This is a genomic window from Streptomyces sp. NPDC004732 (assembly GCF_040609235.1).
Classification (GTDB): domain Bacteria; phylum Actinomycetota; class Actinomycetes; order Streptomycetales; family Streptomycetaceae; genus Streptomyces.
Window position 1 is genome coordinate 479717 of sequence record NZ_JBEXJR010000005.1, and the last position, 56536, is coordinate 536252.

Below are 56536 nucleotides of genomic sequence, written 5' to 3' on the forward strand. Positions count from 1 at the left end.
CCAGCCGAGGCCGAACGAGACCGGCAGCCAGCCGAAGACGATCACCCCCAGGCAGAGGTTGGAGCCGATGAGGATCGATACGAGATCGCGGGGGCCGCTGGTGCGCTCCCCGTCCGGGATGGTGTCGACTCCGCGCTGTTCTATCGGCATGAGGGTGCCCCTGACGCTCGCTTGGTCCCAATGGTTGCCCCACGTTTGAGCAGCGCTCAATGTGACGCGTTCGACCCCTTGCCGTCAATGCTTCCAGCATGCGGATTTCGTAGTTAGAGTGTTGCTCTAAAGTCTTGTTCCCCCCTGGTGAAGGTGTACGCCATGACCGCTGCCGCCGACGGCTTCCGCATGCCCGCCGAGTGGGCCCCGCACGAGCGCACCTGGATGGCGTGGCCGTGCCCCAACCCGACCTTCGACGACCCCGAGGGCCTCGACGAGTCCCGTCTGGCCTGGGCCGGCGTCGCCCGTGCGGTACGCCGCTTCGAGCCGGTCACCGTGGTCTGCGGGCCCGCGCAGTCCGCGTACGCCAAGGAGCTGCTCGGTCCGGACATCGAGGTGGCCGAGCGGGAGCTCGACGACGCCTGGATGCGGGACATCGGGCCCACCTTCCTCACCGACGGGAAGGGTTCTCTCGCCGCCGTCGACTGGACGTTCAACGGCTGGGGCGCCCAGGAGTGGGCCCGCTGGGACCACGACTCCAAGGTCGGGGCGTACGTCGCCGACCTCGCCGGAGCGCGGACGTACGCGTCGAAGCTGGTCAACGAGGGCGGCGGCCTCCACGTCGACGGCGAGGGCACCGTCCTGCTCACCGAGACCGTGCAGCTCGGCCCCGAGCGCAACCCCGGCTGGACGAAGGAGCAGGTGGAGGCGGAGGTCCACGCCCACCTCGGCACCACCAAGGCGATCTGGCTGCCGCGCGGGCTCACCGCCGACTACCCGGGCCACGGCTTCGGCACCCTCGGCCACGTCGACATCGTCGCCGCCTTCGCCGCGCCCGGCGTCGTCCTCGTCCACACCCAGCGCAACCCCGCACACCCCGACTTCGAGGTCAGCAAGGAGATCGTCGCGGCCCTGAAGGGACAGACGGACGCGCGCGGCCGCACCCTGCGCATCGTCGAGGTGCCCGCCCCGACCGTCCTCAAGGACGACGAGGGCTGGGTCGACTACTCCTACATCAACCACTACCTCTGCAACGGCGGCGTCGTCCTGTGCGCCTTCGGCGACCCGAACGACGAGATCGCGGCGGGCATCTTCCGCGGCCTCTTCCCGGACCGGACCGTGACGCTCGTCGACGCCCGTACGATCTTTGCGGGGGGCGGTGGCATCCACTGCATCACCCAGCAGCAGCCGAAGGCGTGATCAAGGAGTACGGGATGGCCGGTCAGGCCCGCGCGCGGAAGAACGCCCCGCCGCGTGAGGACGTGTTGGCGGCCGCCATGAAGATGATCGCCGAGCGCGGCCTGGAGAAGCTGACCATGGCCGCGATCGGCCGCGAGGTCGGCATGAGTTCCGGCCATCTCCTCTACTACTTCCGCACCAAGGACGAGCTGCTCCTGCGCACCCTGGAGTGGAGCGAGGGCCGCCTCGGCGCCGAGCGCGGCCGTCTCCTGGCCCGGCAGGGCACGGCCCGCGAGCGCCTCGACGCGTACGTCGACCTGTACGTCCCCGACGCCGTCGGCGATCCCCACTGGACGCTCTGGCTGGAGGTCTGGAACCGGTCCCTCAACGCCGACGAGGAGGGCCGCGACCGGCAGGCCGCGATCGAGGGGGCCTGGCACCGCGACCTGGTGGCGCTGCTCGCCGAGGGCGTCTCGCGCGGCGAGTTCGGGGCGATCGACCCCGACCGCTTCGCGTCCCGGCTGCGGGCGCTGCTGGACGGGTTCTCCATCCATGTGGCGATCGGGCTGCGGGGGACCGGGCGGGACCAGGTCCTCACGCACGTAGGGGAGTTCCTGGACACCGCACTCGCCTCGGACTCCTAGTCCCCCGTCCGGGTTGTACGCAGTCCGACTGATTGCCCGTCCCCCTTCTGGTGCGCTTGTATCCCCGTGGGCCCTGGCGTCGGGCCGGGGGAGCGACAGGTCTTTGGGGGAAGCCATGTCCACTGCCAGACGTGTGTCCTTGAGCGCCGTGCTCGTCGCGGCGCTCGGCACCACCGCCTTACCGGCCGCCGCGGCGCAGGCCGCGCCACGCGTCGAGCGCGTGAGCGTCGCGGCCGACGGGACCGAGGCCGACGGCGCGTCGGGCGCCGCGTCCCTCTCCGGGAACGGCCGCTACGTCGCCTTCCGCAGCGACGCGGAGAACCTGACGGAGGGCCATCAGGGCCCCTACGACTACGGATTCGTGCGCGACCTGTGGACCGGCGAGGTCACGCGGCTCAAGAACTCCATGGGCGCCCCCGTCATCAGCGACGACGGGCGGTACGCCGCGCACACCGGCTGGGGCACGCACGGCATCAACGTCTTCCTCACCGACCTGAGCACGGGGGAGCGGAAGCAGATCGACGGCAAGGGCTTCAAGGACAGCTCTGCCCACCCGTCCATCAGCGCCGACGGCCGCCATATCGCCTACAAGCTGCAGCCGCGCCACCCCGGCGACCCCGCCCGCGTCGAGGTCTACGACCGGGAGACGGACACCAGGGAGGTCGTCAGCGAAGGGCCGCCGGACGCGGCCCGCGACATGGTGGACCCGTTCATCAGCGGCGACGGCCGGTACGTCGCCTACACGGACGCGGGCACCGACCAGGTCTGGCTCCGCGACCGCACCACGGGCAGCCTCACCCGCATCGACGACGGCAGCCCGTCCACCGTGGCGCAGGTCAACGGCCGCACGGTGGCGCTGAACTCCCCGTCGGGCGCGTACGTACGCGACCTGCGCACCGGAAAGACCCAGCGCTTCCCGACCGCGACCGCGCAGGCGGTCAGCCCGAACGGACACCAGCTCCTCTACGGAGACAGCCGGCTGAACATCGTTCTCCGCGACCTCCGCAGTGGCCACGAAGTGCGCGTCGGCCACGGCTCGGCAGGTGCGGGCGCGATCGCCCCCAAGGGGCGCGGCATCGTCTACAGCTCCGAGGACACGGACGTGGTGCCCGGCGACACGAACGGTTTCCGCGACGTCTTCGTGCGCCACCCACACTGAGTCAGCTGCCTGGGCCAGCCGCCCGAGCCATCCGCACAGCCGTCACCGACCAGCAGCAAAACGGGGGACTTGACCACCATGTACTGCACCCATCGCAAGCGCATCTCCCTGGCCGTCGCCGCAGGCATCGTCGCGGCCACCGTCACCGCCCTGCCCGCCGCCTTCGCCGCCGACGCGGCCGACGCGCCCCGCACCGAGGGCGTCAGCGTCACCGCCGGGGGCAAGGCCGCGAACGACCGGTCCGCGGGGGCCGTGATCAGCCGCGACGGCCGGTTCGCGGCCTTCGACTCCGAGGCGAGCGACCTCACCGCGGGCGACACGAACGGGGCGCGCGACATCTTCGTACGCAACCTGCGCACCGGAAAGACCGAGCGCATCGCCCTGGCGGGGCGCCAGGCCGGCGGCCCGTCCCTGAGCGCCGACGGCCGCTACGTCGCGTTCGTCTCCAGCCCCGCTGGCTCCTACGCCGACCGCGACGTGCGGCTCTACGACCGCAGGACCAAGAAGACCGAGCGCCTCGACGTCGAGCTGCCCGACGGCTACCCGGGCGACAGCGCGGGCAGCGTCTCCCTGAGCGCGAACGCGCGCTACGCCGTCTTCGACACCGACGGGCCGCGGTTCGACGGCACCGCGGTCTTCCTGCGCGACCGCAAGTCCGGCACCACGGAGAAGGTCAGCCACCCGTACACCGGCGGCGACGGCGAGCGGGACGCCCACTCGGCGACCGTCAGCGACAACGGCAGGTACGTCGTCTACGCCAACTCCTTCGTCAACGGCCCGCGCGGCGACGACTGGAGCGACCTGTGGCTGCGCGACCGCAGGACCGGCAAGCTGTCCCAGGTCGACCGCTCGTACGACGGCTCCAAGACCGAGAAGGAGTCCCTGGAAGCGTCCATCAGCGGCGACGGCGGCACCGTCGTCTTCGAATCCCGGGACACGCACCTCGTGCCCGACGACAACGACGCCGCCTGGAACGTGTTCGTGCACGACGTGGCCTCCGGCCGGAACCAGCGCATCCACGGCACCCAGGGCGGCCCCGGCGAGGCCTACACCCGCTCGCCCGCGATCAGCCGCGACGGCCGCCACCTCACCTACATGTCCGAGCTGACCGAGGCGGGCAGCCAGTACGGCAAGGAGTGGCCCGTCTACCTCCGGGACCTCAAGAACGGCACGACCGCGCTCGTCACCCCCGACACCTCGGGAGGCGCCGCCACGGCGACGGTCGTCCCCGGCGGCATCTCGGCGGACGCCCGCCGGATCGCGTTCTCGTCCAGTGACGCCGGACTGCTGCCCGGCGACACCAACGACGGCGACGACGTCTTCGTACGCCACCTGCGCTGACGCCCGCCACGATGCGGGCGGTGCGACCACGCGCCGCCCGCATCGTGAGACAACGGCCCCGTGCGCGGGCAAAGCGTGGCAAGCTGCCTCCGTGCTCTCGTTCGCCATGATTATTGGCAGCAGGCGCGCCGGTCCGCAGTGACCGCCTCGTATCCATCACGTACGGGCGGACACCGTCGCCTCGACCCGCGCGCAGACCTCTCGCACCCGCGAGGGGTTTTTTCGTTTCCCGGCCCAACTGCAGCCGGACACGGAGCGCGAGGGATCATTGGGGGTGGTGGAGCCGGTCATTCCGGTAGACCGAGATCCGACACAGGAGCCAGATCAGCATGACGGAAACCAGCACACCCGACGATTCCTTCCACGTCTTCGACACCACGCTGCGGGACGGCGCGCAGCGCGAAGGCATCAACCTCACCGTCGCGGACAAGCTGACCATCGCCCGGCACCTGGACGACTTCGGCGTGGGCTTCATCGAGGGCGGCTGGCCCGGCGCCAACCCGCGCGACACCGAGTTCTTCGCGCGGGCCCAGGAGGAGATCACCTTCCGGCACGCCCAGCTCGTCGCCTTCGGCGCCACCCGCCGCGCGGGCGCCAAGGCCGCCGACGACCCGCAGGTCAACGCCCTCCTGGCATCCGGGGCCCCCGTCATCACCCTCGTCGCCAAGGCCCACGACCGGCATGTCGAGCTCGCCCTGCGCACCACCCTCGACGAGAACGTGGAGATGGTCCGCGACACCGTCTCCTACCTCGTCTCGCAGGGCCGCAGGGTCTTCGTCGACTGCGAGCACTTCTTCGACGGCTACCGCGCCAACCCCGAGTACGCCAAGGCGGTCGTGCGGGCCGCCGCCGAGGCCGGTGCCGACGTCGTCATCCTGTGCGACACCAACGGCGGCATGCTGCCCGCCCAGGTCCAGGCCGTCGTCTCCACCGTCGTCGCGGACACCGGCGCCCGGCTCGGCATCCACGCCCAGGACGACACGGGCTGCGCCGTCGCCAACACCCTCGCCGCCGTCGACGCCGGCGCCACCCATGTGCAGTGCACCGCCAACGGCTACGGCGAGCGCGTCGGCAACGCCAACCTCTTCCCCGTCGTCGCCGCCCTGGAGCTCAAGTACGGCAAGCAGGTCCTCCCCGAGGGCTCGCTGCGCGAGATGACCCGCGTCTCGCACGCCATCGCCGAGGTGGTGAACCTGACGCCGTCCACGCACCAGCCGTACGTCGGCGTCTCCGCCTTCGCGCACAAGGCCGGGCTGCACGCCTCCGCGATCAAGGTCGACCCGGACCTCTACCAGCACATCGACCCGGACCTCGTCGGAAACCGCATCCGCATGCTCGTCTCCGACATGGCGGGCCGCGCCTCCATCGAGCTCAAGGGCAAGGAGCTCGGCGTCGACCTCGGCGACGACCGCGACCTGATCGGCCGGGTCGTGGACCGGGTCAAGGAGCGCGAGCTCCAGGGCTACACGTACGAGGCCGCCGACGCCTCCTTCGAGCTGCTGCTCCGCGAGGAGGCGGAGGGCCGGGCCCGCCGCTACTTCCGGGTCGAGTCCTGGCGGGCCATCGTGGAGGACCGCCCCGACGGCACGCACGCCAACGAAGCCACCGTGAAGCTGTGGGCCAAGGGCGAGCGCATCGTCGCCACCGCGGAGGGCAACGGTCCCGTCAACGCCCTCGACCGGGCGCTGCGGGTCGGCCTGGAGCGGATCTACCCGCAGCTCGCCAAGCTGGAGCTCGTGGACTACAAGGTCCGCATCCTGGAGGGCAAGCACGGCACGTCCTCCACCACGCGCGTCCTGATCTCCACGACCGACGGCGTCGGCGAGTGGTCGACGGTCGGCGTCGCGGAGAACGTCATCGCCGCGTCGTGGGACGCCCTGGAGGACGCCTACACCTACGGTCTGCTGCGGGCCGGGGTCGAACCGGTGGAGTAGACCCCCCGCGGGCACCCGCCGAGGGGCCGTCTGGGTTACGTTCGAAGTATGAGGAATCGGACGAAGCGGATCACCGTCGGAGTCTCCGGACTGCTGCTCGCCCTGGGTGCCGTGTCGTTCACGGCGGCGCCCGGGGTCGTCGCGGCATCCGGGACGCAGGACGCCTCCAGCGTGTCGGTGGTGGCCGACGCCTGGAAGAAGAGTCCGGTGTACGTCGATCCCGCGGCGTCGGACCAGCTGTCGGGAGAGCAGGCCGACGCCCTCGCCCAGAAGATCAAGAAGGCCGACAAGCCGGTCTTCGTGGCCGTGCTGCCGGACAACTTCCCGCAGCAGAAACTCTTCCGCCAGCTGCGCACCGAGACCGGCGTGACCGGCGCGTACGCGGTCCGGCTCGGCGAAGGGTTCGACGCGAAGGCCGACCGGTCGGTGCTTTCGCCCAACGCCGTCGACAACCTCGTCTCGCTGGTCCAGGGCGAGGACGCCCCCGCCCAGCTCGACCGCTTCGTCGGCCAGGCCCTCGTACAGGCGGGCGGCAAGGCCCCGAGCTCCTGGGGCGGCGGCGAGGACGACGGCGTCTCGGTGGGCGCCCTCGTCGGGGTCGGGGTGGTCGTCGTGGCGGGTGCCGGGGGCGCGTACGCGATCGTCCGGCGCAAGAAGCGGCGCCACGAGGAGATGCAGCGCGAGTCGCTGCGCAAGCTGTCCGTCGTCGTCGACGAGGACATCACCGCGTTCGGCGAGGAGCTGGACCGCCTCGACTTCCACCCCGCGGAGGCGGGCGCGGACGACGCGATGCGCGCGGACTACGAGCGGGCGCTGGACGCGTACGAGAAGGCGAAGGCGTACATGGCGGCCGCCGAGCGCCCCGAGGACGTGCGGGGCGTCACCCAGGCACTGGAGGACGGCCGCTTTTCGCTGGCCCTGCTCGCCGCGCGCCGGGAAGGCCGCGAGCTGCCGGAGCGGCGGGCCCCCTGCTTCTTCGACCCGCGGCACGGACCGTCGGTCGAGGACGCGACGTGGGCGCCCGCGAACGGCGCGGAACGCTCGGTCCCGGTGTGCGCGGCGGACGCGGCGCGGCTCGCGGACGGCGAGGACCCGATGGTGCGGACCGTGGCCACGGACTCCGGCGAGCGGCGGCCCTACTGGGAGGCAGGACCGGCGTACGGACCGTGGGCGGGCGGGTACTTCGGCGGCGGCATCCTGCCGGGACTCCTGGTCGGCACGATGCTCGGCGGAATGATGTCGAGCCCCGCGTACGCGGCGGACCACGGCTCCGGATACGGGGACTTCAGCGGCGACTACGAGGGCGGCGACTACTCGGGAGCGGACTTCGACTCCTCGGACTTCGGCGGCGGCGACTTCGGTGGCGGCGATTTCGGCGGGGGCGGGGACTTCGGTGGCGGCGGCGACTTCGGGGGCGGGGGCGGGTTCTGAGGAGCCAGGAGCCAGGAGCCAGGAGCCGGGAGCGTCCGACCGCGGACCCCTTGACCGCACTCAGGAGTTGCGAGACGATACGGTTCGTCTTGTTGTTTCGAGTGCGGGGAGTCAGCCATGCGACAGGTCCATGAGCAGTACGTCGATGTCGCGCCGGGGGTCCGGCTGTGGACGGAGCGGCGAGGTGCGCCCGACGCTCCCGCGCTGCTGCTCGTCATGGGAGCCCAGGCCTCCGCGCTCGGCTGGCCCGAGCCGCTGGTCGACGCGCTCGCGGCGCATCACCACGTCATCCGCTACGACCACCGCGACACGGGCCGCTCGGACCGCCCCTTCGACGAGGAGCCCTACGCCGTCACCGACTTGGCGCGGGACGCGGTCGCGGTCCTGGACGGTCTCGGGATCGAGCGGGCGCACGTCGTCGGCCTCTCGCTGGGCGGCATGCTCTCCCAGCTCGTGCTCGCCGACCATCCTGAGCGGGTGCTGAGCGCGACCCTGCTGGGGACGTGCGCGCTGAGTGAGACGCCGTACGTACGGCCGGACGGGGTGAGCGTCCCCGTCGCGGAGCTGCCCGGCATCGCGCCCGAGATCCTGGAGATGTGGGCACGGCCTGTCGAGGACCACGGCCGGGAGGCCGAGCTGGACCGGCGGGTGGAGCACTGGCGTCTGCTGGGCGGCGATCAACTGCCGTTCGACGCGGCGTACTTCAGGGAGCTGGAACGGCGCGTCATCGAGCATGCGGGCAGCTATGCGGAGTCGTCGGCCCATGGTCGCGCCGACAGTTCCGGCATGCTCCGCACGGCCGAACTGGCCGCGAACCGGGTGCCCGTGCTCGTCGTCTCCGCCACCGCGGAGCCCGTCTTCCCGCCTCCGCACCCCCAGCACCTCGCCCAGGTCGTCGCCGGTGCGCGTCTGGTGGAGATCCCGGGCATGGGCCATGCGCTGCCGCCCGCGGTGCACGGGCCTCTGGAGAAGGCGATCCTGGAGCACACGCTGGGGCGGGTGCCGGTCGGGGAGTGACCTACCGCGCCTGGGCGTCGGCCGGGGGAACCGTCACCGGCCACCGTCCCGGATGCCCCGGCGGCAGGGCCAAGTCCCGCCGCACGGCCGCGTAGTAGGCCTGGCGTGCGGCCCGCTGCCGTTCCAGGAGTGCGGCCCACGCCTCGGGGTCGTGGGTGTCCTCCCGCAGGAACCGCTCCATCCTGATCACCAGGAGCACCCACTCCCGCGCCTCGTCGACGACCTCCGGCGCGCCGAGCATGAGCAGCGCCTCCCCCGCGGGGTCCCGGGCGTCGGCGGCCTGAGTGAAGTGCGGGACGGCCTCTTCGGGGGAGAGGGGGTGCGGGTGCGGGTCGTTGCCGAGGTGGGCGGCGACCCGGTAGGTGAGGGTGACGGTCAGCTTCAGGACCCGGGCGTACTCGGTGTAGACGGCGAGCCGCCGCTCCTCCCAGCGGGCGGCCTGCTCCCGACGGAAGCGGATGCGGTCGCCTCGCATGATGGCCACATAGGACCCGAGCGCGCCGACGATCACGCCGATGAGTGCGGGCAGTTGCTGTATGAACTCGGGCACAGGCGGAACGGTAGCGCGCGCGGGTCCTGCGGTCGGGCGGGGTGGCCGTGCGGGGTGGGGTCGAGGTCCGTTCAGGAACCGGCCTTGATCGCGGAGATGTCGAAGTTCAGCTTGATCTTGTCGGAGACGAGCACGCCGCCGGTCTCCAGCGCGGCGTTCCAGGTGAGGCCCCACTCCGAGCGCAGGATCTCCGACTTGCCCTCGAAGCCGACGCGCTCGTTGCCGAACGGGTCCGTGGCCGCGCCGTTGAACTCCAGGTCGATCGTGAGCGGCTTCGTGGTGCCCAGGATCGTCAGGTCACCGGTGACGCGGTAGTCGTCGCCGCCCAGCGCCTCCGTCTTGGTGGAGCGGAAGGTCATCTCCGGGAACTCGTCGGTCTTGAAGAAGTCCGCGCTCTTCAGGTGGCCGTCACGGTCGGCGTTGCCCGTGTCGATGCTCTGCATCTTGACGTCGAGGGAGGCCGTCGAGCCGGACGGTTCGGAGCCGTCCAGGTGCAGCGTGCCCGAGAAGTCGAGGAAGGAGCCCTTGACGTTCGTGACCATGGCGTGGCGCGCGACGAAGCCGATCGTCGTGTGCGAGGGGTCGATCGTGTAGTCGCCGGTCAGCGCGGCGAGGTCCGGGTTGACCGCGGCGGGGGCGGCGGCAGCCGGGGTGGTGTCGGTGTCGTTCTTGCGGCCGAAGAGACCCATGACGTGCTCCTTGGGGGACGAGCTCCGGGGGTGGAGCTGCTGTTGAATGTTCAACGAGATCGAAGGTAACGCGATTCGGTTCAACATTCAACCTCTAGTGCGGCGTGTTGGCCGTGATTACGTGGATTGGCCGAATGTGGCGCCACTTGGCATCGCTTGGCGCCACTCGGTGCCGGGTGGCGTCTCGCGGGTGCCGTGTTGGCGTCATGGGGTGGTGCGCATGCTCTGGCCTGCGAATATGGGTGCGTGGCGCCATGTAGGTGCGGGGTTCTGCGCCACTGAGGCTTGCGATGGCGCCAATGTGGTGCCACTATGGCGTCATGAACCTCACGCAGTACGTCGATCAGCTTCGGCAGGAGCTCGCCGTGGCCGCCGAAGCGGGCGGGGACGAGGCGCGGGCCCTGGCCGAGCGCCTCACCGCCCCGCTGGAGTCGGCCGCCCGGCTCACTCTGCTGAACGCGCTCTCCGCCGCCGCGGACGAGATCACCGCCGACCTCGCACCTGGCTCGGTCGATGTACGACTGCGTGGTGTCGACCCGGAGTTCGTGGTGACACCGCCGCCCGCGGCCGAGCCGTTCGACGCGCAGGCCGAGTACGCGGCACTGATGGCGGCCCGGCCGACACCGCCCCCGCCGCCCGCCGCGCCCGACCTCGCGGACGACGGCGGCACCGCCCGGGTCAACCTCCGCCTTCCCGCCCACGTCAAGGCCCGCGTGGAGGAGGCGGCGAACCGGGACGGCCTCTCGGTCAACGCGTGGCTCGTCCGTGCGGTGTCCGGCGCCGTCGACCAGCCCGAAGGACGGGCGGGCCGGGCGGACACGGCGGGTGCGGCGGGCGGCCGCCGCGAGGCCTGGCACTCCGGGACGGGCTTCACCGGCTGGGTGCGGTAGCGCGCCGGGCTGCGGCCGGGCGGCGCTGACGCCGCCTGACCCGGCACGGGACGACACCTCACGGCCCAGCACCCACTCTTCAGCACCCACTGTCCAGCACTCACTGTTCAGTGCTCACGTTCAGCGCACACGTTCGTCACCTTCCATCAGCCTTCGCCGACCGAGCCCTTGAGGGCTCGGCGAGCCCCTAGGACGGGACAGCCATGCCTTCTTTCGACACCCCGAAGCCCATCAGCGCCACCGTCACCTTCCGGGTCGGCGCACTCCGGATCACGGCCGGGGAGCGTGCGGACACCGTCGTGGACGTACGGCCGAGCAGCGCGACCGTGGAAGCGGACATCAAGGCGGCCGAGCGCACCCGCGTCGAGTTCGCCAACGGCAAGCTGCTGGTCAAGGGGCCCAGGGAGCGCTCCATGTTCGGCAAGGCGCCGTCCATCGACGTGGACATCGCGCTGCCTGCCGGTTCCGAGCTGCACGCCACGACCGTCATGGCGCACATCACCTCCGAAGGAGGGCTCGGTGACTGCGAGTTCAAGACCTCCGCGGGTGACATCCAGATCGAGCGGGCCGCCGCGGCCAAGCTGGTCACGGGCTACGGCGACATCTCGCTGGGGCGTGCGAGCGGTTCGGTCGAGGTCCACACCTCCTCCGGGGAGGTCCGTCTCGGTGAGGTCGAGGGAACGGTCGAGATCAAGAACTCCAACGGCATCACCGCCCTCGGCGACATCCAGGGCGACATCCAGGTGAAGGCCTCCAACGGCTCCGTCACCATCGACCGCGCGGCCGCCGACGTCAGCGTCAAGACGGCCAACGGGGCCGTGCGGGTGGGCGAGGTGGCCCGCGGCGCGACCGTCGTGGAGTCGGCGGCGGGCAAGATCGAGATCGGCATCCGCGAGGGTACGGCCGCGTGGCTCGACGTGCGGACGAAGGCGGGGTCCGTGAGCCAGGCGCTGGAGGAATCGGGGTCCCCGGAGGCGTCGGGAGGTCCCGTCGACACGCTGAAGGTGCATGCGCGCACGGGCATCGGCGACATCAAGATCCACCGAGCCTGACCCTCGCGGGGCTCTGCCTCGCGGGTACCCCCGCCGGTACCCCCGCCGGTACCCCCGCCGGGCCCCCCGCCGGGCCCCCCGCCGGGACCCCCGCCCGGTGGCGCCGCCCCACCAGCCTTCCGCCCCCTCGGGCTCCGCCCACCCTGCAACCTCGCCCTACCGGCCCTACCGGCCCTACCGGCCCTACCGGCCCTACCGGCCCTACCGGCCCTACCGGCCCTACCGGCCCCGCCCGGCCCCGCGGTCCGGCTCGCGCCACGCCGATCCCGCCCTGCGGCCCCCGCCCGGCCCGCGCCTCACCGATCCCGCCCAACGGCTTTGCCTGGTGCCCGGCGGCCTCGGCCCAGCCTGCGCCCCGCTGGCGCCCCGACCGGCCCCCGCCGCCCCACGGCCTCGATCCGGCCCACGCCCCACCCGCCACCGGCAATCCACCCCCGGTCCGCACCTCACCACCGGCGCCCCGCCCCACCAGTGCCCCGCCCCAAGCCCTCGGACCACCCGAGCCGCCCCCGCCCGGCACCCGGCACGTCCCGCCCGGCGCCCAGGCCGCACCCCACCCCTCCGCGAGCCTCAGCAGCTCACGCTCCGCCTCTCCCGCCCGGGCCGCGCCATCCCGCCGCCCCCCGGCTCAAGTTCCACCGAAGTCGCACCTCCCCGGGAGCCCACGGCCCCGCCCCCGCCCTCCAGTTGGCACCTCCAAAGCCCCACCCCCAGGACCAGATTCGAACTGAAGTCCTAATCAACGCTCCACGTCAGAGCCTCACCCCCAACGCCTGACCCCCAACGCCTGACCCCCAACGCCTGACCCCCAACGCCTCACCCCCAAAGAAGGAACGGACATGGCAACGCCCCACCCCGCGCGCCCAGCAGCCATCACCGCAACCAACCTGCGCAAGGCCTACGGCCAGAAGACCGTGCTGGACGGGATCGACCTCAACATCCCGCAAGGCACGATCTTCTCCCTGCTCGGGCCCAACGGCGCAGGCAAGACGACCGCCGTGCAGATCCTCTCCACGCTCATCTCCGCCGACTCGGGCGAGGCACGCGTGGCCGGGCACGACCTGGTGGGCGAACCCGACGCGGTGCGTGCCGCGATCGGTGTCACCGGGCAGTTCTCCGCCGTCGACAACCTCCTCACCGGCGAGGAGAACCTGACGCTCATGGCGGACCTGTACGGCTTCGGGCGCCGTCAGGGGCGGCACCTCGCCGCCGGGCTCATCGAGCGGTTCGACCTCGTCGAGGCGGCAGGGAAGCCCGCGGCGACGTACTCCGGAGGCATGCGCCGCAGGCTCGACATCGCGATGACCCTGGTCGGCAGCCCGCGCGTGATCTTCCTGGACGAGCCGACCACCGGCCTGGACCCGCGCAGTCGGCACGGCATGTGGGAGATCGTCCGTGAGCTCGTCGCCGACGGCGTGACCATCTTCCTGACCACGCAGTATCTGGAGGAGGCGGATCAACTCGCCGACCGCATCGCGGTGTTGAGCGGCGGCAAGCTGGTCGCCGAGGGCACCCCGGGCGAGCTGAAGCGCCTCGTCCCCGGTGGCCACATCCAGCTCCGCTTCGCCGAGCTCGACGGCCTCGACAAGATCGCGCGACTGCTCGGCGTCGGCAGCCGGGACGACGACGCCATGACTCTGCACGTCCCCAGCGACGGCAGCCTGAAGTCCGTCAAGGCGGTGCTCGACCTGGTCGAGGCCAGCGGGACCGAGGTCGAGGGACTCACCATCGACACCCCCGACCTCGACGACGTCTTCTTCGCCGTGACCGGCCGCCCCGACCACCAGAAAGCGACCACCCGATGAGCACTGTCACCGCCACCCCTCCGGCCACGCGGACCCACGTCCCCGCCCCCACCTCCGCGCTGCAGAACTCCCTGACCATGCTGCGTCGCAACCTCAGGCACGCCCACCGCTACCCGGCCATGACGATCAGCCTGGTGAGCATGCCCGTCGCCATGCTGCTGCTCTTCAACTACGTCTTCGGCGGCACGATGTCGGCGGGCATGGGCGACCAGGGGTCCGGCGACTACATCGACTACCTCGTCCCCGGCATCCTGCTGATGGCCGTCGGCTCGGGCGTCCTGCCCACCACGGTCGGCGTCTGCACGGACATGACCGAGGGCATCGTGGCCCGGTTCCGGACCATGCCGATCAACGGCTCGTCGATCCTCACGGGCCGCGCCGTCGGCGCCGTCATCCAGACGATGATCACCATCGTCTTCGTCACCGGTGTCGCCTTCCTCATCGGCTTCCGGTCCGGCGCCGAGCCCGTCGAGTGGATCGCCGCGGCCGGTCTGCTCGCCCTCATGAGCACCGCGCTCACCTGGCTCGCCGTCGCGCTCGGCCAGCTCGTCAAGGCGCCCGAGGCGGCCAGCAGCGTCGCCCTGCCCTTCTCCTTCCTGCTGCCCTTCCTCAGTAGCGTGTTCGTGCCGCTCGACTCGATGCCGGGCTGGCTGCGCCACTTCGCCGAGTGGCAGCCCTACACCGCCTTCACGGAGACCCTGCGCGGGCTGCTGACCGGTGCGGAGATCGGCAAGTTCGGGCCGCTCGCGGTGGGCTGGGGCGTCGCCATCGCCCTGCTCGGCTTCGTCTGGGCGCGCTCGCTGTTCAGGCGGGGCGCCACCCGCTGAGCCCACAGACCTCACAGACCCCACAGACCCCGCGGAGCCACGGGGGTGCCTCGCGGAGGGGGCCGCGCGACGACGACGTCGCGCGGCCCTCAGCTGTTGTGCACCTCGTGCGCCGGTGCCTGCCGAACTCTGCCAGTCTCTGTCCGTCTCTGTCAGAGGTATAGACAGCGCTTTCTTTCCGCTGATACACCCCTGTCGCATGACCCACACCCGTCGCACCTTCCTCGCCGCAACCGCTTTCGGTACGGCCGGAGCCGCCGCCATGCTGAACCTGCCGTTCCAGGCGTACGCCGCCGAGGGCGACGACGAGTTCGCCGTCCTGCGCAAGCGCTGGCTGGAGATCTCCCTCGGCACCGGCTACGACCCCGCCACCGAGCCGTACGCCTCCCGCCTGAAGGAGACCGGCGACCTCGCCCGCACCTTCCGCGCGGCCATGGCCCCGGCCGCCAAGTCCCTCTGGCCCGACGCCCCGTTCGACCCGCCCGCCGGTATCACCCTCAGCCTCAGCAGGCTGTGGACGATGGCACAGGCGTACGTCTGTGAAGGGACGGGCTCGACCGGTGACACCGCTCTCCTCGCCGACGTCCTGCGCGGCTTCGACCACGTCGTCGCCACCGTCTACAACCCCTCCACCACCCGCTACGGCAACTGGTGGGAGTGGCAGATAGGCAGCCCCCGGCTGCTCATGGACATCGTGGCCGCGCTCCACGACGAACTCGGCGCGGACCGCAGGGACAAGGCCTTCGCCGCCGTCGACCACTTCGTCCCCGACTCCGCGATCGGCGACTACACCGGCACCTCGACCGGCGCCAACCGCGTCGACCTGTGCCGTTCCGTCGCCCTGCGCGGCATCCTCGGCAGGGCACCGGCCAAGGTCGCCCTCGCCCGCGACGCGCTCTCACCGGTCTTCCCCTACGTCACCAAGGGCGACGGGCTCTACGCGGACGGCTCCTTCGTACAGCACACCTGGGTCGCCTACTCGGGAACGTACGGCCAGGTCATGCTCGACGGTCTCGGCCGCCTCTTCGCGCTGCTCGCCGGGTCGACCTGGGCCGTCACCGACCCCAAGAAGCAGATCATCCTCGACAGCGTCGAGCGGGCGTACGCGCCGCTGATCCTCGACGGGCTGATGATGGACAGCGTCAACGGCCGCGCCGTCAGCCGCGGTTACCTCAAGGGCGACGACCGCAAGATCATGCGGAGCGACCACTTCCACGGGCAGGGCCTGATCGCCGCCGTGGCGATGCTCGCGGGCGGCGCGAGCGCGGCCGAGCGGGAGCGCTGGCACGGCCGGATCAAGGGCTGGATCGAGCGGGACACCGTCACACCGCTGCTCACCGCCCGGCAGCTGGGCGTCGCCGATCTGGCGCGGCTGCACGCCGTGGCGGACTCCCCGGTGCGGGCGGCGCCCGAGCCGGTCGGGCACCGGCTCTTCGCCGCCATGGACCGCGCCGTGCACCGGCGCCCCGGGTTCGCGGTGAACCTCTCGATGGCCTCGGACCGGATCTCGTACTACGAGTGCGGCAACGGCGAGAACCCGCGCGGCTGGCACACCGGCGCCGGGATGGTCTATTGGTGGGGCGCCGGGGCCCACGGAGACCAGTACACCGACTGGTTCTGGCCGACCGTCGACCCCTACCGGCTGCCGGGCACGACCGTGTCCGCCAAGCGGCTCCCCGACAAGGCCGGTGGCGAGTGGGGCGCCGCCAGGCCCCCGGTGACGTGGGTGGGCGGCACGACCGACGGTGAGTTCGCAGCCGTCGGCCAGCACCTGAAGGGCCTCGGCTCCACGCTCGACGCCCGCAAGTCGTGGTTCTGCGTCGCGGACGCCGTGATCTGTCTGGGTGCCGGGATCACCGCCACCGACGGCACCCCCGTCGAGACGGTCGTCGACAACCGCAACCTGGGCGAGGCCGGTACCGCGGCCTTCACCGTCGAGGACCGTCCGCGCCCCCGCTGGGCCCACCTCGACGGCCACGGCGGATGGCTCTTCCCCGGCGGTACGTCCCAGCTCGCGGCGGTGCGCGAGGACCGCACCGGAGCCTGGTCCGACATCAACACCGGCAGCTCCACCGAGCGGCGGACCAGGCGCTGGCAGACGCTCTGGCTGAAGCACGGGACCGACCCCACGGACGCTACGTACGCCTATGTCCTGATGCCGAACGCCTCGCGCCGCACCCTCCAGGCCCGCGCCGACGACCGCCGCTGGTTGTCGGTCCTCGCCAACTCGGCGGAGGTCCAGGCCGTGGCCGTCGACTCGCTCGGTCTGACCGCGGCCAACTTCTGGCAGGCGGGCGAGGCGGGGCGGCTCGCCGTGACCGCGCCTGCCGGTGTGCTGGTACGGCAGCGGGGGAGAGGGGCTACGGTGCATGTGAGCGAGCCCCCGCGCACTGGAGAATCCTTCGAATTCACCTGGAACCGACCCGTGTCCCGGGTGGTGGGCAAGGACCCCTCGGTCGAGGTGCTCGGCACGGGCCGTTCGCTGCGGCTGCGGATCACGCCGGGGAAGGCCTGCGCGAGCCACCGCTGTGAGGTGACTCTCAGCTGACGGAGGCCTCTCGGGTGTCGCGGTCCCAGGGCTCTTTTGTGGAAACCCCACAGCCGTAGAGGGTCTGAGCCGTCACTTCTTCATGGCTGTGGCGCGCTTCTGTTCGGGGGTGCCAGGAAAACGGCCCGGAGACTGTTCATAGTCGACGGTCCGTTTACCCGGGGGCCCTCCGTAAGGTCGCTACATGACCGTTTTGGACGAGACCGCTTCCTCTGGGGGCGAGCCCACCGACTCGCGCGGCCGCGTGGCCGAGCTGCACGAGATCCGTGCGGAGGCCCTGCGCGGGCCGAGCGAGAAGGCGACCGAGGCCCAGCACGCCAAGGGCAAGCTGACCGCCCGCGAGCGGATCGAGCTGCTCCTCGACCCGGACTCGTTCAACGAGGTCGAGCAGTTGCGTCGGCACCGGGCCACGGGCTTCGGCCTGGAGGCCAAGAAGCCGTACACCGACGGTGTCATCACCGGCTGGGGCACGGTGGAGGGCCGCACGGTCTTCGTCTACGCGCACGACTTCCGGATCTTCGGCGGCGCGCTCGGCGAGGCCCACGCCACCAAGATCCACAAGATCATGGACATGGCCATCGCGGCCGGTGCCCCGCTGGTCTCGCTCAACGACGGCGCGGGCGCCCGCATCCAGGAGGGCGTCTCGGCGCTTGCCGGGTACGGCGGCATCTTCCAGCGCAACACCAAGGCCTCCGGCGTCATCCCGCAGATCAGCGTGATGCTCGGCCCGTGCGCGGGCGGCGCGGCGTACTCGCCCGCCCTCACCGACTTCGTCTTCATGGTCCGCGAGACCTCGCAGATGTTCATCACCGGGCCGGACGTCGTCCGCGCGGTGACCGGTGAGGAGATCACCCAGAACGGCCTCGGCGGCGCCGACGTGCACGCCGAGACCTCGGGCGTCTGCCACTTCGCGTACGACGACGAAGAGACCTGCCTGGCCGAGGTCCGCTACCTGATCTCGATGCTCCCCTCCAACAACCGCGAGAACCCCCCGGCGCACGAGTCGGAGGACCCGGCCGAGCGCCGCTCGGACGTCCTGCTCGACCTGGTCCCCGCGGACGGCAACCGGCCGTACGACATGACCAAGGTCATCGAGGAGCTCGTCGACGACGGCGACTACCTGGAGGTCCACGAGCGCTGGGCGCGCAACATCATCTGCGCCCTGGCCCGCCTGGACGGCAAGGTCGTCGGCATCGTCGCCAACCAGCCGCAGGCCCTGGCCGGTGTCCTGGACATCGAGGCCTCCGAGAAGGCCGCGCGCTTCGTGCAGATGTGCGACGCCTTCAACATCCCCATCCTCACCCTGCTCGACGTCCCCGGCTTCCTGCCCGGCGTCGACCAGGAGCACGGCGGCATCATCCGCCACGGCGCCAAGCTCCTGTACGCGTACTGTAACGCCACCGTCCCGCGGATCTCGCTGATCCTGCGCAAGGCGTACGGCGGCGCGTACATCGTCATGGACAGCCAGTCCATCGGTGCCGACCTCACCTACGCCTGGCCCACCAACGAGATCGCGGTCATGGGTGCCGAAGGCGCCGCGAACGTGATCTTCCGGCGTCAGATCGCGGCCGCGGAGGACCCCGAGGCGATGCGCGCGCGCATGGTCAAGGAGTACAAGGCCGAGCTGATGCACCCCTACTACGCCGCGGAGCGCGGCCTCGTCGACGACGTCATCGACCCGGCCGAGACCCGCGAGGTGCTCATCAAGTCCCTCGCCATGCTCCGCAACAAGCACGCCGACCTGCCCTCGCGCAAGCACGGCAACCCCCCGCAGTAGCCCACAAGGAGAACGCTGCAGATGACTACCCCCGACATTCGCGTCGAGAAGGGCCACGCCGAGCCCGAGGAGGTCGCGGCCATCACCGCGATCCTGCTGGCGCGCGCCGCCGCCCAGCCCGCCGCCCCCGCGCGCCGTGGCCGCGACAAGGCAGGCTGGCGCCGCCTCGAGCGCACCCCGGGCTTCCGCTCCCCGCACAGCTGGCAGGGCTGACGCCCCCATCGTGACCAGGGCCCCGCTCTCCCGGAGGAGAGCGGGGCCCTCGTCGTCGCAGCTCAGGAAGGTGTGCGGGCGGCGGCCGACTCCGCAAGCGGGCGGACCGCGGGATGCCAGGGCCGCTCCCGTGGGCCGCTCAGCACCAGGCGCCGGGCGGCCCGCGGCTCCACCGGCAGCAGCACCAGGTCGGGCGGGACCAGCGGGCGGGAGACCTCCGACAGGACGGTCACACCGATGCCCGCCTGCACCATGCTGATCAGGGTGGCCAGATCCCGTACCCGCTGCGCCGGGGCGAACCGCAGCTCCGCCAGGTCGTGCAGCGCACGGACCCGCTCCTCGCAGCCGCCCGGTGAGATCAGGAAGTCGTCGTCCGCCAGCTCGCGCACGTCGACGACCGGCTCGGCCGCCAGCGGATGGTCGCGGGGGAGCAGCACGCGGTAGCCGTCGACGGCCAGCCGGACGCCGGGGCCCGGCGGCGGATCGATCAGGACGGCGGCGTCGGCCGTGCCGTTCTCCAGCCACCGTTCGACCTCGGCGCTGTCGCCCTCGAAGACCCGCACCGTGACGCGCGGACAGCTCTCCCGCCAGTGCCGCACCAGGCCGGGCAGCAGGCCCTGGCAGACCGTCGGGGTCGACGCGAGCCGCACGGTGCCGGTGACGGTTCCGGCGTCCTCGGCGATCTCCTCCACGGCCCGGACCGCCGACAGCGCACTGCGGGCGTACGGCAGGACCCGCTCCCCGAGCGCCGTCGTCCGCACCGGACCTGACCTGACGAGCAGCGGGGCGGCCAGCTCGCGTTCCAGGGAGGCCACGGCGTGCGACACCGCGGACTGGCTCAGGCCGAGCTCGTCGGCGGCCGCGCTGAAACCGCCCGCGTCGACGACGGCCAGAAACGCCCTGAGCTGCGGGAAGTTCACGGTCATGAGGCGGCCTCATAGGTCTATGACGGCTATGCGTTGGATCAATCGTGCCAGGCCGGGCGAGGGTTGCCCGGTGTCGTCGTACCCGGCGGACAGCCCACGATCCGGAGGAGAGCCATGCCCCACATCAGGGTCACCGTCACCGACCCCCACCTGCCCGCCGACATCGGCAGGGCCCTGGCCGAGGGGCTGACGGGCCTCGCGGTCACCGCGCTCGGCAAGTCTGCCGAGCGGACCATCGTCCACCTCGACCCGGTCCCCGCCGACCGCTACTACGTGGCCGGAAAACCCCTGGCCCACAGCACCCGTGACGTGCATCTGGAGGTCAGTATCACCGCGGGCACCAACAGCGCGGCACAGAAGGCCGCCTTCATCACCGGAGCCGCCGCGTTCCTGGCCGACCTCCTCGGCCCGCTCGCCCGCGGCGGCGTCGCCCTGCACGAACTGCACCCCGAGAGCTACGGCTACCAGGGCGTGACCCAGTTCGAGCATTACCGCGGGGGCGGAAACTGACAGGGGCCCGCACGCCGAAGCGTGCGGGCCCTCAGCCGCGTACCGGAAAAAGGTGGGCGGACCGCTATCGGAGCCGCGCCATCAGCGCGTGCTCGACCAGCGTGATCAGCGCGCTCTTCGCGTCCGCGCGGTGGCGCGCGTCGGTCGTGATGATCGGGGTGTCCGGGCCGATCTGCAGCGCCTCGCGCACCTCGTCGGGCGTGTACGGCTGGTGGCCGTCGAAGCCGTTGAGGGCGATGACGAAGGGCAGCCCGGAGTTCTCGAAGTAGTCGACGGCGGGGAAGCAGTCGGCGAGCCGCCTCGTGTCGACCAGGACGACCGCGCCGATCGCGCCACGGACCAAGTCGTCCCACATGAACCAGAAGCGGTCCTGACCGGGCGTACCGAAGAGGTACAGGATCAGGTCCTGGTCCAGGGTGATGCGGCCGAAGTCCATGGCCACCGTCGTGGTGGTCTTGTCCCCGGTGTGGGTCAGGTCGTCGATGCCCGCGGACGCGGACGTCATGACGGCCTCGGTGCGCAGCGGGTTGATCTCAGAGACCGCCCCGACGAACGTGGTCTTGCCCACGCCGAAGCCGCCCGCCACCACGATTTTCGCGCTGGTGGTGGAGCGGGCTGTTGCTCCGCCGCTAGAGCTTGCGAAGTCCACTGAGCACCCTTTCGAGCAGTGTCACGTCTGGCTGGCCGCCGGCGGTGTCGTCGCCGCCGGGCTGATGGATGGCGACAAGTCCGGCCTCCGCCAGGTCGGCTACGAGGATCCGGGCGACGCCGAGGGGGATGGAGAGGAGCGCCGAGATCTCGGCGACCGACTTGATCTCCCGGCACAAGTTGCAGATGCGCTGATGCTCGGGCAACTGGCCCTGCAACTGGTGCGGTTGTGCGGTGGTGTGCACCAGCGCCTCGATGGCGAGCTGGTAGCGCGGCCTGGTGCGGCCGCCCGTCATGGCGTACGGGCGCACCAGGGGGTTGTTCGCCGACCCCGCGGGCGCCGGTTCAGGGGCGCGCCGTTGGGGTTGCACTGGCTGAATACGGGGTGCTCGCGCCGGGTTGCCCTGGTCGTACGGACGCGGCCCGGGCTGCTGGGGCTGCGAGTACGGCTGGCGGCGGTGGCTCGGAGCGGAGGGGAAGTTGTACCTGTTCGGGCCGCCGTCGTGCTGGCCGCCCTGGCCGTGACCAGGGGACCAGTTCGCCGATGACGAACCGTCTGGGGGTGTTGCCACGTTGCTTCCTCCTCCAACTGTGCCGGGCACCATCACTGTGGAGCCGCGTCCCGAACCTTACGGCCACGAGGCGCGAAAACGCACCGTCTGTCTGTTAGTTGAGAAGGCTCCCCTGGAGCTCCGCGCGCAGGTCCGGAGTGAGAACCGTGCCCGCACGATCGACAAGAAGTGCCATTTCGTACCCAACGAGACCAATGTCCGCATCCGGGTGGGCAAGAACGGCGAGCGAGGAGCCGTCGGAAATGGACATGATGAAGAGAAATCCTCGCTCCATCTCCACAACGGTCTGGGTCACGGAGCCGCCCTCGAAGATCCGGGAGGCCCCGGCGGTCAGCGAGGTCAGGCCCGAGGCGACGGCCGCGAGCTGGTCCGCACGGTCGCGGGGGAAGCCCTCGGACATCGCGAGGAGGAGTCCGTCGGCAGAGACCACCACGGTGTGGGACACCCCGGGGGTGTTGTCCACGAAGTTGGTGATCAACCAGTTCAGGTTCTGCGCCGCCTGGCTCATCGGGCTCACACTAACGCTCCTGGTTGTAGGTGCTATCAGGGCTGAAGCCCTGGCCATTCGTGTCACTTCCTGCAGTGCGTCCCCGCTGGACACCCCGGCGCAGGTTGCTCAGCCTGCCCCGCACGTCCTCGGGGTCGCGGGAGACCTGGGGGCCGCCCTGTGGGGTCTGTTCCGCGGTGCCCTCGACCAGATTGGCCTTGGGCACCCGCCGCGGGAGTCCGGACGGGGTGACCCCGCCCGCCTTCGGCTCCTTGAGGCGCTCGGCTCGCTGCCAGCGCTCGTCGTTGGACGAACGCCAGTCGTCCCGGCCCTCGCTCGCGGCGGGGGAACTCTCGTTCCCGTTCGCACCGGAGGAACCCCTGCGGGGGAGGCCTGCGTCGGTCATGTCGTGGACGACGGACGGCGCCGGTCCCGGCCGGTCGAAGCCTACGCGTTCGGCGTCGGCCGTGTGGCCCGCCTGCGCAGATTCCGCTTCCTGCCCGTACTCCGGCTGGTAGCCGTCGGCGGAGGGCCAGTCGTCCTGACGCGAGCGCTCCGGATAGGAGATCTGCTGGTCCTGGTACCCGGCTGAATCGTCCTGGTAGTACGGCTCGGCCGGGTACTGCCCGGTCTGGTACTGCTCACCCTGGTACGGCTCGGCCGGATACTGCTCGTCGCGGTATCCGTCCTCGGCGTACTGCGCGTCGGTGTACTGCCCGGTGGCGTACTGGTCGTTCTCGTACTGCCCGCCCTGGTCGTACGAGACCTGCTGCTGCTCGTCGTACGCGGGAGCCTGCTGCTGGTAGCCGCCCTGCTGCGGCTCGACCTCGTCGCGGAAGAGCGGACGGTGGTCGCCGGGCTGGTGGGCCTGCGCCTCCAGCGCCGCGCGGCGCTCCTCACGCATCAAGGAGCGGCCGACCGGGTCGAGTTCGGGCTGCGCCTCGGTGCCGTCCCCGTGGTAGCGGGTGTCGTCGAAGCCCAGCTCGGCGGCGGTGCGCAGCGGCTCGGGCGTCAGGGCCTGCTGCTCCGGGATGATCGAGGAGACGGTGAACTCGGGGTCCTGCGAGCCGTGCTCGCCACCGCCACCGTGCGTGATCGCGTCCGGCAGCATGACCAGCGAGGTCGTGCCCGCCTGCTCGCCCGAGGGGCGCAGCTGCACGCGGATGCCGTGCCGGTCGGAGAGCCTGCCGACCACGAAGAGCCCCATGCGCTGCGAGATCGCGGCGTCCACGGTCGGCGGGTTGGCCAGCTTGTGGTTGATGTCCGCGAAGTCCTCGGCGGTGAGGCCGATGCCCTTGTCGTGGATCTCGACCATGACGCGGCCGTCGGGCATCCGGGTCGCGGTGACGCGGACCTTGGTCTGCGGCGAGGAGAACGTGGTGGCGTTCTCCAGGAGCTCGGCGAGCAGGTGCACGAGGTCGGTCACGGCGAGGCCGTGGATCTCGGCCTCCGGAACGCCCGACAGCTCGATGCGCTCGTACTGCTCCACCTCGGAGGAGGCGGCGCGCAACACGTCGACCAGCGGAACCGGCTGGTCCCAGCGGCGGCCCGGCTCCTCGCCGGAGAGCACGAGGAGGTTCTCGCCGTTGCGGCGCATACGGGTCGCCAGGTGGTCCAGGCGGAAGAGCGACTCCAGCTGGTCCGGGTCGGCCTCGTTGTTCTCCAGGTCGGTGATGAGGGTCAGCTGGCCCTCGATCAGGGACTGGTTGCGGCGCGACAGGTTGGTGAAGATCGCGTTGATGTTGCCGCGGAGCAGGGCCTGCTCGGCGGCGAGCCGCACGGCCTCGCGGTGCACCTGGTCGAAGGCGCGGGCGACCTCGCCGATCTCGTCCGTGGTGTTGATCGGGATGGGCTGCACCCGGGTGTCGACCCGGCCCGGGTCGGTGCGCGACAGCTGGTCGACCAGCATCGGCAGGCGCTGCTCGGCGATGCCGAAGGCAGCGGTGCGCAGCTGGCGCATCGCCTTGGACATCTGGCGGGCCATGAGCCCGGCCAGGATGAAGGCGGCGAGCAGCGCGAGCACCACGATGGCGCCCGTGATGTAGGCGTTGCGCTGCGCGGTGGCGGCGATGTCGGACGCCTCGTCCACGGCCTTGTCGGCGAGGTCCGACTCGATGGTGCGGTACGCGTCGAACTTGGCGGAGGTGGTGGCCCACCAGGCCTCGCGGGTGATGCCCTTGCCGGCCAGCTCGACGCGGGCGCTGGGCTGGGTGCTCTCCAGGGTGGCGATGGCGGAGACCATCTTCTCCTGGGAGGGCGGCGGGACGAACGTCTTGCCCTGGGCCTTCGCGGCGGCCGCGGCCTCCTTCGCCTGCTTCTCGCCGGCGGCCGTCAGCTCCTTCTTGGCGTCCTCCAGCTTGGCGACGTCCTCAGGGGTGCCGCCGCCGGTGTACTCCTCGATGGCGATGCGTTCGAGGTAGGCGTACGAGGCGAGCGAGGTGCGCTGCAGCGTCAGCGAGCCGTTGCCGGGGCCCGGCTTGACCAGCAGGTGCGTACCGATGGACCGCTCCAGCGAGAGCGCGGCCTTGGAGAGCGAGATCGCGTAGACGGTGCGCCCGTAGCTGGTGATGTTGCCGGTGCCCAGACCGAGCTCGTTGGCGAACTCCATCAGGGGGTGCTGGATGGCGACGTAGCCCTCTTCGGTCTTCACACCGGGGAGCTTGGTCGTGTACGCGGCCTGACGCAGCGGAACCAGCTTCGGCTCGACCTTGTGGAAGCCGTCGAGCCGACGGTTGAGGCCTTCCTTGTCCGGCATCTTCTCCGAGGCGGCCTTGAACTCGGCGGCGGCCTTGTCGGTGGCCTTGCGGGCCTTGATGACGGTCGGGTCGTTCCGCTTGCCGTTCAGCAGCGGAGCGGCGGTGATGTCGCGCTCCTCGATGAGACGGTTGCCGTAGTTCAGCGACGCCCGCACCAGGCGGGCGGTGTTCTCGGCGTCCTGGGCCTCGCTCCAGGTGTCGATGGAGCCCTTGACCTGGAAACCGCCCATGACCAGGCCCACGAGCACGGGTATGAGCAGGATCGCGTTCAGGCGGGTCGGCACGCGCCAGTTGCGGGGGGACATCCGTCCGCCGGAGGACGCCGGGGGCTCGTTGACCGCCGCGGCGGCACCATCGGCGGGGGACGCCGCTGTGCGCGGCGGCGGGGTGAAGTTGCCCCGCGTGTCCCCCATGGGGGATGCAGCGGGGCTCGGCTTGCTTCGCCTCACTCGACCAACAACCTCTCGGCGGCGGCACTCACGTCGTGCCGCTGTCGTCTCCAAGGCCCGTGCTACTGGGCAGTTCGACGCATTCCAGCACGTCAGGGGCCGCTCTTCCAAACAGTAGGAAGCTCGGCTTCCAAGTGGTGTAAGCCTCAGATAAATCGGTCAAAAAGAGCGAGCCCCGCCAAAAGGCGGGGCTCTTGTGAGCACAGCGACACCAGGTGACCGCGACGCGTGGCGGTCACCGGGCAATTCTCTGTCGAAACGTTATGAACACCCATCGCGGCCGTGTCAAAGGACACAGATCACTCCGTGTGGACTACGGCAACTGCCGTACTGACCTGCCTACTTGAGACGTGCCATAAGTGCGTGCTCGACCAGGGTGATCAAGCCGCTCTTTGCGTCCGCACGGTGTCGCGCATCGGTCGTGATGATCGGCGTACCGTCCCCGATCTGCAGCGCCTCGCGCACCTCGTCGGGCGTGTACGGCTGGTGGCCGTCGAAGCCGTTGAGGGCGATGACGAACGGCAGACCGCTGTTCTCGAAGTAGTCGACGGCGGGGAAGCAGTCGGCGAGACGGCGGGTGTCCACGAGCACCACCGCGCCGATGGCGCCGCGCACGAGGTCGTCCCACATGAACCAGAAGCGGTCCTGACCGGGCGTACCGAAGAGGTACAGGATCAGGTCCTGGTCCAGGGTGATGCGGCCGAAGTCCATGGCGACGGTGGTCGTCGTCTTGTCCCCGGTGTGGGTCAGGTCGTCGATGCCCGCGGACGCGGACGTCATGACGGCCTCGGTGCGCAGCGGGTTGATCTCGGAGACCGCTCCGACGAACGTGGTCTTGCCCACGCCGAAGCCGCCCGCCACCACGATCTTCGCGGAAGTGGTGGAGCGGGTCGCCTCCGAACCGCTAGAGCTTGCGAAGTCCACTGAGCACCCTTTCGAGCAGTGTCACGTCAGGCTGGCCACCGGCGTTCTCGTCGCCGCCGGGCTGGTGGATGGCGACGAGCCCGGCCTCGGCCAGGTCCGCCACGAGGATCCGGGCCACCCCGAGCGGCATCGAAAGCAGCGCCGAGACCTCGGCCACCGACTTGACCTCACGGCACAGGTGGCAGATCCGCTGGTGCTCGGGGAGCAGCCCCATCAGCTGGGCCGGGTCGGCCGTGGTGCTCACCAGCGCCTCGATGGCGAGCTGGTAGCGGGGCCGGGTCCGGCCGCCGGTCATCGCGTAGGGACGCACCAGCGGCTGGTCGCCCTCCATTCCGTACGAGGCGTCGCCGTACGGGTTGTGAGAGGCGGTGGGCGGGGTCATGGATCCTCCGGGCGGGACAGCAGGTCATCTGCGTGTGCCGTCTGACAGAGCCGGTGGGGGCAGTGTGGCGGCCGGACGGTTGGTCAGTACGTTCGGTCGGTGGGGCGGCCGAAGGGGTAAAGCTTCGGAGCGTGCTCCGGGGGCTTAGTGGAGCAGGCTGCCCTGCAGTTCGGCGCGGAGGTCCGGGGTCAGGACGGCGCCCGCGCGGTCGACGAGGAGCGCCATCTCGTACCCGACGAGGCCGATGTCGCACTCGGGGTGTGCGAGCACGGCCAGGGACGAACCGTCGGAGACCGACATGAGGAAGAGGAACCCCCGCTCCATCTCCACCACGGTCTGGGTGACGGCGCCGCCCTCGAAGATCCGGGAGGCCCCGGCGGTGAGGGAGGTCAGCCCGGAGGCGACCGCGGCGAGCTGGTCGGCGCGGTCCCGCGGGAAGCCTTCGGACATCGCCAGAAGCAGGCCGTCGGCGGAGACCACGACCGTGTGGGACACCCCGGGGGTGTTGTCCACGAAGTTGGTGATCAACCAGTTCAGATTCTGTGCCGCCTGGCTCGGACTCAACTAACGCTCCTGCTGGTGAGTGGGGAAACTGCCGGTCTGGCCGGTACCGGCCTGGCGACCCTGCTGGATGCCCCGACGGAGATTCGTCAGCCGGCCGCGTACCTCTTCGGGCGCACGCGAGACCTGCGGACCTGTGCTGTCCTGCTGCTGCTGGGCCGTGCCCGCGACCAGGTTGGCTCGCGGGACGCGACGCGGCAGTCCGGATGTGGTGACGCCGCCCGCGGAGGGCTGCCGGACGCGCTCGGCCTGACGGCCCAGCTCGTCGTTGGGGGAGGTGCGCCAGCCGCCGGGCATCCCGTTGCCGTTGGTGCCGCCGGGGGCGACGGGAGCGGCGGCCGGGTCCTGGCGCTGGGGGCGCGAGGGGAGCGGACGCTGCGGCGGCTCGGGGGCCTGGTGGCGTGCGGGCTCGGGAGCCTGGCGCGGCCCGGCCTCGGGGGCCTGGCCGCCCTGCTGCTCCTGCCGCGCGGGCTGCCGGTGCTGAGGCTCCTGCGGTGCGGGCTGCTGCGGTGCGGGCTGTTGCGGCGCCGCGTGCTGGTTCTGCTGCTGCTGGAACCAGTTGGTCTCCAGCGTGTCGAACAGCGGCGTGCGTCCGTCGCCGGGACCGGCGGGGGGCAGGGGCTCGGGCTCGGCGGGCTGCAGGGGCTGCGCGGGCTGCAGAGGCTGCTGCTGGTTCTGCTGCGCCTGGTTCTGACCCTGACCCTGGTTCTGGCCCTGACCCTGGCCCTGGTTCGGACCCCGGCCCTGGCCCTGGTCCGGACCCTGACCCGGCTGCTGCGAGGACGTCTGCGGCTGCTGGGGGATGCCCTGGTTGGGGTCGCCCTGGCTGCGGCGCGGGGCCGGCGGGCGCGGCACGGTGTAGTCGGGGTTCTCCCGACCGCCCTGCTGCGCAAACCCGTTGGCCTGGTCCTGCTGCTGGTTCGGGTTCTGCTGGTTCTGGTTCTGGTGCTGCGGCGCGGCCGGGCGGCCGGGCTGCTGGCCCTGTCGGGGTCCGCCCTGCCCGCCGAAGACGTCCGAGCGGACGAACTGGCCGGTAGAGCCCGTGTCCTGCGGTGCGGAGCTGCCGGGCGGCGGCCCGTCGAAGTCCGGGCGGGCGAACTCCGCGGTGGAGCCAGGGCCCTGCCGGTCGTCCGCACCGGCCACCGAGGGCTGGGGGAACTGACCGGTGGACTCGTGCTCCTCGTGACCCCGCGGGGTGTCGAAGGGCTCGCGCGACACCTGCGGCTGCGCGTTCTCGTCGCTCCAGCTGGGCACGCGCGGCTGCGGGTTGCCCCCGGGCAGCTCGGCACGGGGTCCGCCACGCGGCGGCAGCTGGGGCCTGCGGCCCTGGTCACCGGCGTCGGACGGCGGGTTCATGGCGTTCGTACGCTGCTGGGGAACCGGAGGCTGCTGCGCGTTGCCGCCACGGCCGCCCTGCGGCTGACCGCCCATCGGCTGGTTGCCCTGCTGCTGGTTGCCCTGCGGAGCCATCGGCTGACCGCTCTGCGGACGCTGCTGTCCCGTGTCCCTGGAGGGCAGCGCGGCCCGCGGACCCGAGCCCGCGACCTGCGGACGCGGCGCACCGGCACCGAGCAGCCCGGGACCGCCCTGGCCACCGGCACCGGGCCCGCCGCCGAGCGCGGGACCGCCGCGGCCGGGGCCACCGCCCTGACCGGGACCACCGTTGCCGCCCGGCCCGACACCGCGGCGCGCGGCCGCGGCACCCGCGGCGGCCTGAGCCGCGGCGGGACCGCCGGTCGAGGTGGGCGCACCGGGCTTGCCCGGCATCTTCTTGCCGCCCTGGGCGACGTCGACGGGCAGCATGACCAGCGCGGTCGTACCACCGGAGTCGGACGGGCGGAGCTGGATGCGGATGCCATGGCGCTGCGAAAGACGGCCGACCACGAACAGACCCATGCGGCGCGACACCGAGACGTCCACGGTGGGCGGCGACGCGAGCCGCTCGTTGATCGCCGCGAGGTCTTCCGGCGAGAGGCCGATGCCGGTGTCGTGGATCTCGATCAGCACGCGGCCGTCGGGCAGCGCGTGACCGGTGACCTTGACCTTGGTCTGCGGCGAGGAGAACGACGTCGCGTTCTCGAGCAGCTCGGCGAGGAGGTGCACGAGGTCGTTGACGACGCGTCCCGCGACCTCGGTCGCGGGCACCGAGGAGAGCTCGATGCGCTCGTACTGCTCCACCTCGGACGCGGCGGCACGCAGCACGTCGACCAGCGGGACGGGGCGCGTCCAACGACGGCCCGGCTCCTCACCGGCGAGGACGAGGAGGTTCTCGCCGTTACGGCGCATGCGGGTCGCGAGGTGGTCGAGCTTGAAGAGCGAGGACAGCTGGTCCGGGTCGGCCTCGCGCGACTCCAGCTCGGAGATGAGCGAGAGCTGGCGCTGGATGAGGCCCTGCGAACGGCGCGAGAGGTTGGTGAACATCGCGTTGACGTTGCCTCGCAGGAGGGCCTGCTCGGCGGCGAGGCGGACGGCCTCGCGGTGCACGTCGTCGAAGGCCGCGGCCACCTGGCCGATCTCGTCCCGCGAGTGCACACCCACGGACTCCACCGACGTGTCCACGTCCTGCGGGTCCGACTCCGAGAGCTGCTTGACCAGCTCGGGCAGACGGTCCTGGGCGACCTTCGTCGCGGTGTCCTGGAGGCGGCGCAGCGAGCGGATCATGGACCGGGCCACCACGAACGCGCCGACGAGCGAGACGCCGAGCACGAGCAGGATCAGCGCACCGTTGAGGATGGCCGACTGCTCCGACTCGTTGCGCAGCTCGCGAGCCTTCTGCTCCATCTCGCCGAGCAGCGTCAGCTCGATCTTCGACATCGCGTCGATCTTGGTGGTGTCGTTGTCGATCCAGTCCTTGTAGGACCGCTTGTCCTGGAGCTTGATGCCGCCCTCCTGCTCGAGCACGCGCTTGGCGTACTCGTTGGCGGCCTTGACCGCGGGGTTGCCGCCGTCGATGGGCTTGGTCAGCTCACCGGCGTTGCCCGCGTAGATCTTGCTGAAGGTCTGGAGCTCCGAGCGCTCCTTCTCGTTGGCGCTGAGGCCGAAGGTGCGGTCGGTCTCGGAGATCTTGCCGTAGTCGCTGTCGTTCGCGGGCAGGGCCGCGGCGATGATCGCGCGCTGGACGGACGCGTACTCCTTGGCCGAGGAGAAGGCGGCCAGCGAACGCGTGCGCTGGATCATGTCCGGGTTGCTCGTCGCCTGCGCCATGTCCTGGGAGAGCTTCAGGAGCTGCTCGACCAGCTGGCTGTAGGCCTCGACGGTCTGCGAGGTGGAGCCCTTGTCGGCGAAGGCCTTCTTGCGGACGTCGTTGATGCCCTGGAGCTGCTGGGTGATCTGGACCGCGCTGTGCCGGACGCCGAGAAGGCCCTTCTCGCCGTCGGTGTCGTTGAGGTCCTGGGTGCCCTGCAGGAAGTTGCGGTAGACGCGGTCGGTCTTGTCGCGCGCGCCCTTGACCGTGTAGTCCGTGGCCGTCGCGCCGTGCGCGAGGGGGCCCGCGGACTTGTCGCGCTCCTCCTGGAGCGCGGCGGCGAGCTCGGTGGCCTGCTTGGTCATCTCGGTCAGCAGCTTCATGTTGTCGAGCTGCTGGATCTCGTCCAGGGACGAGTTGATGCGGAGCGCGCCGAGCGAGGTCGCGGTGATCACGGGGAGCGCGAGCAGCGAGACCAGTCGGGTCGAGATGCGCCAGTTGCGCAGGGCTATTCGCGAGCCGGGTCCGGTGGGGGTCTTGGCTCCGGACGAGCCCTTGCCCTTGGCCGGTGCGGCCGTCGAGCCGCTGCCGACGGCGCCTTGACGCGCGGCGCCGGGGCCGCTGTCGCCGGGCGTGCCCGGGCCGGGGTTCTGGGCGTGCTGGGGCGAGGAGCCGCGCTCCGGCTCCGCCGGAGCATCCCCTCGGCCGCGGTCGGCCTGGGGAGACCCCTTGCCATCCCTCTTGAAACGTCCCTGCACTAGCGTCGCAACCTCTGGACCAGGCGTCCTGCCGGGTAACGGCGGGACGGTGTCGGCGTCGTGGGGCGGCAAGCGCCCCATGGGTGGTCGTGAGTGACCGGCGCTTGCTCCCCCTCCCCGCCGCCACTCGGCGCTGCGTTGCGCCCCTGCGCGCCGGTTCGATCCCGCGGCGGTCCCGGGAATTCCAGCACAGTGCCGGATCTCCAACAAGGCCCGTGTGTCACGGCGCGAGCTACGTGACGCGTTGTGAGTGCGGAGTCACGAGACGTAGAAAGTGATCTAGTAAAAAACGGACTCATCCCCACAAAGCTTCTACCGGTGGGGGGTGTCCCAGTCTTCATGATCAGGAGCGGAATGGTGCCTTCAGTGGCGCAATGTCCGTTTCCAACTGGTCGATTCCAGGGCTGAATTGACCCTTTTGTCCGCTAGTTCGTGAGCAAACTCACACGAAGATCATGGCGTCTTCCGGACTTTGGCCGGGAATTGGATGTTTAGCCTGACGCTTTACAGGGATGGCGAATCCGACAAGCCGCGTCCTTCACGGGACGCCACAACCGACAAGGTCCGAACAGCAGATGAAGACTGTGAAGTCGACGATATTCCGCAACATAGCCAACCCGCGCCGCACCACTCTCGCGCACCTCGCGGACGCGGACGAGGTGCAGGCCGCGGCCGAGCGCCCCGAGCATGCCGTCGAACTGCCGACGCAGACCGCCAACCCCAAGCGCACGATCCTGATGGACGCCCCGGAGCAGCCGACCCCCGTAGCGGGTTAATACGGGAGGTCGGCGCCCCTTGCCGCGTTAGCCTGGAGTGTCAGACTCCACCCATTCCAGCAAGGGGCCAAGGCACACGTGCGCATCGCCAGGTTCTCCATCGACGGCAACGTCGCCTTCGGCGCGGTCGAGGGCGAAAGTCCCCCCGGAACGACCGACGGGCTCGTCCTCGACATCATCAAGGGCATCCCGTTCGCGGACTTCGAGCTCTCCGGCACGAAGGTCCCGCTGAGCAAGGTGCGGCTGCTGCCCCCGGTGCTCCCCAACAAGGTCGTGGGCATCGGCCGCAACTACGCGGACCACGCGAAGGAGCTCGGCAACGAGGTCCCCGAGATCCCGGTCGCCTTCTTCAAGCCGTCCACCTCGGTGATCGGCCCCGGCGACGCCATCGCGTACCCCTCCTTCTCGCAGGAGGTGCACTACGAGGCCGAGCTCGCCGTGGTCATCGGCCGCATGTGCCGCGAGGTCCCGCGCGAGCGCGCCCGTGACGTCATCCTCGGCTACACCTGCGCGAACGACGTCACCGCGCGTGACGTGCAGAAGCGCGAGAAGCAGTGGGCCAGGGCCAAGGGCTTCGACAGTTCCTGCCCGCTCGGCCCCTGGGTGGAGACCGACCTCGACCCCTCCGACCTGACCATCCAGTGCACGGTCAACGGCGAACAGCGGCAGCTGGGGCGTACGGCCGAAATGGTCCGCTCCATCGAGGACCTGATCGTGCACGTCTCCGAGGCCATGACGCTGCTCCCCGGCGACGTCATCCTCACGGGCACCCCGGCAGGGGTCGGCCCCCTCAACGTCGGCGACGAGGTCGCCGTCACCATCGAAGGCATCGGCACTCTCACCAACAAGGTGATCAAGCGTGGCTAACGCGACCCCCGTACGCGTACGGTTCTGTCCCTCGCCGACCGGCAACCCCCACGTGGGCCTGGTCCGCACCGCCCTCTTCAACTGGGCCTACGCCCGGCACAACGAGGGCTCCCTGGTCTTCCGCATCGAGGACACCGACGCGGCTCGCGACTCCGAGGAGTCGTACGAGCAGTTGCTCGACTCGATGCGCTGGCTGGGCTTCGACTGGGACGAGGGCCCCGAGGTCGGCGGCCCGCACGCGCCGTACCGCCAGTCGCAGCGCATGGACATCTACAAGGACGTCGCGGCCAAGCTCATCGAGGGTGGCTACGCCTACCCCTGCTACTGCACCACCGAGGAGCTGGACGCCCGCCGCGAGGCCGCCCGCGCCGCGGGCAAGCCGTCCGGCTACGACGGCCACTGCCGCGACCTCACCGCCGAGCAGAAGCAGGCGTACGAGGCCGAGGGCCGCAGCCACATCGTCCGCTTCCGGATGCCGGACGAGGCCACCACCTTCACCGACCTGGTCCGCGGCGAGATCACCGTCCAGGCGGAGAACGTCACCGACTACGGCATCGTGCGCGCCAACGGCGCCCCGCTGTACACGCTGGTCAACCCGGTCGACGACGCCCTGATGGAGATCACCCACGTCCTGCGCGGCGAGGACCTGCTCTCCTCCACGCCCCGCCAGATCGCCCTCTACAAGGCGCTGATCGAGCTGGGCATCGCCAAGGGCATCCCCGAGTTCGGCCACCTCCCGTACGTCATGGGCGAGGGCAACAAGAAGCTGAGCAAGCGCGACCCCCAGGCCTCGCTCAACCTCTACAGGGAGCGCGGTTTCCTCCCGGAGGGCCTGCTCAACTACCTCTCCCTCCTGGGCTGGTCGTTCTCCGCGGACCAGGACGTCTTCTCGATCCCCGACATGGTCGCCAAGTTCGACCTCGCGGACGTGAACGCCAACCCGGCCCGCTTCGACCTGAAGAAGGCCGAGGCGATCAACGCCGACCACATCCGCATGCTGGACGTGAAGGCCTTCGCCGAGGCCTGCGAGCCCTGGCTGCGCGCCCCGCACGCCAACTGGGCCCCCGAGGACTTCGACGAGTCCGCCTGGGCGGCGATCGCCCCGCACGCCCAGACCCGCGTCAAGGTCCTCTCCGAGATCACGGACAACGTCGACTTCCTGTTCCTTTCGGAGCCGGTCTTCGACGAGGCGAGCTGGACGAAGGCCATGAAGGAGGGCTCCGACGCGCTCCTGCGCACGGCCCGCGCCAAGCTGGACGCGGCCGACTGGACCTCCCCCGAGTCCCTCAAGGAGGCCGTCCTGGCCGCAGGCGAGGAGCACGGCCTGAAGCTCGGCAAGGCCCAGGCCCCGGTCCGCGTCGCCGTCACCGGCCGCACGGTCGGCCTGCCCCTCTTCGAGTCCCTGGAGATCCTGGGCAAGGAGAAGGCGCTGTCCCGCATCGACGCGGCCCTGACGAAGCTGACCGCCTAGTCAGACGTACGCGACGCATGTGACGTCCACATGAAGGACCCGGAAGCCCTCACGGCTGCCGGGTCCTTCGCATACCGTCGTAGACATGCCGATCAAAGCCGTGGTCTGGGACATCGACGACACGATCTTCGACTACGCGCGCGCCGACAGCACCGGCATGCACGCGCACCTCACGGCCGAGGGCCTCCTGGAGCAGTACGGCTCCGCGGAGCGCGCGCTCGACCGCTGGCGGGAGCTCACCGAGCACCACTGGGCCCGCTTCGGGGCCGGGGGACTGACCTTCCAGGAGCAGCGCCGCGACCGCGTGCGCGACTTCCTGGACGTCCCTGCGCTCTCCGACGACGACGCCGACGCCTGGTTCGAGCGTTACGTCGGTCACTACGAATCGGCCTGGTCCCTCTTCCCCGACACCGTGCCCACCCTGGACGCCCTTGCCGACGAGTACCGCCACGCGGTCCTGTCCAACTCCGCGCTGTCCGTCCAGGAGCGCAAGCTGACCGTCCTCGGCGTGCGCGACCGCTTCGAGGCCGTGCTGTGCGCCGCCGACCTCGGCGTCTCCAAGCCCGCCGCCGAGGCCTTCCTCGCCGTCTGCGCCCGCCTGGACCTCGCGCCCGCCGAGATCGCCTACGTGGGCGACCAGCCGGAGATCGACGCCAGGGGCGCCAGGGACGCGGGCCTGCTCGGGATCTGGCTCGACCGCAACGGCTCGGCGGGACAAGGTCCGTCGGGCGTGCACCGCATCAAGGAGCTCTCCGAGCTCCCCTCGGTGCTGCGGGCGGATACCCGTTTTGGAGCGCCGTCCACCTTCGGGTAATGTTCTTCCTGCGCCGCCCGAGAGGGCCGAAAGGTCCGGCCGGGAAGCGCAAGTCAAACAAAACCCCGTCAAGGGGTGGCGCTTTGATGGCCTATGGTGTAATTGGCAGCACGACGGTTTCTGGTTCCGTTAGTCTAGGTTCGAGTCCTGGTAGGCCAGCTCGCAGAGCTCATCTGCACCTTGTGGATCTCATCCACAATGCCCCCGTTGTGTAGCGGCCTAGCACGCCGCCCTCTCAAGGCGGTAGCGCCGGTTCGAATCCGGTCGGGGGTACAGATCCTTCCCGCGGGGACAGATCGGGTCGCACCCACTGTCACTGATGCAGGATCGCTAGGGCCCCCGTTGTGTAGCGGCCTAGCACGCCGCCCTCTCAAGGCGGTAGCGCCGGTTCGAATCCGGTCGGGGGTACTGAAGGTACTAGACCTGGTCTAGACCACATTGGGCTATGGTGTAATTGGCAACACGACGGTTTCTGGTTCCGTTGTTCTAGGTTCGAGTCCTGGTAGCCCAGCTGGATCGCGTGACAACACAAGATCCTTGCCCCCGTTGTGTAGCGGCCTAGCACGCCGCCCTCTCAAGGCGGTAGCGCCGGTTCGAATCCGGTCGGGGGTACAAGAACGGCAGAGGGCCTTCCCGTGAGGGAGGGCCCTTTCGTCATGCCTGCGGCGCCTCCGGCTCCTGCCCGTAGCGCCGGTTGGACTCCTCGGCCTGCGCCATGCGGCGCAGGCTCAGCAGGACCGGCTCGTAGAGCACCGTGAGCGCGACCGCCGCCTCCAACTGCTCGTCCGGCGACTCGTACCGCTCGATCAAGTCCAGGTCCGTGTCGGCAAGTTGCCGCCCCGCGCGCGCGTACGGCGCCAAGTCCGCCACGCCGCACGGGTATCCGAGCCGGGCCAGGGTGTCCACGGCGGTCACCAGCATCCGATAGGCGGGCGACTCGGCTCCGTACTCCCGGGCGTTCCGCCAGCCGAGGCGTGCCAGCAGGGCGTCCACCGTGTGGCGCGCCGCCTCCTGGGGCGGGTCGTCCGCGGTGGGCTCCGGGCCGTGCGGCAGTGCCCATACCGCCGTTCCCAGGCGGGAGTTGTGGTCCAGCGAGTCGTCCTCCAGCGCGGTGAGCACCTCCCGCGCCGACGCGATCGGCACCCGGCCCACCTGGACCAGCGCCCGCACGAGCCGGAGCCGCTGCAGATGGGTGTCGTCGTACTCGGCCTGCGTCGCCGTCACGCGGTGGCCCGGCGGGAGCAGTCCCTCGCGCAGGTAGTACTTGATCGTGGCCGTGGGGACCCCGCTGCGCCGGCTCAGTTCCGCCAGTCTCATCGGTTCGTGCCTCCTCTTGCGCTCCTCTTTGGAGAGTGCCACTATCCAAGCATGGATAGCGGAACTATCCAACGTTCGGCCAGAGCTCCGTCAAGGGGGAACCGTCATGAGCAGCAAGCCGATCGAAGGGCGCATGACCGCCGAGGCGGAAGGCGACGTGGTCGTCTTCCACATCGGGATGCGCATCAATGCCTTCCGCGCCGTCCGCAGCTGGTGGCCCGTCTTCATGGCGATGCCCCGCATGCTGAAGGAGCTGTCGCGGGACCGGGAGAGCGGAATGCTGGGCTACCGGCTCCTGTTCGGCGGGGCGCGCCTGGTGTACGTGGTCCAGTACTGGGAGTCGCAGGAGAAGCTGCTGGCGTACTCGACCGCGCCGGACAAGGCCCACCGGCCCGCGTGGGCGGCCTTCAACCGTCGCATCAGGGAGGGCCGGGGCAAGGTCGGCTTCTGGCACGAGACGTTCGTGGTGCGGGCCGGTGCCCATGAGGCGGTGTACGTGAACATGCCGCCGTTCGGCCTGGGCGAGGCCACCGGCGTGATTCCGGTCGGCCGCCGCGGGGACCGGGCCGCAGACCGGCTGAGCAGGGCCTGACGCCCCCGGCGGGTGCCCTGCGGGGCGGTCCGGGGGCGGAAGGGGACAGAAAAGCGCCGGAAGAGGCTGCCGCGGCGTTGAGGCAGCTTCTTCCGGCGCTGTGTGCGTGCGAGGGCGCTTTCGGCGCCGGGGCGTCAGCCGCCGGAGCGGCGCAGGGCCTCGGAGAGGCGTCCGGCGGCGTCGATGACCGCCTGCGCGTGCATGCGGCCGGGGTGGCGGGTCAGGCGCTCGATCGGTCCGGAGACCGAGACGGCGGCGACCACGCGGTTCGAGGGGCCCCGCACCGGCGCGGAGACGGACGCCACGCCCGGCTCGCGCTCGCCGATCGACTGGGCCCAGCCCCTGCGCCGTACGCCCGAAAGGGCCGTGGCCGTGAAGCGGGCGCCCTGGAGGCCGCGGTGCAGGCGCTCCGGCTCCTCCCACGCCATCAGGATCTGGGCCGACGAGCCTGCCTTCATCGTGAGCGTCGAGCCGACGGGGACGGTGTCCCTGAGGCCCGAGAGGCGCTCCGCCGCGGCCACGCAGATGCGCATGTCGCCCTGGCGGCGGTAGAGCTGCGCGCTCTCGCCCGTGACGTCGCGCAGGTGGGTGAGGACCGGGCCCGCCGTGGCGAGCAGGCGGTCCTCGCCCGCCGCCGCCGCGAGCTCCGAGAGGCGGGGGCCGAGAATGAAACGGCCCTGCATGTCCCGGGCCACCATCCGGTGGTGTTCCAGTGCCACGGCCAGTCGGTGGGCCGTGGGTCGTGCGAGCCCGGTGGCCGCGACCAAGCCCGCGAGGGTGGCCGGACCGGACTCCAGAGCGCCCAGGACAAGAGCCGCCTTGTCCAGAACGCCTACGCCGCTAGAGTTGTCCATGCGTCGATACTCCCGTCTCACTCTGTGAAACGCAAGTTCAATTTTCTGCGAGACGCGCCACTCTGTACGAGCGATCCGCGGACCAACGGATCGGCGGTCGACGCGCGGCACGAGGGGTACGCGCGTCGGCGAACGGATTCTCTAGTTGGGCCGGCGAAGCGGCCGGTCGGAGGGAAAGCGATGGGTAGGACACTCGCGGAGAAGGTCTGGGACGACCACGTCGTCCGGCGCGCCGAGGGCGAGCCCGACCTCCTCTTCATCGATCTGCACCTGCTGCACGAGGTGACCAGCCCGCAGGCCTTCGACGGCCTCCGCCAGGCCGGTCGGCCGGTGCGCCGGCTCGACCTCACCATCGCGACCGAGGATCACAACACCCCGACCCTCGACATCGACAAGCCCATCGCCGACCCGGTCTCGCGGGCGCAGCTGGAGACGCTGCGCAAGAACTGCGCCGATTTCGGGGTGCGCCTGCACCCGCTGGGCGACGTCGAGCAGGGCGTCGTCCACGTGGTGGGACCGCAGCTGGGACTGACCCAGCCCGGCACCACGGTGGTCTGCGGCGACTCGCACACCTCCACCCACGGCGCCTTCGGCGCGCTGGCGTTCGGCATCGGCACCTCCCAGGTCGAGCACGTCCTGGCCACCCAGACGCTGCCGATGGCCCGCCCCAAGACCATGGCCATCACCGTCGACGGCGAACTGCCCGACGGCGTCACGGCCAAGGACCTGATCCTCGCCATCATCGCGAAGATCGGCACCGGTGGCGGCCAGGGGTACGTCCTGGAGTACCGCGGCCCGGCCGTCGAGAAGCTCTCGATGGAGGCGCGGATGACCATCTGCAACATGTCCATCGAGGCGGGCGCCCGCGCCGGGATGATCGCCCCGGACCAGACCACCTTCGACTACATCGAGGGCCGCGCCCACGCCCCGCAGGGCGAGGACTGGGACGCCGCGGTGGCGTACTGGAAGACCCTGAAGACCGACGACGACGCCGTTTTCGACGCCGAGGTCTACATCGACGCCGCCTCGCTGGCGCCGTTCGTCACCTGGGGCACCAACCCGGGCCAGGGAGCGCCGCTTTCGGCGAACGTCCCCGACCCGGCTTCGTACGAAGACGCTTCGGAGCGCTTCGCCGCCGAAAAGGCCCTGGAGTACATGGGGTTGACCGCGGGGCAGCCGCTGCGGGACATCAAGGTCGACACCGTCTTCGTAGGCTCGTGCACCAACGGCCGCATCGAGGACCTGCGCGCGGCGGCCTCCATCGTCGAGGGCCGCAAAGTCGCCGACGGCGTACGGATGCTGGTCGTCCCCGGCTCGGTCCGGGTGGCCCTGCAGGCGATGGACGAGGGCCTGGACAAGGTCTTCACCAGTGCAGGCGCCGAATGGCGGCACGCGGGCTGCTCGATGTGTCTGGGCATGAACCCCGACCAACTGGCTCCCGGCGAGCGCTCGGCGTCCACGTCGAACCGCAACTTCGAAGGCAGGCAGGGCAAGGGCGGGCGCACCCACCTGGTGTCCCCGCAGGTCGCCGCCGCCACCGCGGTCACCGGCCACCTCGCCTCGCCCGCCGACCTGTCCGACGCCCCCGTGACCGCCGGAGTCTGAGAACCATGGAAGCATTCACCACGCACACCGGCCGGGCCGTTCCGCTGCGCCGCAGCAACGTCGACACCGACCAGATCATCCCTGCTCACTGGCTCAAGAAGGTCACCAGGGACGGTTTCGAGGACGGGCTCTTCGAGGCCTGGCGCAAGGACCCCGAGTTCGTCCTCAACCGCCCCGAGCGACAGGGCGCCACGGTCCTGGTCGCGGGCCCCGACTTCGGCACCGGATCCTCCCGTGAGCACGCCGTGTGGGCGCTGCAGAACTTCGGGTTCAAGACCGTCATCTCGTCCCGCTTCGCCGACATCTTCCGGGGCAACTCGCTGAAGAACGGCCTGCTCACCGTGGTGCTTGACCAGACGGTCGTGGACGCGCTCTGGGAGCTGACGGAGCGGGATCCGCAGGCCGAAATCACCGTTGACCTGCAGGATCGCCAGGTCCGCGCGGAGGGCGTCACCGCCGACTTCGAGCTCGACGAGAACGCCCGCTGGCGCCTGCTGAACGGCCTGGACGACATCAGCATCACCCTGCAGAACGAGCCGGACATCGCCACGTACGAGTCCGGGCGCCCCTCGTACAAGCCTCGGACCGTGCAGGTCTGACACCTCGCAACACCCTGCAACACCCCGACGTACCCCCAATCGTGAACGGTTGGGGGTACGTCTGTGTGTGGCCGTCCGGGGGTACCGGCTGACCTGAACGGGTGGTCTCAACTCCCTTGTCCAAGAAGGAAGAAGAGGCTGGAAATCCCCTTGTACTCGGCGTGACGGGGTACCCTCAGGAAGGCGGCGGACGGCGGCAGTTACCCCCTGCGGAGGCGACAACTCGCCCCAGATGGCACAATCGGTGCATGGGACGTGACAGCCAACTCGAGCTCTACGGGCTCGTCGCGGACCAACTGAAGGAAGCGCACTCAAGGGTGCGCGCACTGCAAGTCCCGGAGGGCGTACGGATGGCGCTGACCCGGAAGCTGCTGGTCATTACGGCCGCGGCCAAACACGATCTCGCCGATGCGGCAAGGCGTCTGGAGCGATTGATGGCGTCCCTCGATGAAGCAGACGAGGGTCGATTCCCCCAAGACGGCTGAGCAGCAGCCTCAACGGACCTTCGAGGAACTCCGAGATGGGCCACTTCGTTGCGGCACAAGGGTGATTAGCCCGTTTCGTGTTTGATTTGCGGTATATATCTGCCTAACGTGCGAAAAAGCCGGAGTATTTCGCTCCCGGCAATGTCTCCGAAGGGGAAGACGTGAACAAGGCGCAGCTCGTAGAAGCGATTGCCGACAAGGTGGGCGGCCGCCAGCAGGCCGCCGACGCCGTCGACGCGGTCCTGGACGCCGTCGTCCGTGCCGTGGTCAGCGGGGACCGGGTTTCGGTCACCGGCTTCGGCTCGTTCGAGAAGGTCGACCGTCCGGCTCGTTACGCCCGCAACCCCCAGACCGGGGAGCGCGTGCGGGTCAAGAAGACCTCGGTTCCGCGCTTCCGTGCCGGACAGGGCTTCAAGGACCTGGTGAGCGGCTCGAAGAAGCTCCCGAAGAACGACGTCGCGGTCAAGAAGGCGCCCAAGGGCAGCCTGACCGGCGGTGCTTCGGCGACGGTCAAGAAGGCGGCGGCGAAGAAGGCCACGGCCAAGAAGGCCACCGCGAAGAAGGCCACCGCGACGGCGAAGAAGGCCACCGCGAAGAAGACCACCGCCAAGAAGACCACGGCGACGGCCAAGAAGGCAGCGGCGAAGAAGGCCACCGCCAAGAAGACGGCCACGAAGGCGACGGCCAAGAAGGCCGCCCCGGCCGCCAAGAAGGCCACCGCCAAGAAGGCCGCCCCGGCCAAGAAGGCCACGGCCAAGAAGACCGCGCCGGCGAAGAAGGCCACCGCCAAGAAGGCGCCCGCCAAGAAGTCCACGGCGCGCAAGACGACCGCCAAGAAGGCCACGGCCCGCAAGAAGTAAGGGCACGAGGGCACTCACGCGCCGGGCCGGACTCCCACGGGGGAGCCCGGCCCGCGTCGTGCGTACAGGCCTGTCGGAGCGGCCGCAGGGCCGCGGATCAGAACGTCTGCAGGGTCACCAGGGTGATGCGGCGCGCCTCGCCGCCGTCGCCGTCGGCCTCGACCTCGATGCGCACGCGCTGCCCGGGCCGCAGCAGCCGCAGCCCGCCCGCGTCGAACGCGGGGGCCTCGAAGGACACGGGAGTCCCGTCGTCGAGCAGCACACTGCCGCTGCGGGTCTCGGAGTCGTACGTGTACGCGGTCGCCTGCATGGAAGGCAGCGTACTCAGTCGGGGATGAGCAGGCCCGCCGCGACCTCGGCGGTGCGGGGCCCCACACCGAGCGCGAGAGCGGCGCGCAGGTCCTCTCCGGTGTCCACGTCCCTGCGTACGGAATCGACCCCGTCGAGCGAGAGTTCCACGGCGCCGGACGCCGCGTGCCGGGCCCGCGATGCCGTACCGAATGCCGGACGCAATTCCGTTCCCGCCGCCGCGCACAGCAACGTCGTACCGATTCCTTCGGCATCAGGCATGAATGCGCGGGGAAAAGAGGCGGCGCCGTCGAGAGCGCGGGCCAATTCGACCGGGCGCAGCGCGGGCAGATCGGCGTTCAGGGCCGCGACGGGCGCTTGGGGCCGCTCGGCGCGCACGAAGGCCGCGCCGTGCGTCAGAGCGGCATTCAGGCCGCCGCCCGGCTCGTCGGCGACGATTCGGGCGCCCAGTGCGGCGAGCTCGCGCCCCGCGACGGCGTCGCCCGTGACGACCACCACATCGCGCACCCCGGGGCACGCCACCACGGCTGCCACGGTGTCCTGCGCGAACGCCAGGGCGAGGCCGGGGCGGAGACCGTCCCCGGAGGTGGCGGCGAGCCTGCTCTTGGCGCGCGCCAGCGGCTTCAGGGGTATGACCAGGGTCCACTGCACGAGCGCTCCGTCCTTCGCGTCGCGCCCATTGTGACCTGCTGGAGGGCCGGTGCACGGGGTGGCGGGGAAGGGGTGGGCGTACGGTGTTCTCGACAGACAGGCAGCCTGGGGCGACACTTGTGCGGCCGACCAGGTTCATGGAGGAAGGTGTCCGAGTGTCCCGCCGCAGAATCGGCTTCTGGTACCGCCTGGCGGCGGTCATTGCTAAACCGCCGCTGGTGGTTCTGTTCAAGCGGGACTGGCGTGGAATGGAACACATTCCGGCCGACGGAGGATTCATCACGGCGGTGAATCACAACTCTCATATCGACCCGTTCTCCTACGCGCACTACCAGTACAACACCGGACGAGTGCCGCGATTCCTGGCAAAGGACGGCCTTTTCAAGGGCGGCTTTGTCGCCAAGGTGATGAAGGGCACGGGCCAGATCCCGGTCTACCGCGAGACCACGAACGCGCTGGACGCCTTCCGTGCCGCCGTCGACGCCATCGAGCGCGGCGAGTGCGTCGCCTTCTACCCCGAGGGCACCCTCACCAGGGACCCCGACATGTGGCCGATGACGGCCAAGTCCGGTGCCGCGCGGGTCGCCCTGAGGACCCAGTGCCCGGTGATTCCCGTCGCCCAGTGGGGTGCCAACCTCGCGCTGCCGCCGTACAGCAAGAAGCCCACCTTCTTCCCGCGCAAGACCCTCCAGGTGAAGGCGGGACCGCCGGTCGACCTGTCGCGCTTCTACGACAAGGAGCCGACGCCCGAGGTGCTGCGCGAGGTGACCGAGACCATCATGGCCGCGATCACCGAACTCCTGGAGGAGGTCCGGGGCGAGAAGGCCCCCGATACGCCGTACGACCCGCGCAGGGCGCGGCTTGAACAACGACGCAAGGCAGACCGCGGAGCCGTCGGCCCCGCGGAGAGCACCTCGGAGGACAGCAAGTGACGAACCCCGTGAACTCGGCAGGCCCGGTGAAGGCCGCCGTCTTCGGAACGGGCTCCTGGGGTACGGCCTTCGGCATGGTGCTCGCCGACGCGGGCTGCGACGTCACCCTGTGGGGCCGTCGCGCCGAACTCGCCGACGCCGTCAACTCCACGCGGACGAACCCGGACTACCTCCCCGGTGTGCGGCTCCCCGAGAACCTCCGGGCGACCTCCGACCCGGCCGAGGCCGCCGCGGACGCCGACTTCACGGTCCTCGCCGTGCCCTCGCAGACGCTGCGCGGCAACCTCGCCGAGTGGGCGCCGCTGCTGGCCCCAGAGACCGTCCTCGTCTCCCTCATGAAGGGCGTCGAACTGGGCTCCGCCATGCGGATGAGCGAGGTCGTCGAGGACGTCACGAAGGTCCCCGCGGACCGGATCGCCGTCGTCACGGGCCCCAACCTCGCCCGTGAGATCGCCGCCCGGCAGCCCGCCGCCGCCGTGGTCGCCTGCCGGGACGAGGCCGTCGCACAGCGCCTCCAGACCGCCTGCCACACGCCGTACTTCCGCCCGTACACGAACACCGACGTCGTCGGCTGCGAGCTCGGCGGCGCCGTGAAGAACGTCATCGGCCTCGCCGTGGGCATCGCGGACGGCATGGGCCTGGGGGACAACGCCAAGGGATCGCTCATCACGCGCGGCCTCGCCGAGACCACCCGGCTCGGGCTCGCCATGGGCGCGGACCCGCTGACGTTCTCCGGACTCGCGGGCCTGGGCGACCTGGTGGCCACCTGCTCCTCGCCGCTCTCGCGCAACCACACCTTCGGCACCAACCTCGGCAAGGGCATGACCCTGGAGGAGACCATCGCGGTCACCAAGCAGACCGCAGAGGGCGTCAAGTCCTGCGAGTCCGTGCTGGATCTGGCCCGCAGGCACGGCGTCGACATGCCCATCACGGAGACCGTCGTGGGCATCGTGCACGAGGGCACGCCCCCGATGGTCGCCCTCAAGGACCTCATGTCGCGCAGCGCCAAGCCCGAGCGCCGCTGAAGGCACACCTGACTACTTCGGTACCAACGGGTACTCTCAACGCGATATGAGCAGCGAGAACCTCCCCCAGAGCCCTGAGCAGCCGCCCCGCAAGCCGCGCGTGGCCGTCGTGTTCGGCGGCCGCAGCTCGGAGCACGGCATCTCCGTCGTCACGGCAGGCGCCGTGCTGCGCGCCATCGACCGCACCAAGTACGACGTCCTGCCGATCGGCATCACCACGGACGGACGGTGGGCGCTCACCGCCGACGAGCCCGAGCGGATGGCCATTGCCGACCGCAAGATGCCGAGCGTCAGCGAACTCGCCGACTCCGTGGAGGGCGGCGTGGTGCTGCCCCTCGACCCGGGCAACCGCGAGGTCGTCTACAGCGAGCCCGGCTCCGTGCCCAAGGCGCTCGGCGAGGTCGACGTCGTCTTCCCGATGCTGCACGGTCCCTACGGAGAGGACGGCACCCTCCAGGGCCTGCTCGAGCTCTCCGGAGTGCCCTACGTGGGCTCCGGTGTCCTCGCCTCGGCCGTCGGCCAGGACAAGGACTACATGAAGCGGGTGTTCTCCTCCTTCGGGCTGAACGTCGGCCCGTACCTGGTGATCCGCCCGCGTGAGTGGCAGCAGGACGAGGCGGGCGCCCGTCAGCGCATCGCGGAGTTCGCGGGCGAACACGGCTGGCCGCTGTTCATCAAGCCCGCGCGCGCGGGCTCCTCGATCGGCATCACGAAGGTCGACTCCTTCGAAGGCCTCGACGAGGCCATCGCCGAGGCGCAGCACCACGACCCCAAGATCCTGATCGAGGCGCTGCTGCGCGGCCGTGAGATCGAGTGCGGCGTCCTGGAGTTCGAGGACGGCCCGCGCGCGAGCGTCCCGGCCGAGATCCCGCCCGTGCAGTCGCACGACTACTACGACTTCGACGCGAAGTACATCGACTCGGCGCCCGGCATCGTGCCCGCGCCGCTGACGCCCGAGCAGACCGCGGAGATCCAGCGGCTCGCCGTCGAGGCCTTCGAGGCGGCGTCCTGCGAGGGCCTGGTGCGCGCGGACTTCTTCCTCACCGAGGACGGCCGGTTCGTGATCAACGAGATCAACACGATGCCGGGCTTCACGCCCATCTCGATGTACCCGCAGATGTGGGAGAAGAGCGGCGTCAGCTACCCCGAGCTGGTGGACCGCCTCATCCAGGCGGCCCTCACCCGCTCCACGGGCCTGCGCTGACGCCTGCCCGAAGAGCTGCCCCCGTCAGACCTCAGGAGGTCTTGCCGATCCCCACGGGGATCGTCTTCTTGACGGGGGCGGCGAAGTCCGTGAGCGGACCCAGACCGTCCCCCGTCCGCTCCTCGGGCAGCGTCACCTCCACATAGGCGAGGCGCGCCCCGGTGGTGAAGGTGTACGAACCGTCGTCCTGCTTCTCCAGGAGCCAGGCCACGCCGTTCACCTTCACGCCGTTCTTCGGTGCGTAGGAGGGGTCGACCATCTTGGGGGGCCGCGGCACACCGCAGCGCAGTATGATCGCCGGGTCTCCCCACCCCGCGGTCAGCTCGGACTTCGGCCCGGGGTCGGTGCGCCCCAGCCCGTCGACCTTTTCCGGCAGCTGTCCGTGCAGGTCCCGGCAGAGGCCCGCGGCCTTCGCGGCCGGGGAAGGAACCACCACTGACGCCTCGTCGTCCGTAGCTGAACAGGCCGCTGTCGCGATCAACAGGGCGAGGGCGGACATTCCTGTGAGGCAGCGGCGCCGGAGGTGGGGGATGTTCACCGGGCCAGGGTAGACGGGGGCTACAAGTGCACGACCGGGCAGGTCAGAGTTCTGGTGATGCCATCCACCTGCTGGACCTTGGCGACCACCATGCGGCCGAGTTCGTCCACCGTGTCCGCCTGCGCGCGGACGATGACATCGTAGGGTCCGGTCACGTCCTCGGCCTGCATGACTCCCGGGATCTTGCCGATCAGCTCGGCGACGGTCGACGCCTTGCCGACCTCTGTTTGGATCAGGATGTACGCCTGTACCACGGAACCTCCAGGGCGGCCACGAGGATCATGTGGGGGAGAAAGGGACGCCACGGTACCGCGTCGCCGCTTGCCGCGGGGAGACCCGGGTGACCTGTGGCGCGCACATCGTGGTGGACGGACAACAGAAGTTGACGGTCACGTCGACCGTACCGACGACAGAGACGGCTCGCGACCGGGGGCCGGGCAGCTTGAAAGGGCATGGTGAGACTCGGTGAAGGGATCCGTGGGCGAGTTGGGGGAGTTCGGGCTCATCAGAGAGCTCACTTCGCGGCTCACCTCCACGCCGGCCGTACGGCTCGGCCCCGGCGATGACGCCGCGGTCGTGTCCGCTCCGGACCGCAGGGTCGTGGCGAGCACCGACATCCTCCTCGAGGGGCGGCACTTCCGCCGCGACTGGTCCACCGCGTACGACGTGGGCCGCAAGGCCGCGGCGCAGAACCTCGCGGACATCGCGGCCATGGGCGCCGTGCCGACCGCGCTGCTGCTCGGCCTGGTCGTCCCCGCCGAGCTCCCCGCGAGCTGGCCCACCGAGCTGATGGACGGCCTCAGGGACGAGTGTCAGGTCGCGGGCGCGGCCGTCGTGGGCGGCGATGTGGTGCGCGGCGACACGATCACCGTCGCGATCACCGCCCTCGGCGACCTGCGCAACCACGAGCCGGTCACGCGCGCGGGCGCCAAGACCGGCGACGTCGTCGCCGTGACGGGCTGGCTCGGCTGGTCCGCGGCCGGGCACGCCGTGCTCTCCCGCGGCTTCCGCTCGCCGCGCGCCTTCGTGGAGGCCCACCGCAGGCCCGAACCGCCGTACCACGCGGGCCCCGCGGCCGCGGGCCTCGGCGCGACCTCCATGACGGACGTCAGCGACGGCCTCATCGCCGACCTCGGGCACATCGCCGAGTCCAGCAAGGTGCGCATCGACATCCGCTCCGGAGACGTCGACGTGCCCTCGCAGATGAACGACATCGGGCAGGCCGTCGGCGTCGACCCGCTCCAGTGGGTGCTCAACGGCGGCGAGGACCACGCCATCGTGGCGACCTTCCCTGCTGACGTGAAGCTGCCCGCCCGCTGGAAGGTCATCGGGGAGGTCCTCAACCCCTCCGCGCTGCCCCAGGTGACCGTGGACGGCGCCCCGTGGACCAGCAAGGGCTGGGACCACTTCGGGGACAACGGGGACGCCGAGTGACCGCCCCGCCGCGGGTCCTGACCGTCGCCGGATCCGACTCCGGCGGCGGCGCGGGCATCCAGGCCGACCTGAAGACGATGCTCGCCCTCGGCACGCACGGCATGAGCGTCGTCACGGCCGTCACCGCGCAGAACTCCCTGGGCGTGCAGGGCTTCTGGGAGCTTCCCGTGGAGGCGGTGCGGGCCCAGTACCGCAGCGTCGTCGACGACATCGGCGTACAGGCCGTGAAGACCGGCATGCTCGCCTCGGCCGAACTGGTCGAGACGGTCGCCGACTTGCTCGCGGGTACGGACGCGCCCGCGGTCGTCGACCCGGTCGGCGTCTCCAAGCACGGCGATTCGCTGCTCGCGGCGTCCGCGCTGGACTCGGTCCGCACGAAGCTGCTTCCGGCCGCCACGGTCGCGACACCCAACCTCGACGAGGTCGCGCAACTCACCGGCATCGAGGTCGACTCCGAGGACGGCCTGCGGCGCGCGGCGGCCGCCGTCCTCGCGTACGGGCCGAAGTGGGTGCTCATCAAGGGCGGCCACCTCCGCGGCGACGCCGTGGACCTGCTCACCGACGGCTCCGAGGAGCACGTCCTGCGCGCCCCCCGGCACGACAACCGCCATACGCACGGCACGGGCTGCACCCTCGCCAGCGCGATCGCGTCGCAGCTGGCGAAGGGGCAGGCCGTGCCGGAGGCCGTCATGGCGGCCAAGGAGTACGTCACCGGGGCGATCGCCGAGGGGTTCGCGCTCGGCGGCGGGATCGGTCCGGTGGATCACGGCTGGCGGTTCAGGGAGGCGTAGGCCGGTCCCTTGCGGGCGGGCCCCCTCCGGGCCCGCGGATGTCCGGGCCTGTGGAAGGACATACGAAAGAGCCGGTCCCCCCGAAGGGGAACCGGCTCTTTCAGCAACCAGCTAGGTGGCCGCGCTGGCGTCAGCGCGAGACCTTGCCGGCCTTGATGCACGAGGTGCAAGCGTTGAGGCGCTTCGGCGTCCCGCTCACCACGGCACGCACACGCTGGATGTTCGGGTTCCAGCGACGGGGCGTACGGCGGTGCGAGTGCGAGATGTTGTTGCCGAAGCCCGGCCCCTTGCCACAGACGTCGCAGTTGGCAGCCACGGGTCACTCCAAGACTTCAGATGCACTTACGGTTAAACCCGGCATGCCGGGATCAGTGCAATGATCGAAGTGGCGTTGCCAGGAGGAATGGCCCGATGCGTATCGGGCAACCGGAGCAGCATACAACGACTGCTTCGGTACAACGAAACTACCACGGACGGCCCGGCCCCCGCCCCGGTCCCCCCGTTCACCCTGGGTCTACGCTGCGTCCATTCCGGATGGTCAAGGAGGCGAACAGGTGCCGCAGAACCTCGACGCGGTCGCGGTGCGCGCCTGGTGCCGACTGGCTCTGGACGCCCTCGGCAGGGCCCGCGAGGAGATCGACTCCATCAACGTCTATCCGGTCGCCGACGGGGACACCGGGACGAACCTCTATCTGACCGTGGAATCCGCCTCCCAGGCGGTCGACGCCGCGTTCACGGGCCATGAGCCCGCCCTCCCCTCGCTGGCGGAGACGGTGCGCGCGATGGCGCACGGAGCGCTCATAGGGGCCCGCGGGAACTCCGGCACGATCCTGTCGCAGCTGTTGCGGGGGATGGCGCAGGTCATCGGCGGTGAGGGGCAGTCGGGCAGTGAGGCAGATCACGTCGAAGGGCGGGTCCTGGAGCGCGCGCTGCGGCAGGCCGCCGAGTCCGCGTACCAGGCGGTCGCCCACCCCGTCGAAGGCACCGTCCTGACCGTGGCGACCGCGGCGGCCGACGCGGCCACCGGCACCGAAGGCGACTGCGGGGCAGTGGCCAGGGCGGCGTACGAAGGCGCCTGCGCGGCGCTGGACGCGACGCCGGGACAGCTCGCGGTGCTGGGCCGTGCGGGAGTGGTGGATGCCGGTGGCCGGGGGCTCGTGGCGGTTCTGGGGGCGCTGACGGGCGCCCTGTCGGGCGAGACCGTGGTCTCCAAGAGCGCGGCGGCGCACCCGGCGCATCCCAAGGGGTCGGTCCACGCCCACGCGCGCGTGGAGGCCGTCGAGTGCGAGGACGCGCCCGGCGACGAGGGCAGCCCCGCCTTCGAGGTGATCTACCTCCTGGAAGCGGACGATGCGGCCGTCACCCGGCTGCGGGCCCGGCTCGACCGGCTCGGCGACTCGCTCGTCGTGGTCGGCGGCGACGGGCTCTGGAACGTCCACGTCCACGTCGACGACGCGGGAGCGGCCGTCGAGGCCGGTGTGGAGGCGGGCCGCCCCCACCGCATCCGGATCACCCACTTCGGCGCGGACGACGCGCACACCACCGTCCAGCCGCCCCGGGAACGCACCCAACGGGCCATCGTCGCCGTCGTGCCCGGCGAGGGCCTCGCCGGGCTCTACTCCGAGGCCGGGGCGACCACCGTGCCCGCGCGCGTGGGGGAGCCGCCCGCGAGCGGCGAGCTCGTCGACGCGATCCGGCGGGCCCACGCCCGCGAAGTGGTGCTCCTGCCGAACGACGCCGAACTGCGGCACACCGCGGCCGCCGCGGCGGAACAGGCCCGCACGGAAGGCGTACGGGTCGCGCTGATCCCCACCCGCTCCGCCGTCCAGGGCATCGCGGCGCTCGCCGTGCACGAGCCGGACCGCCGCTTCGACGAGGACGTCGTCGCCATGACCTCGGCGGCGGGCGCGACCCGTTACGGCGAACTGGCCGTCGCCGAGCGGCAGTCCTGGACCATGGCGGGCATCTGCCAGGCGGGCGACGTGCTCGGCCTGATCGACGGCGATGTCGCGGTGATCGGCTCCGAGGTGGCCCGTACCGCGGTCTCGGTCCTCGACCGCATGCTGTCGGCGGGCGGCGAGATGGTCACGCTGGTGCTCGGCGAATCCGTGCCCGACACCGTCGCGGAGCACCTGGAGAAGCACGTGCGCGAGGCGTATCTGGCCGTCGACACCGTGGTCTACCGCGGCGGCCGACAGGCTGCGCTGCTGCTGATCGGCGTCGAGTAGTCGCCGCCAGGGCCGGTGGGAGCCGGGGTGCGTTCCGCGGATTCGGGGGACGTGCGCCGGATTGTCAGTGGCGTGGTGTGCAATGGATCTCGTGCCTGCGCTCGAAGAACCCCTGAAGAAAGTGGTCGGCCCCGCCACCGCGAAGGTGATGGCCGAGCACCTCGACCTGCACACGGTCGGCGACCTCCTGCACCACTACCCCCGGCGCTATGCCGAGCGCGGTGAGCTGACCCGCCTCGCCGACCTCCCCCTGGACGAGCACGTCACGGTGGTCGCCCAGGTCGCGAGCGCACGCATCCTGACGTTCAACGGCGGCCGCGGCCAGCGCCTCGAGGTCACGATCACCGACGGCAGCGGCCAGGTCCAGCTCGTCTTCTTCGGCCGCGGCATCCACAAGCCGCACAAGGACCTGCTGCCCGGCACCCGCGCGATGTTCGCGGGCAAGGTGTCGGTCTTCAACCGCAAGATGCAGCTGGCCCACCCGGCGTACGAACCGCTGAAGGCCGAGGGCGACGAGGTGGGCGAGGCCGTCGGTTCCTGGGCGGGCGCCCAGCTGCCGATCTACCCGGCCACCGCCAAGCTGGAGTCCTGGAAGATCGCCAAGTCGGTCGACATGGTCCTGCCCAGCGCCCAGGAGGCCCAGGACCCGCTGCCGCCCGCCCTCCGCGACGGGCGCGGCCTCATCCCGCTCACCGAAGCCCTCCTGAAGATCCACCGGCCGCACTCCAAGGCCGACATCGAGGCCGCCCGCGACCGCCTCAAGTGGGACGAGGCCTTCGTCCTCCAAGTAGCCCTGGCCCGGCGGCGGTACGCGGACGCGCAGCTCCCCGCCGTGGCCCGCAGGCCCAAGGAGGGCGGCCTCCTCGACGCGTTCGACGCCAAGCTGCCCTTCACGCTCACCGAGGGCCAGGAGAAGGTCTCCAAGGAGATCTTCGACGACCTCGCGACCGAGCACCCGATGCACCGCCTCCTCCAAGGAGAGGTCGGTTCGGGCAAGACGATGGTCGCGCTGCGCGCCATGCTCGCCGTGGTGGACGCGGGCGGACAGGCCGCGATGCTCGCGCCCACCGAAGTCCTCGCACAGCAGCACCACCGCTCCATCGTGGAGATGATGGGCGAGCTCGCCGAGGGCGGCATGCTGGGCGGCACCGAGCACGCCACCAAGGTCACGCTGCTCACCGGCTCCATGGGGATGGCCACCCGCAGGCAGGCCCTGCTCGACCTGGTCACCGGAGAGGCCGGGATCGTCATCGGCACCCACGCGCTGATCGAGGACAAGGTCCAGTTCCACGACCTGGGCCTCGTCGTCGTCGACGAGCAGCACCGCTTCGGCGTGGAGCAGCGCGACGCCCTGCGCGGCAAGGGCAAGCAGCCCCCGCACCTCCTGGTCATGACGGCCACGCCGATCCCGCGCACCGTGGCGATGACCGTCTTCGGAGACCTGGAGACATCCGTCCTCGACCAGCTCCCCGCCGGGCGCTCGCCGATCGCCAGCCATGTCGTCCCTGCCGAGGACAAGCCGCACTTCCTGGCCCGCGCGTGGGAGCGCGTCCGCGAGGAGGTGGAGAACGGCCACCAGGCGTACGTGGTGTGCCCCCGCATCGGCGACGACGCCGACGAAGCCGCCGACCCGAAGAAGGCCAAGAAAAAGGCCGAGAAGGCCGAGAAGAAAGCCGAGGAAGAGGCCACCGCCGAGAAGCGGCCCCCGCTCGCCGTCCTCGACGTCGCCGAGCAGCTCGCCCGCGGCCCGCTGAGCGGCCTCAAGGTCGAGGTGCTGCACGGGCGCATGCAGCCGGACGACAAGGACGCCGTGATGCGCCGCTTCGCCGCCGGGGAGACCCAGGTCCTGGTCGCGACGACGGTCATCGAGGTCGGCGTGAACGTGCCGAACGCCACGGCCATGGTGATCATGGACGCGGACCGCTTCGGCGTCTCCCAGCTGCACCAGCTCCGCGGCCGCGTCGGCCGTGGCTCGGCCCCCGGCCTCTGCCTCCTGGTCACCGACATGCCCGAGGCCAGCCCCGCCCGCGGCCGCCTGGGAGCCGTCGCCTCGACGCTCGACGGCTTCGAGCTCTCCCGCATCGACCTGGAGCAGCGCCGCGAGGGCGACGTCCTCGGCCAGGCCCAGTCCGGCGTCCGCTCCAGCCTGCGGATGCTCGCCGTCATCGAGGACGAGGAGATCATCGCCGCCGCCCGCGAGGAGGCGGTCACCGTGGTCGCCGACGACCCCGAGCTGGAGCGGCTGCCCGCGCTGCGCACCGCACTGGACGCGCTGCTCGACGCGGAGCGGGAGCAGTACCTCGACAAGGGCTGACCGGGGTGTACGCCATATCGTGGAGTCAGCCCACCGGTGAGCCCACCGACGTGGCGCACCCCAGCCAGCCAGAAGGAATCAGATGACCCGCGTGATCGCCGGCACGGCCGGCGGACGCCGCCTGGCCGTCCCGCCGGGCAACGGCACCCGCCCCACGTCCGACCGCGCGCGCGAGGGCCTCTTCTCCACCTGGCAGGCCCTCCAGGGCACGCTCGACGGGGCACGCGTCCTCGACCTGTACGCGGGCTCCGGAGCCGTGGGTCTGGAGGCGCTGTCCCGCGGCGCCGCCCACACCCTGCTCGTCGAGGCCGACGCCAGGGCGGCGCGCACCATCCGGGAGAACGTGAAGGCGGTGGCCCTGCCAGGCGCCGACGTACGGGCGGGCAAAGCCGCCCAGATCGTCCAGGGAGGCGCTCCCACCAGCCCGTACGACCTGGTCTTCCTCGACCCGCCGTACGCCGTCACCGATGACGATCTTCGGGAGATCCTCCTCACACTCCGCTCGGAGGGCTGGCTCACGGACGATGCGCTCGTCACCGTTGAACGCAGTACAAGAGGCGGTGTCTTCGGCTGGCCGGAGGGTTTCGAGGCCCTCAGGTCCCGTCGCTACGGCGAAGGGACGTTTTGGTACGGTCGCGCCGCCTCTACGTGCGACGACTCAGTGATCGCGCCATGACCGGACCGGAGAGCGAGGGACTCACGTTGCGCCGCGCCGTCTGTCCGGGGTCATTCGACCCCATCACCAATGGACACCTCGACATCATCGCCCGCGCCTCCAAGCTGTACGACGTGGTGCACGTCGCGGTGATGATCAACCAGTCGAAGAAGGGCCTGTTCGAGATCGAGGAGCGGATCGAAATGATCCGCCAGGTCACCGCCGACTTCGGCAACGTCGAGGTGGAGTCCTTCCACGGCCTCCTCGTCGACTTCTGCAAGCAGCGCGACATCCCGGCCATCGTCAAGGGCCTGCGAGCAGTCAGCGACTTCGACTACGAACTCCAGATGGCCCAGATGAACAACGGCCTCTCCGGCGTCGAGACCCTCTTCGTGCCGACCAACCCCACCTACAGCTTCCTCTCCTCCTCGCTGGTCAAGGAGGTCGCTGCCTGGGGCGGCGACGTCGCGCACCTGCTGCCGCCGCTCGTCCACGAGGCCCTGACCGAACGTCTGGGCAAGAAGTGACCCCGCGGCAGGAGCACTGACAGACCGTCACCCGGTGTCGGGCGGGCGGCCACTGGCCTTACAGTCGTCCCGTCCGTCTCCCAACCAGCTGTAGAGAGTGGCGAGCACACGGTGGACGTGCAGAAGAAGATCGACGAGATCGTCCAGGCGATCGGCAGCGCCCGGTCCATGCCCATGTCGGCCTCGTGCGTGGTCAACCGCGCCGATCTGCTCTCGATGCTCGAAGAGGTGCGCCAGGCCCTGCCGGGCTCCCTCGCCCAGGCCCAGGAGCTCATCGGCGGCCGCGAGCAGCTCGTCGAGCAGGCCCGCCAGGAGGCGGAGCGGATCATCGAGACCGCGCACGCCGAGCGCGGCTCCCTGATCTCCGACACCGAGGTCGCCCGCAACTCCCAGGGCGAGGCCGACCGCATCCTCACGGAGGCCCGGCAGACCGCCGAAGAGGTCCGCGTCGAGGCCGACGACTACGTGGACAGCAAGCTCGCCAACTTCGAGGTCGTCCTCACCAAGACCCTCGGCTCGGTCGGCCGCGGCCGCGAGAAGCTCCTCGGCACCGGACCCGGCCTCGACGAGCAGGGCTACGAGGACGAGGACGCCCCCGAGCGCAGCCACGACCCCGAGACGCTGCGCCGCGACGCCGACGCGTACGTCGACGCCAAGCTCGGTGCCTTCGAGGCGGTCCTCGCCAAGACCCTGGAGGCCGTCGGGCGGGGCCGCCAGACCCTGCACGGCCGGGCCCCCGCCGACGAGCTCGGCGCCCTGGGCGAGGGCGCCGCCGCCCAGGGGCACACCACCGACGCCGAATTCCTGGCGGACCTCGCGGGCCCGTCGGCCGCCGCGGAGTCCGCCCCGCCGCAGCAGCCCGCCCAGGCCCCGCCGCCGATCCCGGCCCAGCAGCCCTACGCGCCGCCGCAGCAGCAGCCCGACCCGTACGGGTACCCCCAGCACGACGGGTACCAGCAGCAGGACCAGTACGCGTACCAGCAGCAGTACGCCCAGCAGGATCCGTACGCGTACCAGCAGCACCAGCAGCACGACCAGTACGGCTATCCGCAGCAGGGCTACGAACAGCCCCAGCAGCCCCAGCAGCCCCGGTACGAGGCGCCCGCCGCGACGCTCGAGGAGACCAGCCTCTTCGACACGACCATGATCAGCGCCGAGCAGCTGCGCCAGTACGAACAGGGGCGCTAACGGACCCGAGGACCGGATTGGGCCGAAAGCGAAAGGTCAAGTATCCTGGCTCTTCGGTCGCGCATACGTCCGCGATCCAGGCTGCCCACCCAAGCCTCAGATTTGAGGCGTCAGTGCGGTGGCCCCCCTTGAACTTCCAGGATTCGAAAGCAGGAAAAGCCCTGAGCACGCGCCTCGACCACCGAAACCCCCTCGTGTTCGACACACACGAGCTGGGGCGGCGTCCTGGTGCCATGCTGCGGCTGACCCGCGAGATCGAAGCGCCCGGTGCGCCGGGCACCTTCGGTATCGAAGGGGTCATCGGAGTGCCGCAGGGCGCCCCGGTCGAGCTGGAGATCCGCCTTGAGTCGGTCATGGAAGGGGTGCTTGTCACAGGCACCGCCCGTGCATCGGCCGAGGGGGAGTGCGTAAGGTGTCTGGAGCCGCTCGAGCTTGAGCTCGACGCGGACTTCCAGGAGATGTTCTCGTACCCTGACGCCGACGACCGGGGCCGCACCGCGGAACCGGCCGACGACGCCGGGGAATCCCCAGAGGACGAGGACAGGCTCTACCTCGAGGACGGCATGTTCGACCTCGAGCCTGTGCTGCGTGATGCGGTGGTGCTCGCACTGCCGATGCAGCCGGTGTGCCAGGACGACTGTCCGGGCCTGTGCTCCCAGTGCGGAGTGCGGCTCGCGGACGACCCGGACCACCACCATGATGCCGTCGACATCCGTTGGGCGGCATTGCAGGGACTCGCTGGCACCATCCAGGACGGCGAGAAGGACGAGATGAGCGGCGCCGAAGCAGATGCGGGCGTCGACGAGAAGCAGGAGAAGTAGCCGTGGCTGTTCCGAAGCGGAAGATGTCGCGCAGCAACACGCGCCACCGCCGGTCGCAGTGGAAGGCTGCGGTCCCCACCCTGGTTTCGTGTGAGCGTTGCCAGGAGCCCAAGCAGCAGCACATCGCGTGCCCGAGCTGCGGCACCTACAACAAGCGCCAGGTCCTCGAGGTCTGAGCGGCTGGTGAGAGGCACCGTGTCTAGCCCCAAGAAGGCGGAAGACGCCAAGAAACTGGCGGAGACAACGGCCTCGTCCCACACGCTTCTGGAAGGGCGGCTCGGGTACAAGCTCGAGTCCGCCCTTCTGGTGCGTGCGC

56 protein-coding genes and 5 tRNA genes (2 of these 61 cut by a window edge) are annotated in these 56536 nt (G+C 70.7%); 42 read left to right on the forward strand and 19 right to left on the reverse strand.

Going from position 1 to position 56536, the window contains the following annotated elements; translation table 11 throughout:
• Positions 1-150: the 5' portion of a cytosine permease gene (locus ABZV77_RS17580; RefSeq protein WP_356257055.1), read on the reverse strand. Its footprint begins 1290 nt before the window's first position; 150 of the gene's 1440 nt are visible here — the first part of the coding sequence; its start codon is at positions 148-150; the stop codon falls past the left edge of the window.
• Positions 151-312: 162 nt separating this feature from the next.
• Here ABZV77_RS17580 and ABZV77_RS17585 point away from each other — a divergent pair, with 162 nt between their 5' ends.
• The 7 genes from ABZV77_RS17585 (at position 313) to ABZV77_RS17615 (ending at position 8855) form a co-directional block, all read left to right on the forward strand.
• Positions 313-1350, forward strand: coding sequence for an agmatine deiminase family protein (locus ABZV77_RS17585; RefSeq protein WP_356257058.1), 1038 nt, complete (start codon positions 313-315; stop codon positions 1348-1350).
• A gap of 14 nt (positions 1351-1364) precedes the next feature.
• Positions 1365-1973, forward strand: a complete 609-nt coding sequence (locus ABZV77_RS17590; protein ID WP_356257061.1) for a TetR/AcrR family transcriptional regulator — start codon at positions 1365-1367, stop codon at positions 1971-1973.
• A gap of 115 nt (positions 1974-2088) precedes the next feature.
• Positions 2089-3132 (forward strand): protein TolB, encoded by a 1044-nt coding sequence (locus ABZV77_RS17595; protein ID WP_356257064.1) that lies wholly within the window; start codon positions 2089-2091, stop codon positions 3130-3132.
• Between the two features lie 78 nt (positions 3133-3210).
• Positions 3211-4473, forward strand: a complete 1263-nt coding sequence (locus tag ABZV77_RS17600) for a hypothetical protein (protein ID WP_356257067.1) — start codon at positions 3211-3213, stop codon at positions 4471-4473.
• A gap of 329 nt (positions 4474-4802) precedes the next feature.
• Positions 4803-6407: a citramalate synthase gene (gene cimA / locus ABZV77_RS17605; RefSeq protein WP_356257070.1), complete on the forward strand. Its 1605-nt coding sequence runs from the start codon at positions 4803-4805 to the stop codon at positions 6405-6407.
• Positions 6408-6455: 48 nt separating this feature from the next.
• Positions 6456-7838 carry a hypothetical protein gene (locus tag ABZV77_RS17610; protein WP_356257073.1) on the forward strand — a complete coding sequence of 461 codons (1383 nt, stop codon included), beginning with the start codon at positions 6456-6458 and terminating at the stop codon, positions 7836-7838.
• 117 nt (positions 7839-7955) lie between these two features.
• Positions 7956-8855 (forward strand): alpha/beta hydrolase, encoded by a 900-nt coding sequence (locus ABZV77_RS17615; protein ID WP_356257076.1) that lies wholly within the window; start codon positions 7956-7958, stop codon positions 8853-8855.
• 1 nt (position 8856) lies between these two features.
• On the opposite strand, the gene ABZV77_RS17620 is transcribed toward ABZV77_RS17615, so the two are convergent.
• Entirely contained in the window at positions 8857-9405 is a 549-nt protein-coding gene (locus ABZV77_RS17620; protein ID WP_356257079.1) for a hypothetical protein, read from the reverse strand.
• Positions 9406-9476: 71 nt separating this feature from the next.
• Positions 9477-10094, reverse strand: coding sequence for a YceI family protein (locus tag ABZV77_RS17625; RefSeq protein WP_356257082.1), 618 nt, complete (start codon positions 10092-10094; stop codon positions 9477-9479).
• 320 nt (positions 10095-10414) lie between these two features.
• Here ABZV77_RS17625 and ABZV77_RS17630 point away from each other — a divergent pair, with 320 nt between their 5' ends.
• From ABZV77_RS17630 to ABZV77_RS17660, 7 genes are all read left to right on the forward strand, one after another.
• Positions 10415-10984, forward strand: a complete 570-nt coding sequence (locus ABZV77_RS17630) for a hypothetical protein (protein WP_356257085.1) — start codon at positions 10415-10417, stop codon at positions 10982-10984.
• Between the two features lie 203 nt (positions 10985-11187).
• Positions 11188-12036, forward strand: coding sequence for a DUF4097 family beta strand repeat-containing protein (locus ABZV77_RS17635; RefSeq protein ID WP_356257088.1), 849 nt, complete (start codon positions 11188-11190; stop codon positions 12034-12036).
• Between the two features lie 839 nt (positions 12037-12875).
• A complete protein-coding gene (locus ABZV77_RS17640) occupies positions 12876-13841 on the forward strand; it encodes an ATP-binding cassette domain-containing protein (RefSeq protein ID WP_356257091.1) in 966 nt (321 codons plus the stop codon).
• Positions 13838-14668: an ABC transporter permease gene (locus tag ABZV77_RS17645; RefSeq protein WP_356257094.1), complete on the forward strand. Its 831-nt coding sequence runs from the start codon at positions 13838-13840 to the stop codon at positions 14666-14668. Before ABZV77_RS17640 ends, ABZV77_RS17645 begins: the two co-directional genes overlap by 4 nt.
• A gap of 262 nt (positions 14669-14930) precedes the next feature.
• A complete protein-coding gene (locus ABZV77_RS17650; protein WP_356257654.1) occupies positions 14931-17216 on the forward strand; it encodes a polysaccharide lyase 8 family protein in 2286 nt (761 codons plus the stop codon).
• Between the two features lie 184 nt (positions 17217-17400).
• Entirely contained in the window at positions 17401-18993 is a 1593-nt protein-coding gene (locus ABZV77_RS17655) for an acyl-CoA carboxylase subunit beta (protein ID WP_356257097.1), read from the forward strand.
• A gap of 21 nt (positions 18994-19014) precedes the next feature.
• The gene (locus tag ABZV77_RS17660; protein WP_356257100.1) at positions 19015-19206 is read left to right on the forward strand and encodes an acyl-CoA carboxylase subunit epsilon; all 192 of its coding nucleotides are present in this window, start codon (positions 19015-19017) and stop codon (positions 19204-19206) included.
• A gap of 62 nt (positions 19207-19268) precedes the next feature.
• Here the strand turns inward: ABZV77_RS17660 and ABZV77_RS17665 are convergent, their stop codons facing one another.
• Positions 19269-20132, reverse strand: a complete 864-nt coding sequence (locus ABZV77_RS17665; protein WP_356257103.1) for a LysR family transcriptional regulator — start codon at positions 20130-20132, stop codon at positions 19269-19271.
• A gap of 114 nt (positions 20133-20246) precedes the next feature.
• Here ABZV77_RS17665 and ABZV77_RS17670 point away from each other — a divergent pair, with 114 nt between their 5' ends.
• On the forward strand, positions 20247-20642 hold the full coding sequence (locus ABZV77_RS17670; protein ID WP_356257105.1) for a 4-oxalocrotonate tautomerase family protein: 396 nt from the start codon (positions 20247-20249) through the stop codon (positions 20640-20642).
• Positions 20643-20706: 64 nt separating this feature from the next.
• Here ABZV77_RS17670 and ABZV77_RS17675 read toward each other — a convergent pair whose 3' ends face one another.
• The 8 genes from ABZV77_RS17675 to ABZV77_RS17710 all read right to left on the reverse strand — a co-directional run bounded on the left by ABZV77_RS17675 (position 20707) and on the right by ABZV77_RS17710 (position 31363).
• Positions 20707-21291 (reverse strand): ATP/GTP-binding protein, encoded by a 585-nt coding sequence (locus ABZV77_RS17675; RefSeq protein WP_030361923.1) that lies wholly within the window; start codon positions 21289-21291, stop codon positions 20707-20709.
• On the reverse strand, positions 21272-21862 hold the full coding sequence (locus ABZV77_RS17680) for a DUF742 domain-containing protein (protein ID WP_356257108.1): 591 nt from the start codon (positions 21860-21862) through the stop codon (positions 21272-21274). Before ABZV77_RS17680 ends, ABZV77_RS17675 begins: the two co-directional genes overlap by 20 nt.
• A gap of 94 nt (positions 21863-21956) precedes the next feature.
• Positions 21957-22370, reverse strand: coding sequence for a roadblock/LC7 domain-containing protein (locus ABZV77_RS17685; RefSeq protein WP_055564496.1), 414 nt, complete (start codon positions 22368-22370; stop codon positions 21957-21959).
• Positions 22371-22380: 10 nt separating this feature from the next.
• The gene (locus tag ABZV77_RS17690) at positions 22381-25518 is read right to left on the reverse strand and encodes a nitrate- and nitrite sensing domain-containing protein (RefSeq protein WP_356257111.1); all 3138 of its coding nucleotides are present in this window, start codon (positions 25516-25518) and stop codon (positions 22381-22383) included.
• 375 nt (positions 25519-25893) lie between these two features.
• Positions 25894-26478 carry an ATP/GTP-binding protein gene (locus tag ABZV77_RS17695; protein ID WP_055564452.1) on the reverse strand — a complete coding sequence of 195 codons (585 nt, stop codon included), beginning with the start codon at positions 26476-26478 and terminating at the stop codon, positions 25894-25896.
• On the reverse strand, positions 26459-26860 hold the full coding sequence (locus tag ABZV77_RS17700) for a DUF742 domain-containing protein (protein WP_055564453.1): 402 nt from the start codon (positions 26858-26860) through the stop codon (positions 26459-26461). The genes ABZV77_RS17695 and ABZV77_RS17700 overlap by 20 nt, the downstream gene beginning before the upstream one ends.
• A gap of 144 nt (positions 26861-27004) precedes the next feature.
• Positions 27005-27424, reverse strand: a complete 420-nt coding sequence (locus tag ABZV77_RS17705) for a roadblock/LC7 domain-containing protein (protein ID WP_098244998.1) — start codon at positions 27422-27424, stop codon at positions 27005-27007.
• Positions 27425-31363 carry a nitrate- and nitrite sensing domain-containing protein gene (locus tag ABZV77_RS17710; protein WP_356257115.1) on the reverse strand — a complete coding sequence of 1313 codons (3939 nt, stop codon included), beginning with the start codon at positions 31361-31363 and terminating at the stop codon, positions 27425-27427.
• 575 nt (positions 31364-31938) lie between these two features.
• On the opposite strand from ABZV77_RS17710, the gene ABZV77_RS17715 reads away from it, so the two are divergent.
• From ABZV77_RS17715 to ABZV77_RS17755, 9 genes are all read left to right on the forward strand, one after another.
• Positions 31939-32139, forward strand: a complete 201-nt coding sequence (locus ABZV77_RS17715) for a hypothetical protein (protein WP_356257118.1) — start codon at positions 31939-31941, stop codon at positions 32137-32139.
• Positions 32140-32217: 78 nt separating this feature from the next.
• Positions 32218-33006, forward strand: a complete 789-nt coding sequence (locus ABZV77_RS17720) for a fumarylacetoacetate hydrolase family protein (protein ID WP_356257121.1) — start codon at positions 32218-32220, stop codon at positions 33004-33006.
• A complete protein-coding gene (gene gltX / locus ABZV77_RS17725) occupies positions 32999-34477 on the forward strand; it encodes a glutamate--tRNA ligase (protein WP_356257123.1) in 1479 nt (492 codons plus the stop codon). The genes ABZV77_RS17720 and gltX overlap by 8 nt, the downstream gene beginning before the upstream one ends.
• An 85-nt stretch (positions 34478-34562) precedes the next feature.
• A complete protein-coding gene (locus ABZV77_RS17730; protein WP_356257125.1) occupies positions 34563-35291 on the forward strand; it encodes an HAD family hydrolase in 729 nt (242 codons plus the stop codon).
• 87 nt (positions 35292-35378) lie between these two features.
• Positions 35379-35450, forward strand: a tRNA-Gln gene (locus tag ABZV77_RS17735).
• 41 nt (positions 35451-35491) lie between these two features.
• Positions 35492-35564: transfer RNA gene (locus ABZV77_RS17740), tRNA-Glu, on the forward strand.
• 62 nt (positions 35565-35626) lie between these two features.
• Positions 35627-35699: transfer RNA gene (locus tag ABZV77_RS17745), tRNA-Glu, on the forward strand.
• A 31-nt stretch (positions 35700-35730) separates the two neighbouring features.
• Positions 35731-35802 (forward strand) — tRNA-Gln (locus ABZV77_RS17750).
• 28 nt (positions 35803-35830) lie between these two features.
• Positions 35831-35903 (forward strand) — tRNA-Glu (locus ABZV77_RS17755).
• Between the two features lie 42 nt (positions 35904-35945).
• Here the strand turns inward: ABZV77_RS17755 and ABZV77_RS17760 are convergent.
• A complete protein-coding gene (locus ABZV77_RS17760) occupies positions 35946-36608 on the reverse strand; it encodes a MerR family transcriptional regulator (protein WP_356257128.1) in 663 nt (220 codons plus the stop codon).
• 106 nt (positions 36609-36714) lie between these two features.
• Between ABZV77_RS17760 and ABZV77_RS17765 the strand changes: the two genes are divergently transcribed.
• Positions 36715-37200: a DUF4188 domain-containing protein gene (locus tag ABZV77_RS17765; RefSeq protein ID WP_356257131.1), complete on the forward strand. Its 486-nt coding sequence runs from the start codon at positions 36715-36717 to the stop codon at positions 37198-37200.
• Positions 37201-37334: 134 nt separating this feature from the next.
• Here the strand turns inward: ABZV77_RS17765 and ndgR are convergent, their stop codons facing one another.
• Positions 37335-38054, reverse strand: coding sequence for an IclR family transcriptional regulator NdgR (ndgR, locus tag ABZV77_RS17770; protein ID WP_268773680.1), 720 nt, complete (start codon positions 38052-38054; stop codon positions 37335-37337).
• Between the two features lie 180 nt (positions 38055-38234).
• On the opposite strand from ndgR, the gene leuC reads away from it, so the two are divergent.
• From leuC to ABZV77_RS17790, 4 genes are all read left to right on the forward strand, one after another.
• On the forward strand, positions 38235-39659 hold the full coding sequence (gene leuC / locus ABZV77_RS17775; RefSeq protein ID WP_356257134.1) for a 3-isopropylmalate dehydratase large subunit: 1425 nt from the start codon (positions 38235-38237) through the stop codon (positions 39657-39659).
• A gap of 5 nt (positions 39660-39664) precedes the next feature.
• Positions 39665-40258, forward strand: coding sequence for a 3-isopropylmalate dehydratase small subunit (gene leuD, locus ABZV77_RS17780; RefSeq protein ID WP_356257137.1), 594 nt, complete (start codon positions 39665-39667; stop codon positions 40256-40258).
• A 248-nt stretch (positions 40259-40506) separates the two neighbouring features.
• The gene (locus tag ABZV77_RS17785) at positions 40507-40743 is read left to right on the forward strand and encodes a hypothetical protein (RefSeq protein ID WP_055564463.1); all 237 of its coding nucleotides are present in this window, start codon (positions 40507-40509) and stop codon (positions 40741-40743) included.
• Positions 40744-40904: 161 nt separating this feature from the next.
• A complete protein-coding gene (locus tag ABZV77_RS17790) occupies positions 40905-41603 on the forward strand; it encodes an HU family DNA-binding protein (RefSeq protein ID WP_356257141.1) in 699 nt (232 codons plus the stop codon).
• A 97-nt stretch (positions 41604-41700) separates the two neighbouring features.
• Here ABZV77_RS17790 and ABZV77_RS17795 read toward each other — a convergent pair whose 3' ends face one another.
• Together ABZV77_RS17795 and cofC are read right to left on the reverse strand one after the other, a co-directional pair.
• Positions 41701-41913, reverse strand: coding sequence for a hypothetical protein (locus ABZV77_RS17795; RefSeq protein WP_356257144.1), 213 nt, complete (start codon positions 41911-41913; stop codon positions 41701-41703).
• Positions 41914-41927: 14 nt separating this feature from the next.
• A complete protein-coding gene (cofC, locus tag ABZV77_RS17800) occupies positions 41928-42563 on the reverse strand; it encodes a 2-phospho-L-lactate guanylyltransferase (protein WP_356257146.1) in 636 nt (211 codons plus the stop codon).
• 155 nt (positions 42564-42718) lie between these two features.
• On the opposite strand from cofC, the gene ABZV77_RS17805 reads away from it, so the two are divergent.
• The 3 genes from ABZV77_RS17805 to ABZV77_RS17815 are packed head-to-tail and all read left to right on the forward strand — an operon-like array spanning position 42719 to position 45724.
• Positions 42719-43495 carry a lysophospholipid acyltransferase family protein gene (locus ABZV77_RS17805; RefSeq protein WP_356257149.1) on the forward strand — a complete coding sequence of 259 codons (777 nt, stop codon included), beginning with the start codon at positions 42719-42721 and terminating at the stop codon, positions 43493-43495.
• Positions 43492-44520, forward strand: a complete 1029-nt coding sequence (locus tag ABZV77_RS17810; RefSeq protein WP_356257152.1) for an NAD(P)H-dependent glycerol-3-phosphate dehydrogenase — start codon at positions 43492-43494, stop codon at positions 44518-44520. The genes ABZV77_RS17805 and ABZV77_RS17810 overlap by 4 nt, the downstream gene beginning before the upstream one ends.
• Before the next feature lie 46 nt (positions 44521-44566).
• Positions 44567-45724, forward strand: coding sequence for a D-alanine--D-alanine ligase family protein (locus tag ABZV77_RS17815; RefSeq protein WP_356257155.1), 1158 nt, complete (start codon positions 44567-44569; stop codon positions 45722-45724).
• Between the two features lie 31 nt (positions 45725-45755).
• On the opposite strand, the gene ABZV77_RS17820 is transcribed toward ABZV77_RS17815, so the two are convergent.
• Positions 45756-46256, reverse strand: a complete 501-nt coding sequence (locus ABZV77_RS17820) for a DUF3515 domain-containing protein (protein ID WP_356257657.1) — start codon at positions 46254-46256, stop codon at positions 45756-45758.
• Between the two features lie 26 nt (positions 46257-46282).
• Positions 46283-46516, reverse strand: coding sequence for an Lrp/AsnC ligand binding domain-containing protein (locus ABZV77_RS17825; RefSeq protein ID WP_356257158.1), 234 nt, complete (start codon positions 46514-46516; stop codon positions 46283-46285).
• A 211-nt stretch (positions 46517-46727) separates the two neighbouring features.
• Between ABZV77_RS17825 and ABZV77_RS17830 the strand changes: the two genes are divergently transcribed.
• A complete protein-coding gene (locus ABZV77_RS17830) occupies positions 46728-47696 on the forward strand; it encodes a thiamine-phosphate kinase (protein ID WP_356257161.1) in 969 nt (322 codons plus the stop codon).
• Positions 47693-48487, forward strand: coding sequence for a bifunctional hydroxymethylpyrimidine kinase/phosphomethylpyrimidine kinase (gene thiD / locus ABZV77_RS17835; protein WP_356257164.1), 795 nt, complete (start codon positions 47693-47695; stop codon positions 48485-48487). Before ABZV77_RS17830 ends, thiD begins: the two co-directional genes overlap by 4 nt.
• A gap of 130 nt (positions 48488-48617) precedes the next feature.
• Here the strand turns inward: thiD and rpmB are convergent, their stop codons facing one another.
• A complete protein-coding gene (gene rpmB / locus ABZV77_RS17840) occupies positions 48618-48803 on the reverse strand; it encodes a 50S ribosomal protein L28 (RefSeq protein WP_016642993.1) in 186 nt (61 codons plus the stop codon).
• A gap of 238 nt (positions 48804-49041) precedes the next feature.
• Here rpmB and ABZV77_RS17845 point away from each other — a divergent pair, with 238 nt between their 5' ends.
• From ABZV77_RS17845 to rnc, 8 genes are all read left to right on the forward strand, one after another.
• A complete protein-coding gene (locus ABZV77_RS17845; protein WP_356257167.1) occupies positions 49042-50715 on the forward strand; it encodes a DAK2 domain-containing protein in 1674 nt (557 codons plus the stop codon).
• An 82-nt stretch (positions 50716-50797) separates the two neighbouring features.
• The gene (recG, locus tag ABZV77_RS17850; protein WP_356257170.1) at positions 50798-53029 is read left to right on the forward strand and encodes an ATP-dependent DNA helicase RecG; all 2232 of its coding nucleotides are present in this window, start codon (positions 50798-50800) and stop codon (positions 53027-53029) included.
• A gap of 82 nt (positions 53030-53111) precedes the next feature.
• Positions 53112-53705, forward strand: a complete 594-nt coding sequence (gene rsmD / locus ABZV77_RS17855; RefSeq protein ID WP_356257173.1) for a 16S rRNA (guanine(966)-N(2))-methyltransferase RsmD — start codon at positions 53112-53114, stop codon at positions 53703-53705.
• Between the two features lie 26 nt (positions 53706-53731).
• Positions 53732-54211 (forward strand): pantetheine-phosphate adenylyltransferase, encoded by a 480-nt coding sequence (coaD, locus tag ABZV77_RS17860; protein WP_356257659.1) that lies wholly within the window; start codon positions 53732-53734, stop codon positions 54209-54211.
• A gap of 111 nt (positions 54212-54322) precedes the next feature.
• The gene (locus ABZV77_RS17865) at positions 54323-55399 is read left to right on the forward strand and encodes a cell division initiation protein (protein WP_356257176.1); all 1077 of its coding nucleotides are present in this window, start codon (positions 54323-54325) and stop codon (positions 55397-55399) included.
• Between the two features lie 128 nt (positions 55400-55527).
• The gene (locus ABZV77_RS17870) at positions 55528-56220 is read left to right on the forward strand and encodes a YceD family protein (protein WP_356257179.1); all 693 of its coding nucleotides are present in this window, start codon (positions 55528-55530) and stop codon (positions 56218-56220) included.
• A 2-nt stretch (positions 56221-56222) separates the two neighbouring features.
• Positions 56223-56396 (forward strand): 50S ribosomal protein L32, encoded by a 174-nt coding sequence (gene rpmF / locus ABZV77_RS17875; protein ID WP_026165248.1) that lies wholly within the window; start codon positions 56223-56225, stop codon positions 56394-56396.
• A gap of 7 nt (positions 56397-56403) precedes the next feature.
• Positions 56404-56536, forward strand: partial view of a ribonuclease III gene (gene rnc, locus ABZV77_RS17880; RefSeq protein WP_055564478.1) — the start only. 686 nt of this gene lie beyond the right edge of the window; only the first 133 of its 819 coding nucleotides appear in the window; the start codon lies at positions 56404-56406; the stop codon falls past the right edge of the window.

Bases quoted from the DNA above. Each gene is read 5' to 3' on its own strand.
- ABZV77_RS17685 (WP_055564496.1), bottom strand. From the start codon at position 22,370: ATGAGCCAGGCGGCGCAGAACCTGAACTGGTTGATCACCAACTTCGTG.
- ABZV77_RS17730 (WP_356257125.1), top strand. From the start codon at position 34,563: ATGCCGATCAAAGCCGTGGTCTGGGACATCGACGACACGATCTTCGAC.
- leuD (WP_356257137.1), top strand. From the start codon at position 39,665: ATGGAAGCATTCACCACGCACACCGGCCGGGCCGTTCCGCTGCGCCGC.
- ABZV77_RS17660 (WP_356257100.1), top strand. From the start codon at position 19,015: ATGACTACCCCCGACATTCGCGTCGAGAAGGGCCACGCCGAGCCCGAG.
- ABZV77_RS17715 (WP_356257118.1), top strand. From the start codon at position 31,939: ATGAAGACTGTGAAGTCGACGATATTCCGCAACATAGCCAACCCGCGC.
- ABZV77_RS17700 (WP_055564453.1), bottom strand. From the start codon at position 26,860: ATGACCCCGCCCACCGCCTCTCACAACCCGTACGGCGACGCCTCGTAC.
- ABZV77_RS17590 (WP_356257061.1), top strand. From the start codon at position 1,365: ATGGCCGGTCAGGCCCGCGCGCGGAAGAACGCCCCGCCGCGTGAGGAC.
- ABZV77_RS17630 (WP_356257085.1), top strand. From the start codon at position 10,415: ATGAACCTCACGCAGTACGTCGATCAGCTTCGGCAGGAGCTCGCCGTG.
- ABZV77_RS17795 (WP_356257144.1), bottom strand. From the start codon at position 41,913: ATGCAGGCGACCGCGTACACGTACGACTCCGAGACCCGCAGCGGCAGT.
- ABZV77_RS17665 (WP_356257103.1), bottom strand. From the start codon at position 20,132: ATGACCGTGAACTTCCCGCAGCTCAGGGCGTTTCTGGCCGTCGTCGAC.
- ndgR (WP_268773680.1), bottom strand. From the start codon at position 38,054: ATGGACAACTCTAGCGGCGTAGGCGTTCTGGACAAGGCGGCTCTTGTC.
- ABZV77_RS17625 (WP_356257082.1), bottom strand. From the start codon at position 10,094: ATGGGTCTCTTCGGCCGCAAGAACGACACCGACACCACCCCGGCTGCC.
- rsmD (WP_356257173.1), top strand. From the start codon at position 53,112: ATGACCCGCGTGATCGCCGGCACGGCCGGCGGACGCCGCCTGGCCGTC.
- ABZV77_RS17670 (WP_356257105.1), top strand. From the start codon at position 20,247: ATGCCCCACATCAGGGTCACCGTCACCGACCCCCACCTGCCCGCCGAC.
- ABZV77_RS17600 (WP_356257067.1), top strand. From the start codon at position 3,211: ATGTACTGCACCCATCGCAAGCGCATCTCCCTGGCCGTCGCCGCAGGC.
- ABZV77_RS17760 (WP_356257128.1), bottom strand. From the start codon at position 36,608: ATGAGACTGGCGGAACTGAGCCGGCGCAGCGGGGTCCCCACGGCCACG.
- ABZV77_RS17765 (WP_356257131.1), top strand. From the start codon at position 36,715: ATGAGCAGCAAGCCGATCGAAGGGCGCATGACCGCCGAGGCGGAAGGC.
- ABZV77_RS17645 (WP_356257094.1), top strand. From the start codon at position 13,838: ATGAGCACTGTCACCGCCACCCCTCCGGCCACGCGGACCCACGTCCCC.
- ABZV77_RS17610 (WP_356257073.1), top strand. From the start codon at position 6,456: ATGAGGAATCGGACGAAGCGGATCACCGTCGGAGTCTCCGGACTGCTG.
- ABZV77_RS17815 (WP_356257155.1), top strand. From the start codon at position 44,567: ATGAGCAGCGAGAACCTCCCCCAGAGCCCTGAGCAGCCGCCCCGCAAG.
- ABZV77_RS17655 (WP_356257097.1), top strand. From the start codon at position 17,401: ATGACCGTTTTGGACGAGACCGCTTCCTCTGGGGGCGAGCCCACCGAC.
- recG (WP_356257170.1), top strand. From the start codon at position 50,798: ATGGATCTCGTGCCTGCGCTCGAAGAACCCCTGAAGAAAGTGGTCGGC.
- ABZV77_RS17635 (WP_356257088.1), top strand. From the start codon at position 11,188: ATGCCTTCTTTCGACACCCCGAAGCCCATCAGCGCCACCGTCACCTTC.
- ABZV77_RS17615 (WP_356257076.1), top strand. From the start codon at position 7,956: ATGCGACAGGTCCATGAGCAGTACGTCGATGTCGCGCCGGGGGTCCGG.
- ABZV77_RS17690 (WP_356257111.1), bottom strand. From the start codon at position 25,518: ATGGGGGACACGCGGGGCAACTTCACCCCGCCGCCGCGCACAGCGGCG.
- cimA (WP_356257070.1), top strand. From the start codon at position 4,803: ATGACGGAAACCAGCACACCCGACGATTCCTTCCACGTCTTCGACACC.
- ABZV77_RS17595 (WP_356257064.1), top strand. From the start codon at position 2,089: ATGTCCACTGCCAGACGTGTGTCCTTGAGCGCCGTGCTCGTCGCGGCG.
- ABZV77_RS17585 (WP_356257058.1), top strand. From the start codon at position 313: ATGACCGCTGCCGCCGACGGCTTCCGCATGCCCGCCGAGTGGGCCCCG.
- ABZV77_RS17640 (WP_356257091.1), top strand. From the start codon at position 12,876: ATGGCAACGCCCCACCCCGCGCGCCCAGCAGCCATCACCGCAACCAAC.
- ABZV77_RS17785 (WP_055564463.1), top strand. From the start codon at position 40,507: ATGGGACGTGACAGCCAACTCGAGCTCTACGGGCTCGTCGCGGACCAA.
- ABZV77_RS17650 (WP_356257654.1), top strand. From the start codon at position 14,931: ATGCTGAACCTGCCGTTCCAGGCGTACGCCGCCGAGGGCGACGACGAG.
- leuC (WP_356257134.1), top strand. From the start codon at position 38,235: ATGGGTAGGACACTCGCGGAGAAGGTCTGGGACGACCACGTCGTCCGG.